Here is a 57,671-nt window from a genome sequence, read left to right as displayed (position 1 = left end):
TCAAGATTAAAGCGGAAGACCCTGCAGAGGTAGAAGGCTTGCTTGACGCAGAAGGCTATGAAAACAGCATTGACGAAGAGTAATTCGTTACGCTACTAGAAAGATACACAGTTGAAAAAGGGGCATGAATATTATTCAGCCCCTTTTTAACTTTTAGATTTAACGACGCCCTTGCGGCAACCATTAAGAGTGCTTAACAACGTTATGTCGAATACTTCTCCTACATTGGCTCAATTAGAGCAAAAAGATACGTTTATCCGCCGTCATATTGGCCCGGGTAAAGGCGAAATTGAAGAAATGCTGTCTGCCATTGGTGCTAGCTCATTAGATGATTTAATTGAGCAAACCGTACCGGCAGGTATTGCGCTACCAGAACCGTTAAAATGCGGCGAAGGTGCGACAGAAGTTGAAGCATTAAGTGAATTAAAAGCGGTTGCGGCGAAAAATAAAATAAACCGTTCGTTTATCGGAATGGGCTACTACGATACCCACGTACCGAACGTAATTTTGCGTAACGTGTTAGAAAACCCAGGTTGGTACACGGCGTACACCCCTTATCAGCCAGAGATTGCGCAAGGTCGTTTAGAAGCTATTTTGAACTTCCAGCAAGTGACCATCGATTTAACCGGTCTTGAGCTGGCATCTGCTTCATTGCTAGATGAGAGCACCGCGGCAGCCGAGGCTATGGGCCTTGCCAAGCGAGTTTCGAAAAACAAAAAAGCAAACATCTTTTTTGTGTCTGACGATGTGCACCCACAAACACTAGATGTAGTAAAAACTCGCGCCGAGATGTTTGGTTTTGAAATTGTTACTGGCCCTGCAGAAGAAGCCGCAGAGCACGACGTGTTCGGTGCGCTTTTACAATACCCAACCAGCACGGGCGAAATTAAAGATATTTCTGACATTATTGCCGCAGTACAAGCGAAAAAAGGGATTGTGGCAGTAGCGGCAGACCTAATGAGCTTAGTAATGCTTAAGTCGCCTGGCGAACTGGGTGCCGATGTAGCATTAGGCAGTGCGCAGCGCTTTGGTGTACCAATGGGTTATGGCGGCCCACACGCTGCTTTCTTTGCAACCCGCGAAAGCTTCAAGCGTTCATTGCCAGGACGTATTATTGGCGTAAGTAAAGATACACGCGACCGCCCAGCACTGCGTATGGCACTGCAAACTCGCGAGCAGCACATTCGCCGCGAAAAAGCGAACTCGAACATTTGTACCGCGCAAGTGCTACTTGCCAACATGGCGAGCTTTTACGCCGTATATCACGGCCCGCAGGGCTTAAAAACCATCGCCGAGCGTATTCACCGTTTTGCTGACATTCTTGCTACTGGCCTAACACAAAAAGGCGCTAGCAAAGGCGTAGCCCTTAAGCACAGCACGTACTTCGACACACTCACTGTAATGGTTGAAAACAAAGAAGACGTACTTGCAAAAGCCTATGCCAATGGCATGAACTTACGTTCAGATTTAGACGGTGCAGTAGGCGTATCGCTAGATGAAACCACGACTCGCGAAGACATTCTTGCGTTATTCAACGTTATTCTAGGTGATGATCACGGACTAAGTGTTGAAGACCTAGACGCAGAAGTAACGACACAAGCCGTTAAATCTATTCCAGAAGAGTTAGTACGTACTAGCGACATTTTGACTCACGAAGTGTTCAACAAGTATCACTCTGAAACTGAAATGCTGCGTTATATCAAAAGCCTTGAAAACAAAGATTTGGCATTAAACCATTCAATGATTTCATTGGGCTCTTGCACCATGAAGCTAAACGCGACGGCAGAAATGATACCCGTAACCTGGGCTGAATTTGGGCAATTGCACCCGTTCGCGCCACTTGATCAAGCCGTAGGCTATCAAGAAATGATTGCAGAATTAGCCGAGTGGCTAATTGATGTAACGGGTTACGACGCACTTTCTATGCAACCTAACTCAGGCGCACAAGGTGAGTATGCTGGCTTATTAGCTATTCAGCGCTACCATGAAAGCCGCGGCGACAGCCACAGAAACGTATGTCTAATACCAAGTTCTGCTCACGGCACTAACCCAGCTTCGGCGCAAATGGTTAGCCTAAAAGTAGTGGTAGTAGCCTGTGATTCAAATGGTAACGTAGACCTTAACGACCTTCGCAAAAAAGCGGAAGAAGTGGGCGACAACCTATCATGCGCAATGATCACGTACCCATCTACTCACGGTGTTTACGAAGAAACGGTGAAAGAAATATGCGACATCGTTCATGAGCACGGCGGCCAGGTTTACATGGACGGCGCGAACATGAACGCGCAGGTGGGTATTACGTCACCAGGCTTTATTGGCTCAGACGTATCGCACCTTAACTTGCACAAAACATTCTGCATTCCACACGGTGGCGGCGGCCCAGGTATGGGGCCAATTGGCGTAAAATCGCACCTTGCACCGTTTTTACCAAATCACACCGTGATTAATGTAGAAACTGCGGGTAAAAACTGCGGCGCGGTAAGCGGTGCGCCATGGGGAAGTGCGTCTATTTTGCCTATCAGCTACATGTACATCAAAATGATGGGTAGCGAAGGCTTACGCCGTGCAACGGAAGTGGCCATTCTTAACGCGAACTACGTGGCTAAGAAGCTAGAGGGGCACTTTGAAATACTTTACAAAGGCAACAACGACCGTGTAGCCCACGAATGTATTATCGACCTTCGCCCATTAAAAGAAGCCAGTGGCGTAACCGAGCTAGACATTGCTAAGCGCTTAAACGACTACGGTTTCCACTCACCCACAATGAGCTTCCCAGTGGCGGGCACATTAATGGTAGAGCCAACAGAGTCTGAAGCGAAGTACGAGCTAGACCGTTTCATTAACGCCATGATAAGCATTCGCCAAGAAATAGCGAAAGTGGAAAGCGGCGAGTGGGATGCAACAGACAACCCACTGCACAATGCACCGCACACGCTAGCAGACATCTGTGACAGCAACTGGAACCGCAGCTACGACCGCATGCTAGCGGCGTACCCAGCACCAGAAGTACACAGAAACAAATTCTGGCCAACGGTTAACCGTATTGATGACGTTTATGGCGACCGGAACTTAATTTGTTCTTGCCCAAGTATAGAGAGTTATATTGAGGGGTAGGTTGGTGTAGTCCTTGTAGCTCAGCTGCTAACACTAATTTGAATTATAAGGCGAACTGGTTGGTTCGCTTTTTTTTCAAAAAAGTAACCAAAGTTGCAAATTAATGTTAGCGTATAAAGCAAGGATGGCAATTTTTGACTGATCACTATCATGGAAGACAAAGCGGAATCGAAGTATTTTTGGCTAATTGAACTGCTTGCGTATTGGCAAGGAAAAGTAAATAGTAAAGATCTTATTGATGCATTTCTTATAAGTGCTACACAGGCCAAGAAATATTTATCAGCTTACAATTCCCTTTATCCCTCACAGCTAATCTACAACCTTAGTGTGAAAGCGCATCAAACACAGACTGAATTCAACGCCCAATTTATATCTACTGATGTTGCCGAGTATTTAGATTGGTTAAACGGCTATCGCGCTAAAACGAGTAACTCAAATCAATCTTCAATATCGACTGAATTGAAGATCCCTTCAAGGCGAGTAAGCCCCCAGGTAATGCGAGGGCTCATAGGTGCAATTAAACAACGGAAGCGCGTTGACGTTGAATACTTGTCACTGAACACGTCGTCGTTTGAAGATCGAGTAATTCAGCCTCATTCTCTCGTTAAAACTGGTTTGCGTTGGCACTTGAGAGGGTATTGTGAGTATCGCTCTGAATTTCGTGATTTTGTGTTAAGCCGTTTCCGCGGCACACCGTTGTTAATGGATCACGCCACATTTTTTGAAAAAGATGATCCAGGTTGGAATACAGAAATCGTTTTGCGAATACAACCCGATCCAAGGTTCTCAAAAGCGCAAAGCGCTGTTATTGAGCAAGACTATCAGATGAAGAACGGTGAATTACTGATCAAGACAAAGCCCGCATTAGCCCAATACTTGATTCAAGAAATGCGCGTAAGAACCGAGTTTCTAGCGAAAACACCTCAACAGCAGCAGCTTGTACTGGTAAACGAAAGCGACGTAAAAGAATGGCTATTCGGTAACTAGCCGATGTAAGCGCACACAATCGGTAAACTTAATTTACTGGTTTTATTTACCTTATTGTAGATGAGGTAGAAATATGGAAATGTACTTAAACAGTATTTTCCGAATATGAAGGAATAGCATGGATAAGGAACTACCTCCCTATTTTAGATATTGGGGTAAAGCTAAAAAAGACAGTGAGCAGTCGGGCGCAGATTATCACCTCTTGCCTTACCATTGCTTGGATGTAGCGGCGGTGTGTTATGAGTGGCTTGACACTGATACCAAGCTTGCTGGTGAATTAAGCGATTATTTGGCAATACCTCGAGATCAATTTACATCCCTGATGAGCTTTTTTATGGCGATGCATGATCTTGGGAAATTTGCTTCTGCCTTTCAGGCTTTGTATTCAAGCGGTTCATCAAAACTCATCTTGCCCAATAGTCGAAAGAGCTACGACGGTTCGCATTATCGCCATGACAGGCTAGGTACCTGGTTTTGGAGAAAACTGCGCAAGCAAATCTGCGAGCGATGCACAGCAGGTTATGGATTAAATAGAAGGCAACAATCATATTTAGCCAAGCCCTTAAATATCATCATGGATTGTATGTTAGGGCACCATGGAGTTCCGGTAGAGCTTGATGAGCCAGGAATTGAGGGCTTCACTGAAAGTCAAAATTTAACTGCATCAGAAGCATTTACGGCAGATTTAATTGTACTATTCCAACCAGAACTTACCGAAATCATATATCAAAATGATACCGAGTGGTTAGCAAAACTAAAACAAGTCAGTTGGCACATTGCAGGCATAGCAGTGCTTTGTGATTGGATAGGATCAGATCAAGCTGACTTTCCCTACGTTTCAGGTGAAATGTCGTTAGATACATATTGGCAACGAACAAGACTTCAGGCCAAAAAAGCACTTGAGAGTAAACAACTCATTCGCTCATTCAACGTTGCGCCTTTCTTTTCAGTTGAGAATAGCTTTGGTTTTAAACCTACCCCATTGCAGAGCTGGGCTGAAAAAGTAGAAATCACAGATGCGCCACAGTTATTCATACTGGAAGACGTGACGGGAGCAGGCAAGACGGAAGCTGCGCTCACATTAATCCACCGGCTCATGCAAAAAGGTGTTGCGAGTGGTTTTTATTTTGGTTTACCCACAATGGCTACGTCTAACGCCATGTATAAACGGGTGACCGAACATTATCTGAGTATGTATGAGTCGGAGGCAGAAAAGCCCAGTATTGTGCTGGCTCATGGTGCCCGGGAGATGAACCCACTTTTCCAGCAAACGGTTATCACTTCAGGTGAAGATAACTCTGAGTACAATGGCGAAGACAAAACCGCTATCGCAGAATGTCACTGCTGGCTTGCTGACTCTCGTAAAAAAGCACTCATGGCACCAGTAGGTGTTGGCACTATTGATCAGGCACTACTGGCGGTGCTACCGAAAAGGCACCAATCCCTCAGGTTATTGGGGCTGCACAACAAGGTGCTGATTTTTGATGAGGTCCATGCGGCAGACGAATACATGTTTGAACTGCTGGAAGCATTACTCAAACTGCATTTCCATCAGGGCGGGTCCGTCATTTTACTCACTGCAACATTACCCTTAAAGCAGCGTAAAAAGCTGGTAGAAATATGGCAAGCGTCAGCAGGAAATGCTGTGAAACCGCCCACAAGAACCGGATTGAACGATTTCCCTCTTGCGACACATGTTACACCCGAATTAGATAATCCAGTGCGAGAAGAAGTTTTGTTCAGTCGGGAAGAAGTGAGTCGAGCGGTAACGGTAACATTTTTGCATGATGAAGCGAATTGTATTGAGCGTATTATCAACGCTACAGAAAGCGGGAACTGCGTTGTATGGGTGCGAAACTCCGTTGATGACGCCTTAGCGGCATACTCAACATTGTCTGCTCGAATGAGTAACCCTGATGATTGTATTTTATTTCATAGCAGGTTCACCCTGGATGATAGAAATACTATTGAAGCAAAGGTATTAAAGGTATTTGGTAAGCACAGTGAGGCGGATACACGCTCCGGGAAAGTACTGGTAGCGACGCAGGTTTTTCAGGAAAGCTTAGATGCAGACTGTGATCTGATGATTTCAGATATTTGCCCGATTGATGATTTGATCCAGCGAACCGGGCGATTACATCGCCACTCCCGAGACATGCAGGGTAAGTTTACACCGGGTGAACCAGATCAGCGGGAGCAACCCGAACTGATCATACATGCACCACAATGGAGTGATAACCCAAATGAAGACTGGGTAAGAAAAGATTTCAGAAATACCAGCTATGTATACCCATCGGCCGGAAGATTATGGCTGGGCATGAGAGAGTTGCTGAAATTAGGCACCATGTGCATGCCCGAGGATGCTAGACAGTTAATCGAAGCGGTATATAGCGATGAAGGGAGAGAGCAAATCCCTGCTAGTTTAATTGCCCAGGAACAAAGGGTTCTGGGTAATGAAAGAGCGAGAGAGAATCAGGCATTTGCCAGAAAGCTCAACTGGGAATTGGGATACCAGATAACGAGCCGTGGGCGCTGGGAAGAAGATGAGGTTGAAATTAATACCCGGCTCAGTGAGCGGGAAGAAGTGCAGATTGTGCTATTACAAGTAGATGCGCAGGAACGGTTAACTTTTTGGTGCGAGCATAAACAGCATGCAATACAGTTAAGTACGCTGAAACTCGCAAAAAATAAGTACGCAGACAATTTAAGCCCAGTGCCGGAAAAATATCAGGAGCAATTGGATAAATTGATCGCGAAATACCCAGTGCTTCAATTTAAACAATGCTGGATACCGGAGAATGATGAGCGGTTTGGTTACTCTCCGGGATCTGGTTTTTATCAAAAAATAATCAAGGAAGAGTTATGAACTTACTTAAAGATCCTTGGCTGATATTTAAGGTGCAACAACCAGACGGAAGTCTTATTGAACAAACGTTGCCGATAACCGCCATTGCAAAACCAGAAGTTATCGACTTTGCGTTACCGAGAGCCGATTTTCAGGGCGCAGCCTATCAGTTTACGATTGGGCTATTGCAAACCTGCTTCGCGCCTGATGATGAGTTCGAATGGAAAGATAACTATCTTGAACCACCAACTGCTGAAGTGCTCAAGCAAGCATTTTCAAAAGCAGAACATGCATTCAATGCCACGGGTGATGGCCCGCTGTTTATGCAGGACTATGACAGTTTGGATGAGGCGAAGCGAAATTCAGTATCGAGTTTACTCATCGAAGCGCCAGGTGGAAATGGCTTAAAGCTGAATACCGATCACTTTGTTAAAAGAGGGATTGGTGAAGTTATGTCTTTGCCTATGGCGGTTTTGGCGCTTTTTACTCTCCAGATAAATGCTCCTGCTGGTGGGCAGGGAAATCGTACCGGACTTCGTGGTGGTGGCCCGCTTACTACCTTGGTAATGCCACAAAATGAAAACTCCCCGCTCTGGCAAAAACTGTGGTTAAACGTTGCGCCTAATGATGAACGTTACTCCGCCCCAGATTTACACTGTGACACTGTGTTCCCATGGTTAGGTAAAACTCGAGTCAGTGCAAAGAAGGGGAGCGAAACTTATCAAAAAGATGTGCACCCGCTACATATGTTCTGGGCGATGCCAAGACGCATAAGACTGATAGTCGAAGATGTTGCTGGCGAATGCAGTCTTACCGGGAAGTCTTGTAGCCAGTTGGTGAAACTCTATAAGACGCAGAATTATGGTGCCAATTATGCGGGATCGTGGTCACACCCCCTTACACCGTATAAGCGTGACTTAAAAAAGCCGGACCAGGAAGATTTGTCTATAAAAGGTCAACCTGGCGGCATTACCTATAAGATCTGGGACGTACTCACACTGACGGGCTCACCCGATGGCGGCAAAACCCAGCAGATGTGTGCAAGTGTAGTTCGTTCTTTTAATCATCTGGTCAACGATGACATTTTAGAGGATGTAACGGCACAAGCCAGACTATGGGTTTTTGGCTACGACATGGACAACATGAAAGCACGTGGTTGGTACTCAGAAACCATGCCGCTTTATCAGGTTCCACCGGCTAAGCAACAACACATTCTTGACTACATTAAACAACTTCAGACTATCGCTAATGATGCCCTTTGGCATTGTCGCAGCCAGATAAAATCGGCGTGGTTTGATAAACCCGGTGATGCAAAAGGGGATTTTAGTTTTATTGAAACCGCCTTTTGGCAACAAACTCAATCTGCGTTCTTCGCGGCCGTGCAGCAGTTGATGAGTAGTGATTTCCTGTACTTAACCTCAATGGAAGCAAAACAGTGGCTGTCCACTCTTAGGAATGTTGCGTTGTCTTTATTCGATGAATATGCGCTATCTGAACTGGGTTCTGAACGCACCATGGAGAAGCGAATTGGAGCAAGAAAAAACCTGTTAAAAGGGCTGTATTCAAAATCATTCAAAAAATTTGAAACGGAGCACCAAATTGAGCCGAATAAGGAGACCAACTAATGAATAAAGAGCTACTTCAACGCGGGGTATCAACGGCACTTCGCTGGTGGAAATCTATGTATGCGAGCGCGAGTGAATTGAAAAAAGAGGGGATCCAGGCTGCTCCCACTGCATGGAAAGCCGAATTAAAAAGAGCTGAATCTATTGATGCGGTGTTGCTCTCACAAGGATTCAGAGCGCTTTGGTTATCGTTAAGTAGTGACATAACTGAAGGCAGTGACAAGCAAGTTAGCGAAAACATGCTTTGTTGGGCAGCGGTTGCCGGCGCTCTTGTTTTTGTGTCAGACAACCATACCGAAAGCTTTGCTAAATTAGCCGGGAGAAAGGGCGACGGGGATAAACCTGTGGTGAGTGAATTGCGTTTCGCTCAATTGCAACAGGCTCAAGCGCCAGAAGAGTTTTTACGTCGAATTAGGCGAATTTTAAAACAACTAAAAGGCAAAGCATCAGTAACGCAGTTAGCCAAAGATACCTGTTGTTGGTACCAGGAACTAACGTCAAATTACCCCCGAGAAGCTGACAAACGCATTGCGGTACGTTGGGCAATGGATTACTACCAGGCAAATTAAACATATACGCCTAAGCAACTATTTTATGAAAAAAGGATTAATCACATGAGCAAATTTATTCAACTTCACTTACTGACTTCCTACGCACCCTCAAACTTAAACCGTGACGATCTCGGACGCCCTAAAACAGCAAAGATGGGCGGGTTTGATCGCTTACGTGTGAGTTCACAAAGTTTGAAAAGAAACTGGCGCGTTTCCGAGTTATTTGAAGAGGCCATGTCTGGCGAAATCGGCATTCGTACCAAAAAACTAGGAGAAGAAGTATTTAACACCTTGGTAGCTGGTGGTGTAAAAGAGAAGCAGGCTACGTCATGGGCTTCATCTATTGCTGGGGTTTTTGGCAAGGTCAAAAAAGACAAACCATTAGAAATAGAACAGCTTGCTCATATCAGCACAGCTGAAAAAGAAGCTGTTTTGGCATTGGCAGATCTACTTTGCAAAGAGCAACGAGAGCCAACTGTTGATGAATTGAAATTGCTAAAAGCAGATCGTACTTCAGTCGATATTGCCCTATTCGGCAGAATGCTGGCATCCAGTCCAGAATTCAATGTAGAAGCAGCCTGTCAGGTGGCCCACTCAATCAGTGTTCACAAGGTATTGGTGGAAGATGACTATTTTACTGCGGTTGATGACTTAAACGATGGTAAAACAGACACTGGCTCAGCCCATATAGGTGAAGCTAACTTTGCGGCGGCTTTATTCTATAGCTATATCTGCATTAACAAATCTCAACTCATCGAAAATCTTGGCGGTAATGAAGCCTTGGCCGACAGCGCCATAAAAGCCCTTACTGAAGCAGCGGTTAAAGTCTCTCCCAAAGGCAAGCAAAACAGTTTCGCATCACGCGCGTATGCCAGTTATGTCATGGCTGAAGTTGGTGAACAACAACCACGGTCATTGTCAGTAGCATATCTTAGGCCGGTTCACGACGACATGGCTGATGCGGCGATTACTGCAATAGAAAAACAGGCGGCGAATTTTGATGCGGTTTATGGCAAGTGTGCCGACGCACGCTATACCATTAATGCTGTAAAAGGCGAAGGTACACTAATCGAATTATTAGAATTCGTTGCAAAGTAATTGGAGCGTAACAATGAAAGAATATTTAGTCTTTCGGCTCTATGGACCCATGGCGAGTTGGGGCGTGCCAGCAGTTGGGGGAGATAGAGCCACAGCAATCGCGCCCACCCGTTCAGCATTGTTAGGGTTACTTGGTGCTGCAATGGGCATCACCAGAGATAATGAGGCAAAACTCGAAGCGCTGCAGCAAAGTGTTTCGTTTGGCGTGAAACAATGTGTACCCAGCTCTATATTGCGTGATTATCATACTGCCCAAGTGCCTTCAGAAAAAAGAGGGATATCCCATTTAACCCGCAAGAGCGAGCTAAGTGAAGCAAAGCTGAATACGGTATTATCCAGCCGAGATTACCGTTGTGATGGGATTTGGATAGTTGCAGTTTGGTCAAGGGCTAAGTCTCAAGTAACGCTTTCAGCCATAAAACACGCGCTGGAAAAACCGGTATTCCCTCTCTACTTGGGACGTAAATCTTGTCCTCTTGGTTTACCTCTTTCACCCAAGACGTTTGAAACTGAGACGTTGCAGCAAGCTTTAGATACCGATTTCCCCCCTGTTGTTTCAGAACAATCAGACAAATATTGGTTTGGTGCTAACGGTTTCGTAACTTATTTTTGGGAAGGTGCTGCGACGGCATTTGACGATGAACTCACTCAGTCTTATCAGCCCTGGGATGAGCCTGTGCATCGAGGACGATGGCAGTTCAAGCAGCGAACTATACATCAATTAACATTGCGGGAGGCTAAATAATGTTTTTATCAAAAGTCACAATGATATCGAGCCCGCAAACAGCCCAAGAATTAGCAAAGCTTCAGCGCAACGGAGTTTACGCATCACACCAGTTAATCTGGCAGTTGTTTTCAAGTGATACAGAAAGATCTTTTCTGTATAGAGAAGAAATGGGCGCAACGGGCATGCCGGAATTTTATGTTTTATCCAAAACTGAACCGCAAGCAATTTCACCTATCTTTTCGTGTTTAACAAAAGTATTTGAGCCTAAATTAGACAAGGGGCAGAAGCTGTCATTCAAGCTAAGAGTTAACCCTACAGTTTGTGTAAAAGGTGTGGATGGGAAGCAGCGCCGCCATGATGTGATGATGCAGGCGAAGTATAACGTCAAGGACGAACTATCGGATGTAAAATCGCTCAAGATGCATATGGAAAAGGCTGCGATTAGCTGGTTGAACAACGAGAAAAGATTGGATGAATGGGGGATTACTCTAGATTTCCAACCGACCATTGATGGCTATACCCAACACAAGGTTCAGAAAAAACGTCATCAGATACAGTTTTCAAGCGTTGATTATCAGGGCATGTTAACAGTTCAAGACCCACTAAAATTCATTAATCAATACGCCAAGGGATTTGGCAGAGCCAAAGGAATGGGCTGCGGATTAATGATGATTAAACGAGCGTAAAAAACTAAACAGGGACGTTTATGAAACCCAAACTTCAAGTACTTGAACAAACAATTGCTACCATGACCAAAGAGGACGTGGAGTATATTTGTATTACCGATATTGCAAAATATAAAAATTCGACGCGCTCTGATGATCTTATTCGCAATTGGCTAAGAAATCGCAATACCATCGAGTTTTTGGGAATTTGGGAGCAGTTAAATAATGCGGGTTTTAATCCCGTGGAATTCAACGGGTTTAAAAAAGAAGCGGGTTTAAATAGTTTTACACTTACCCCCAAACAATGGATAGAAAAAACCAATGCTATCGGCATTGTTTCGAAAGCCGGGCGCTATGGCGGTACCTTCGCACAAAAAGATATTGCTTTTGAGTTTGCCAGTTGGATTTCTGTTGAGTTTAAACTCTATTTGATTAAAGAGTTCCAACGTTTAAAAGAACAAGAGTTCGAACAACTTGGCTGGGATATTCGACGCAATCTCGCAAAAGTGAATTACTTGATTCATACGGATGCGGTAAAAGAGCAGCTCATTCCGGAAACGCTAAATAACCAACAAATAGCCTGTGTATACGCCACCGAAGCAGATCTGCTAAATGTTGCACTTTTTGGTGTTACGGCTAAGCAATGGCGCGATAAAAACCCTAGCCTAAGTGGCAATATGCGCGATCACGCCAACATTCATCAACTTGTTTGTTTAGCTAATATGGAATCCATGAATGCCCATTTTATTCATCAGGGCATTAAGCAATCAGAGAGAATTGTAAAACTGAACCAATTAGCCATTCAGCAAATGCAGGTCCTGATTGCAGCAAATACTTCCAAAAATCCATTATTAAAGGAGTAAATATGGCATTTATTCCACTTAAACCTATTCCTGTTAAAGATCGCAATTCTATGATTTTCGTTGGAATGGGGCGAATCGACGTCAAAGATGGTGCGTTTGTGGTAATCGATGAGGTCAATGGCGAGCGCATGCATATTCCCGTGGGTTCGGTTGTATGCATAATGCTTGAGCCTGGCACTCGGGTATCTCATGCTGCTGTAAAACTGGCGGCGCAAGTTGGTACTCTGTTAATTTGGGTCGGTGAAGCTGGCGTGAGGCTGTATGCCGCAGGTCAACCCGGTGGCGCACGGTCAGACAAATTGTTGTATCAAGCCAAACTGGCACTTGATGAAAACTTGCGATTGAAAGTGGTTCGTAAAATGTTTGAGCTACGATTTGGAGAACCTGCCCCAGAAAGACGAAGTGTAGATCAACTGCGCGGTATTGAAGGAGCACGCGTGCGTAAAACCTATGAACTGCTTGCGAAGCAGTATGGTGCTGAATGGCGAGGCAGAAAGTACGACCCCAAAGATTGGGGTAAAGGCGATGTTGTTAATCAATGCATTAGCGCAGCCACGTCTTGTTTATATGGCGTAACCGAAGCAGCAATATTAGCGGCAGGGTACGCCCCAGCGATTGGGTTTATTCATTCAGGTAAGCCTTTGTCATTCGTTTATGACATGGCCGATATAGTAAAATTCGAATCCGTAGTACCAGAAGCATTCAAAATAGCCTCGAAACGGCCCCGTAGTCCTGATAGAGAAGTACGCGTTGCATGCCGCAATATTTTTCGGGAAACCAAGCTATTAAACCGCCTGATTCCTTTAATTGAAGACGTCTTGAGTGCTGGAGAGATAACTCCTCCAGAGCCCCCTAGGGATAGTCAACCACCGGCTATACCAGAGCCTAGGAATATCGGAAACGAAGGGCACAGAACGGGATAAGTATTATGACAATGTTAACTGTGGTGACAGAAGCTGTACCCCCTAGATTGAGAGGACGGCTTGCTGTTTGGTTATTAGAAGTTAGAGCTGGTGTATACGTTGGGAATGTTTCAAGGCGGGTTCGCGAAATGATTTGGTTTCAGATAACCGAGTTGGCTGATGAAGGAAATGCAGTAATGGCATGGGCAACCAATAATGAGTCTGGCTTTGAGTTTCAGACTTTTGGTGAAAATAGACGAGAACCTATTGATGTTGATGGACTAAGATTGGTCCGATTTTTACCTATTGATTCTGACCAAAATTCATAACTTTGTTCTTTAAAAAGTTGGTACAATTTTAATTTATATTATTTCTTTTATAGATCAATTGTCTATAGTTAGAGTGTTCCCCGTGCCCACGGGGATGAACCGTTCTGGTGATCCAAGAACGGCTTCAGGTATTAGTGTTCCCCGTGCCCACGGGGATGAACCGCCTGGACGCAGAGAACATCATGGGAGTTTTCAGTGTTCCCCGTGCCCACGGGGATGAACCGTCGTACTCGGTAGCGTTAGCGTGTGGGTAGTAGTGTTCCCCGTGCCCACGGGGATGAACCGTTGCTGAATATATTACTCAACCCACTTACGGCGTGTTCCCCGTGCCCACGGGGATGAACCGGCCATTCTTTAATGGCCACACGCCTATTACCGGTGTTCCCCGTGCCCACGGGGATGAACCGTTCTTTCGGTAAATCGTAAATCTCAGGCGTATGTGTTCCCCGTGCCCACGGGGATGAACCGGTAACGACCCAGCTTTACAAGACGTTCTCGATGTGTTCCCCGTGCCCACGGGGATGAACCGGTATGTGATGTGTTAAACGATTTCGAGGTGCAGTGTTCCCCGTGCCCACGGGGATGAACCGCGTAGTATCAGCATGAATCTGTTAGGGGCTGGGTGTTCCCCGTGCCCACGGGGATGAACCGTCGCCCTCTTTGCGTGGTTTGCTTTTGCGTATGTGTTCCCCGTGCCCACGGGGATGAACCGCAGATAAAGAAGTTAGCTGATAGAATAATCAAGTGTTCCCCGTGCCCACGGGGATGAACCGGTTACGAGCAGCAGGTTGCAGATGGTCGAGGCGTGTTCCCCGTGCCCACGGGGATGAACCGCATAATACTGTATTCGATAGCGCCGAACCTAAGTGTTCCCCGTGCCCACGGGGATGAACCGAAAAATAAAATATTTTGAAACAGGCACAAAAAGTGTTCCCCGTGCCCACGGGGATGAACCGTTAGGCATAAGCGCGGCTTGTGCGTGCAACTGGTGTTCCCCGTGCCCACGGGGATGAACCGTTAACAGCCGCGTTAAAACCTGGCTCTGTTGCGTGTTCCCCGTGCCCACGGGGATGAACCGTCGGTGCATATTCACTACACGCGCGTGATTGTGTGTTCCCCGTGCCCACGGGGATGAACCGCCTGGTACACACGCACAGGGTATAGCGGCCGAGTGTTCCCCGTGCCCACGGGGATGAACCGGTTGCAACGGCTGATTTTGGTACAGCGCTGCAGTGTTCCCCGTGCCCACGGGGATGAACCGCACTAGATTTGTTCGTCCTGACTCGCTCAGACGTGTTCCCCGTGCCCACGGGGATGAACCGGAGAGTGCGGCGTGAATATAGATAGAAACCCAGTGTTCCCCGTGCCCACGGGGATGAACCGTCTTTATAGCTCATCTAACACTCCACAATGTTGTGTTCCCCGTGCCCACGGGGATGAACCGACGGATGACATTTTGCACTGGCTTGCATTATGGTGTTCCCCGTGCCCACGGGGATGAACCCGAGAGAATAAGAAATCTAACTTTCACCAACTAGTGTTCCCCGTGCCCACGGGGATGAACCGCCCAGAGCATGATAGCAACAATCCTATGATTAGTGTTCCCCGTGCCCACGGGGATGAACCGCTGGTAATCTCCACCCTCGCACAAAACAACTAGTGTTCCCCGTGCCCACGGGGATGAACCGCAACTTAAACAGCCAATTAAATGCGATGACCGGTGTTCCCCGTGCCCACGGGGATGAACCGCTGATAAAAGAGAACCCTGGCAAACCTCAGGTGTGTTCCCCGTGCCCACGGGGATGAACCGTCAGTCTTTTCTTCTGAAACGTCCACCTACGAGTGTTCCCCGTGCCCACGGGGATGAACCGGCATGGTGAATCGACCAGGCTTCTTTAGACACTTAATTGTTTTACAATTGTGTGCACTAAGGTCTAAAGATTGTCCACTTTCACTATACTGCGACTGATTAAATCAACGATGCCAAGAATTTTGTAAAAGGCACAATATCTTGTTTGACGCTGGCAGCTTCCAACGCTTTCATATATTCATCTCGCCTCGTAACCGGCACAATTGTCCAAGGGTAGCCACCCGATGCCATCATTAGATTCATGATGAATCTTCCCATTCTACCGTTACCATCAAAATAAGGATGGATGTAGACGAAAATGAAATGCCCCAGTACCACTCTCACGGCTGCATTTTCCTCTTCTGCGAGCAGGTCGAAGAGTGTTGGCATCATATCGCGAACCGCTTCTCTACTTGGTGGAGTATGCATAGATTGACGAATATAGACTGGTCCTGTCCGGTAACCAGCCAAGTCCGACTGCTTAATAATACCAGCAGCCACACTTGGGCCAAATAAAGCCAGATACCAATCGCTGTGTGTCTGTTCCAATACATCGCCAGCGTTTCTACCTTCTAACACCGCTAACACGGCTTTTTTAACTTCCTGAAATGCATTCCAGTAGCCTTTAGCGGCCATAGCATCTAAATGCCTTTTACTCTCGTCTGAACCTTCAGCTTGCCAGCTGCCAGAGCGAACTAGTTCAATCAACTCACGAGTCACCCGATAACCTTCAATGGACAGTGAGTGATAAGCGTCTGTAACGTACTTGTCTTCCACTTCAGCCATGTAGGTTTCGATGTCAATGGTTTGGTGTGGCTGTTCTGGAAAGTGGGCGATAATACTTTCACGCATTTGCGCCCACATTAACCGCATGCGATTAACATAGGGCGAGACATCACGACGACCAAAACTCACCTGCACTTTCTCTACGAAAGGATCTTCTTCTTGCACTTTCAAATCGGCCGCTTGCATGCCCTTTAAGATATTGTCAGCAATCAAATCTCGGCCAATATTTCTAAAAGCCCCCACTAATCGGCCGGCAATCACACTGTGATTACCTGCGAGTAAAACGGACAATACGTCGGATGCATCTGTCACCATCGATAAGGCAGTACGCATTTGGATGGGCGCATTTTGAAACTGGTTCGCCGAAGAGTAAACAAGTGCAGCCGCTAAGCTATAGACATTTAGCCCTTCCAAGTTTTCAATGTATTCTGCGGCAGGCATGTTCAATCGAACATCAAAAACCGAGGTGTTGTGCAAAAAGGCGGTGGGTTTATTATTGCCTTTAGGCGAGCGCACGAGTAATTGCTGAGGCACGGTTCTATCGCCGATATGCAGGCTAATTGATTGTTCAGGTGATAGACACCAGACATTGTCGAATCGCTGTGACAAATAAGCGCCGCAAAAGCCCCAGAAAGAAGTATACCAAGATGTACTGTCACCCGGCTTTTCATCTGGCATCGCCGGTATGTACCAGCCCCGGATGACTTCGCGAATAAACCCATGCTTCAACAGCCGCTCTCGATGCACTCTGCTGAGTTGCTTAGACTGGATGGCAACAGTCCCTGACTCTTGAAGTAATTGTAATTGCTCAAGCGAATCTGCTAGCTTTTGTGATGAAACATTCATATTCGCTCCCACTATTATTCGTGCTACTGACCAGTTATTAATCTTTATTTATAGATTTTGTTGTTATATCATTTATAGGTTTTAATGTCTTTTAGTTTATAGGTTTTAATGATTTATCGTTTTTAGGCTTTAACCCTTATTTTTCTGTCATCGAATTCGATGATTTTAAAAAAGAAGCTGGTTTAAATAGTTTTACGTTTACGGTCGAGTTTAAACTCTACCTCATTAAAGGGTTTCAGTGATTGAAAGAGTAAAATTTCCAATAACGGGGCGTAGCGGTTGCCTACATCTAGCTCAAGCTATAGTTGCGACATAAAGCCAGCATCTGCGCCACTGTGACCAAAGCCCAGAATCTCCCCGTTGTCATCCTTGTTGAGAGAAAAGCCGATGCCAACATTAGGTGCTTCATCGGTTGGCATATTATTGGTTAACATTTCCTGCGCGGAACTAAACAAGACAGGCATGTTAAGCAGCAGACTTTTGGTTAACCTACACGAGCAAACTCACCCCAAGCGCGGCCATAACAAACCCTATTATAAATTCGAGTACCTTCCACGCTTTTGGTTTTTTGAAAACAGGAATTAATAATTTCGCGCCGTATCCGAGTGAAAAGAAAAAAACAAACGAGCCGAAAATTGCGCCCAAACCAAATGCAACTTGCTGCCCTTCATATTGAGTGGATATTGAGCCTAGTAAAATGATGACGTGTTCCAATAGATTCACACACCCAGTTAAGAGATAATTATCTCAACTGGAGTGTATATGAAAACGCGAAAAAGCTACTCAAAAGAATTCAAACTAGATGCTGTGAGTCTGGTTACAGAGCAGAATTACAAAGTTGCTGAGGCAGCTCGTAGTCTTGGTATTAGTGCCAACATGTTAGGCCGCTGGCTTAAAGAGCAAGAATCTGAAGGTACCCACGCATTTCGAGGTAATGGCAAGTTGACGCCGGAACAGGAAGAAATTCGTCAGCTGCGAGAAGAAAATAAGCGCCTGAAAATGGAGAAAGAGATCTTAAAAAAGGCAACGGTCTTCTTTGCCAAAGAAACCATGTAAAATACGGTTTCATTACCCAATATAAGAAGACCTGGCCGATTAGCCTGATGTGCAGGGTTCTGGGAGTCAGCCGCCGTAATTACTACAGCGCCGTGCGGCGAAACGAGAAACTTGAACCAGACCCACAACATGATGAGCTAATTGATTGGGTACAGAAAATAGCTGATGCCAGTGATTTTACTTATGGCGTAAGGCGCATGAAACGCGCACTGAATTCGCTGGGTTATCCGGTTGGAACACAACGGACGCGTAGCTTGATGAACGAAGCCAACGTGAGCGTCAGAAGGCGTAAAAAATACAAAGTAACGACTGACAGCGACCATCAGAAACCTGTATTCGATAACGTGCTGTCACGCGACTTTGCTACAGAAAAAACCGACCAAGCGTATGTCTCGGATATTACCTATATCTGGACGCAAGAAGGCTGGCTGTATCTAGCCGTTGTCATTGATCTGTTCTCGCGCAAGGTCGTGGGCTGGAGTATGGCTTCACGGATGAATGCCCAACTGGTGTGTGATGCTTTAACAATGGCTTTATGGCAACGCAAGCCCAAGGCGGGCCTGATACATCATTCGGATCGTGGTTCACAATACGCAAGCCGACAATTTAGACAGCTACTGACGCGGTACAAGGTAACAGGCAGCATGAGTAGAAAAGGTGATTGCTGGGACAATGCCGTTGTAGAGAGCTTCTTCGGCACATTAAAACAAGAGCGAGTGCAATGGCGTTACTACCAGAGTCGCCGCGCTGCTCAGCAGGATATCCTGCAATACATCACTATGTTTTATAACAGCCAAAGAATGCACTCATACCTGGATTACAAAAGTCCAAATCAATATGAGGCTGATATGGCTAACTTAGGAAAAGCTGCTTAACTGGGTTGTGTGAATTTGCTTGACCACGTCATGATGGTGTCTAGGTACACGTGAGGATTAAGCCATGTAAAAGCAAGGCATGTTAGTGTGGCCGCTAAAAGACTTCCTACTTCTTTTCCCTGTGCCTGCAAAGCGTGGTCTGTCGTTAAAGCCGATTTAAAACTAAGTGCGCTGTAAAAAAACAAAAATGCTGCGCCTAAATAACGCGCCAGTTGTTCGATAAATGGATACTTCTGCACTACCACCCCAAAACCTGCCACACCAAGAGTGATCAAAATAGCGTCTGATAAAGCACAAATTAAACAAACAAGAAAGACATGCTGTTGCTTTAAACCTTGTTTGAGTACAAACGCATTTTGCGCACCAATGGCAAGTATCAGAGAAATACCAAGTGAAAAACCTGCTAGAAACACCGAGAAGCTCATTTATTCTTCCATTCTTTACTTTTCTTTTTGTATCAAACACGACGCCACATCTACTGGTAACATCGGCTGGTGGTTTTTTGGAAGGATTACAGTAACCCTATTGATAAATTGCATGCTCCATTTGAACAATGCATTAGATGGTCTGTTTTTCCAAGCATGCCTTTACAATTCCGAGCTCATTTAGCTTCCGCGGTTAGGCGATAGTCTAATTTATCGCGCCCTAGCATTTTTTCAGGAACGAATTGTGGTTAAGTGTATTAGACAACTCGAGCGGCCAGTCATGTAGTTGAGACCACGTAGGTTTCATTGAAATATCACTAATCCGTTTTCGTAAGCCCACTGTGGGATTTTAGCACCTTGCTACCGTCGTTCTGCTCAATAAGGTAGGCAGGAGCTGTTTCGCTTGCTTCTCGCTTTGCCTACGATTAGTTCATAAATTGGGGGATATGAGTGTGTTTACACTACAAAAAGTGGTGCAAAAGGTGGTGCAAAAGAGAGTGCAAGAGGCGGTATAAAAGCTGTAAGAGGCACTAGGAGTTGGCGTGTTTAAAATGGTAAAGCTATGCATGCATAAGTAAGCGAAGAGTATATTCTATACTGGCAATGTAAGTACAATTTACCCATACTGAAATCTTTAATCGCTGCTAGGCTCAAATGGAAACTAAACTCCCGATTTACAAAAAGCTGCTGGTAATGTTTCGCATTGAGCCAGGCTGTTTGGGGCCGCAAGGCGCAGACTACGTGGAAGAGTTTTGTATCTTTGCGAAACAAAAGCTAAAAAATCACCACGGCCACTGTTTACGCTGGTCTATCAAACCTCGTTACGACAAGTCGTTACCAGAGTTAGAATTTCAGATAAAAAACAGCGTAGTGTCTCGAGAAAATGCTGCAAAATATATGGACCGCTTTGACATCGATATTGATACTTTTGAAGAAGGGCTAGAAGAATCTCTAGCCGATTTTATCGATGCGTTTTTTGAGCGTTGACTTATTCTGAAATTAATTCCACCTCAAGCTCTCGTGGTAGAACATGGCATAAGTCTTTGCCAATGCCATAGTCGTCTACCTGAAATGTTTGATAACCGTCTTTTTCAACAGTGATTGAATAAAAACCAGGGCGTTCATCTAACATGGTTATTAATTCGTTTCTGTCACACGCTCCAGTCGCTGTTTCAGTGAAATTTTCATCGGTTGCAGTAACAGTGGTGTCGCATGCAATTGGCGCTTCTGTAGACGCATCGGTGATAGATACTATTAAACCACTCTCTATGGATGTCGTGCAGGCAATGTCGTCAGCTGAAACCACGTTACTTACTGTAATTGTGTATTCATCATCTGCGGTCTGAGCGTTACCGTCTACCTGTATAAATGTGGGGTGACCGAGCTCAGGGTGGTATTCAACATTAAGCGATTCGGCGCGGCTTTCTTCTAAGGCGATGCGTTCGAATAAGCCATCAATGGTCTCTGAAGTAAACGTATCTTGCGGTAGGGCGATATTGCTCTCTATGATGGTTTGCGATTCCACTTGGTCTGCGTTCACAACCACCAAGCGGGGACGAGTTGCGTCGTCTAAACAAAAACACGAAATACTGTATTCAAATTGATAGTTGTCGATATTCGCGCTTTCCCATTTTGCGCGGTTTGCATTTAGGTCTTCCAGTATGTTGTTTGAATCGCTGTTACAGGCAAAGAGCAAAACCGTAGTGACGAGAGTAGTGCCATAGCGGGTAATATTATTCATAGCTATCCCTAGTGCTGAATGGTGATTAGCTTGTAGTATTGCTAACAGAGGTGAAACGTTCAACAACTTCCGATGTATTTTTTTTTTGGTAAGAATTTGCAGCAACTTACCTTACGTTTGCCACTTATTTGTATTTACTACTTATCTGCGTTTTCTGCGTCCTTTCGATTTTCCCTTGCCTTTGGGCTTGTCGAAGGCTTCAAAATTACCGTAAAGGTCGTCTGTTTTTTGGTCTTTTTTAATCTCTGGTGGTTTAGGTTTGGGTGTAAATTCCGAGATAAATGTCTTTTTAAACTGACGGCCAAGCATGCGCTCAATGGCTCTTAACTGCTTGGCCTCGTCGTCGCTATAGAGTGATATAGCCAGCCCTGAAGACGATGCTCTGCCCGTACGCCCAATTCTGTGAATGTAGTCTTCAGGTACATACGGTAAATCTATATTTATAACGCAAGGCAACTGTTGAATATCAATGCCCCGTGCGGCAAGGTCAGTTCCAATCAATACTTTCAGGCTGCCATTTCTAAAGCCATCTAACGCAAGCGTTCGTGCTTGTTGTGTTCTGTTAGCATGAATAGATTCAGCTGCAATACCTAAAGCCTCTAGCTCGTTTCTTAATTCGTCAGCACCGCGCTTAGTACGCGTAAATACCAGTATTTGAGACCAATCATTGTTGTTTAAAAGGTGTATAAGAAGCTCATGCTTTCGTTCTTTATCCACTGGGTGCAGCACTTGAGTGATATTCTCAATGTGATCACGTGCCGTGGTCAACTCAATGGTAATAGGGGTCTTCACCATAGTGGCCGCGAGTGCTTTTATTTCCTTTGAAAAGGTTGCAGAAAATAGCAAAGTTTGACGCTTTTTGGGCAGCAGGTTTTGTATGCTGTGAATATGGTCGATAAACCCTAAATCTAACATTCTGTCAGCTTCGTCGAGTACTAAAATTTCGACATGATCGAAGTTAATTGCACCTTGCTGGTACAAATCTACTAAACGCCCTGGTGTGGCGATAAGAATGTCTACACCTTGCTCAAGCTCGTATTTCTGTGGCTCTATACGCACCCCTCCAAATACTGCCGTAGAGCGAATATTCATATTTCGACCATAGGTAGCAACATTAGCTGCAACTTGTGCTGCCAACTCTCGCGTTGGCGCTATGATTAAAGCTTTAACACAATGTGCGTCTGCACGTTGCATATCTACTAAACGCTGCAGTATTGGCAGAGAAAAACTAGCGGTTTTTCCGGTTCCTGTTTGCGCTATGGCGATTAGATCTCTTTGACTTAAAACCACAGGAATAGCCTTGCTTTGAATGGACGAGGGTTCAACATAGCCCTTATCAGTAATGGTATTTAAAAGTTCAGTACACAAGCCTAGGTCGCTAAATGGCATAAAAGGGGTTCACACAAAACAAGAAAGTTATCGCTATTGTACGTGGAGTAGCGGTCAATGTAAGAAAGTTCTTTGTCTCCGTTTATCGGCTTAACCTTGCAACGTTGGTTTTTAACACAAGGAGGTAATAACTTTAGGAAGTACAAGGAAATGATAATGACAACAAAGCCTATTTGAACTTACTGAATTATGGTGCGTATTAATGGCAGTTAATAATCAATTGCGATGCGTATTGTGATAAGAAAGGTCATTGCGATGTGACGACTCATTGCGATATGACAAGTATTACGCGAGCATATACAGAGTAGGGAAATTACATGCTTATAAAATTGAAGCCTCAAAAACGCATTAAACAAAAAGTAGCACTTTTAGCAACGCTGCTGGCTACATCATTTGCTGCCTTGGCGCAGTCAACTGAACAAGTTGAAATTAGCGGCAGCGAAGGTACGGCACTTGTGGGTGAGGTGCTTTCGTCATTTGATAATCCTTGGGCAATGACGTTTTTGCCAGACGGTCACAGCTTGGTAACAGAAAAGCCAGGTACAATGTGGCTGCTGGATAAAAATCAGCAAAAACGCTTTTCTGTCAGTAATGTTCCAAGCGTAACTGCACGAGGGCAGGGCGGTCTTGGCGACGTTATTATTCATCCTGAATTCGCTACTAACAGCACAATCTATGTCTCTTACGTAGAGCGCGACCCTAAAGATGACAAATTCAGTGGTGCCGTTATAGAGCGCGCCACGCTCACTATTACTGATAAAGGCGCTAGCCTATCGAACAGAGAGCTTATTTGGCGCCAATCTCCTAAAGTTACTGGCAACGGACACTACTCCCATCGTATGGCAATCTCGCCCGATGGGTACTTATTCATTAGCTCTGGGGAAAGACAAAAATTTACTCCTGCCCAAAATATGGCTATGAACCTAGGTAAAATCGTACGTTTAAATGACGACGGTAGTGTGCCAGAGGATAATCCTTTTTATGGTAACGGCAGTGTTACAGAGCAAATCTGGACGTTAGGGCATCGCAACCCGCTGGGTATAGACTTTGATGCAGAGGGGAACTTGTGGGCGCACGAGATGGGGCCTCGCCATGGCGATGAATTGAACATTATTGAAAGAGGGCGTAACTACGGCTATCCCACCGTATCTCAGGGCGATCATTACTCTGGTGTAAAAATACCTAATCACGAAGACATTCCCATCTTTAAGTCGCCTGAAAAAGCCTGGGTGCCTGCCATAAGCCCTGCCGGCTTTATTATTTATAAAGGTGATAAATTTGGCGACTGGACGGGAAATGGCTTCATTGGCGGGTTGTCGTCTAAAGCGTTAGTCCGTGTTGCCATCGACAAAGATGAAGAGGGTAAATGGAACGTTGAGGAAGCCGAAAGATATGAATGGGGAAAGCGTGTACGCGAAGTAGAGCAGGACAATATGGGCAATATTTATGTGCTTGAAGATAAAGAGGGCGGTCGCTTAATTAAGCTACAGCACAGCAATTAGCCTGTATTTATTGTTTCGATAGTCATTTTATTTCCAAGGTTTTTTGTAGAATATTCGGCTGCTTTTAGGCACTATCTGAAAGCAGTCGAACCTTAAAATACCTAGTAGTTGAAAATGGAAATTAGAGAAGCTTCTATTCAAGATTTTGACCTCATTTGGCCAATTTTTCATGAAGTTGCCAAAGCGGGTGAAACCTATGCGTTTCGCACAGATACCACTAAAGAAGAGGCACTTAACATTTGGGTGAAAACGCCTCTTAAAACTTTTCTGTTTGAAAATAATGGAGAGATGTTAGGAACCTACTACCTCAAAACAAACCAAGCTGGGCCGGGGCAGCATGTTTGCAACTGTGGATATATGGTAGCTGAATCAGCACGGGGAAAAGGCTTGGCGACGGCTATGTGTGAACACTCTCAAAAAGTAGCGAAAGAATTAGGCTATAAAGCAATGCAGTTTAACTTTGTAGCCTCTACCAATGAGGGCGCCGTTCGTTTATGGCAAAAACTTGGATACGACATTGTTGGCCGTTTGCCCAACGCATTCAACCACCCAACTAAAAGCTATGTTGATGCCTTGGTGATGTATAAGTGGCTTTAAATGAATAGGTCATGGGTGCGTTACTCGTTTCTATTTATTTCGAAACTCAACCCCAATAATCCACCATAAACAAACATCGAAATTCAAAAAATCTATTAAGGACAATATATGACTTCTGACACACAAGATAGTAATCAAGACGACCAGACCATAGGCAATTTCGCCGCGGTTAAAACCTCAATTGCTAATGGCGATGTTGATGAGGTTAAAGCAAGATTGGACGGTAAATCCATCAAGCCGTTAGAAAAAGGCTATCTGATAGACATTGCTAAGCTCAGTGGCAATAGTGAAATACTAAAGGTCATTGAAGCTACGCCTGAGTCTGAGTGAGTGGTTAAACGAATAGCAACTGCCAGCTTTTTTTTAAGCTGGCTGTGCATATTTTCTACTCAGCATCATCCGAAAAGTTAATACGCGCCAGGCGTTCTTTTTCTTCATCTTCGGCCGCCTGAATTTCATCAAGAATTGCATTCACGTCGGCAGATTCTTCGTCATCTTCAAATTCACCAGTGAGAACTGAGTTAGGCGTTAAATTACCTTCTTCAAACAGCGCCCACATTTCTTTGGCATAGTTAGTGTGTAATAACTCAGGGGCAAATTCACCGTAATAGCGACGCATGTTGTTTACGTCACGGGCGAACATGGCTTCCGCGCTATTGTTGGCTGCTGCATTAACGGCCTGCGGCAAGTCGATAATTACAGGTCCCTTGTCGTCAACTAACACGTTAAACTCTGAGAGGTCTCCATGAATAATACCTGCACACAGCATAAGCATGATGTTATGCATCATTTCTTTGTGCTGTTTTAAGGCTTCTTCCTTACTCATAGAAACGTGGCCTAGTTGTGGAGCTACGTCGCCATTCTCATCTGACACAAGCTCCATAAGTAGCACACCATCAACACAGCAATAGGTATCGGGTACACGCACGCCTGCTTCATTTAAACGTGATAGGGCATCAACCTCTGCGGTTTGCCAAATCTCCTCTTCTAGCTGCCGCCCATAGCTAGAGCGCTTGCCCATTGCTCGGGCTTGGCGTCCGCCGCGCACTTTTCTGCCCTCTTGATATTGTGCGGCTTTTTTAAAGCTTCGCTTCACGGCATCTTTATAAACTTTTGCGCAACGAACGTGCTCGCCACAGCGAACAATAAAAACATCGGCTTCCTTACCACTCATTAAGCGGCTTATTACCTCATCGATGAGCCCATCATCAACGAGAGGTTGTAGGCGTTTAGGTATTTTCACGCATTGCCTGCTAAATGGTGCTGTCTATTCATCATTTTTTTAAAAGTACTCTTTGAAGTTTACATTGGTGTGTCTGGTTAACCAGCGATAGCAGTATATCAGTCTTGAAAACGAACAGCAGTAATACCGAGATACTTATTCACTACGTTATTTTCGCGGTAAGCTCAAATGCTCATATAATTGCTCAAGTGTACTATTTAAAAATATCACCTAAACTAATAAATCTAAGCAAAGGACGCGCGGTAACAGCGTTTAACGTTCAAGGACCATGCTATGTCAATAAAATCTATATTTGTAACCTCTTTGTCTACACCTTCAACACCTATACCTTCTACACCCATACCCTCTATTTCTAGACATTCCATTTTTTCACCTTTGAATGTTGCTAAGGCTACCTTAATGACTACTGCTGCTTTACTAATAAGTCTCGCTAGCTTTGATGTTTGGTCTCAAGCTGGTGGCATGCAAGGTTACGACAAAAACATTAAGGCTATAGAGCCGTCCAGCGTATCGTATTCTGTAGGTTTAGCAGGAGATATGGCCCCTACCATAAGCCGTCTCATTTTGGCTGAAAGCCAGGGTGTTCGTAATTCCAAACTATCCCCAAAAGGAAAATACGTTGCGTATGTTTCGGGGCTAACGGGAAAGCTACAGCTTTGGGTTCAGCCTGCCGATGGTGGACAAGCGCGCCAATTAACGTTTGGTTCTGGGGTGAGAAATTATGCATGGGCACCTAGCGGTTCACATATTTTATATTCATCAGATAACAATGGTAACGAACAAGAATCTTATTACTTGTTAAATGTAGAGGCTTTTACTGAAAAAGAAGTGTTGCCCGCCGTTGAAGGAGGCTTCCGAGTATTTGGTGGCTTCGTCGACGAAACTACAATCTTATTTACTAGCACCGAGCGCAATAAACTAGACTTCGACTTGTATCTTACCAACCTCAAAACAGGCGAGACCACGATGATTTATGAAGGGCGAATGGGCCTGTATATTTCATCAGTTTCGCCCGATGGCAAGTGGGCCGTCATGAAGGAGTCCGTGGGAGAAGACTCTGATATTGTTTATTTGTTTGATCTTCAAAATCGCTCGCTTAAAACTATTTCAGCGCCAAAGCGCCGTGCTAATCATACAAGGGCTGGTATTGCGTGGACAAAAGACAGCAGTGGCTTTTACTTCGCTACTAACGCGCAGCAGGAGTATATCAACTTGGCCTTTTACGATATCGACAAAGGCATTAAAAAGTTAGATCAAGTCCCCCATGATGTTGAGCAGATAAGGCTATGCCAAGATGATCGATATCTCGCTTATACGCTTAACATAGAAGGGTTTAGCCAGCTTCAAGTCAAAGAGGTCGAATCAGGTACCATGTTAAAAGCAGGTGGATTACCTGATGGCATTTTACGTATCGATTGTGGAGTAGGGGCAACGCAACTGCTTGTAGAATCAAAATCTTCAGACGACCCGGGGTCACTCTATTTGTGGGACTTTAGCGACACAGCGGAAGTATTGTTCGAGGCTGGGCTGGCTGGAGTTCCGAAAAATAGTATAGTGAAACCCAAAAGTATTCGCATCGAAGCACGTGATGGTGTAATGCTTCAGGGGTTGTTATATCTACCTCAGTCAAAACAAGAAACGCCTCCGCCTGCCCTATTTCGTGTTCACGGGGGCCCAACATCGCAGTCTCGTCCTTACTTCGATGCTATGACGCAGTATTTAGTGAACCAAGGTATTGCAGTGTTTAAGCCTAATGTGCGAGGTTCAACAGGGTTTGGTCATACCTATGTTACGCTTGATGATCGTGAGAAGCGGCTCGATAGCGTTCGTGACCTCGTTGATATGCATGAATATTTATCTGAGAAAGAGATCATCGACGGCAAAAATGTTGCCGTAGCCGGAGGCAGTTATGGTGGCTACGCCGTGAACGCCGTTTTGGCAAATTATCCGGGGTACTTTGCTGCAGGCGTCTCCCTGTTTGGTGTGGCAGACTGGGTTACCGCATTAGAAGTTGCCTCTCCTATGCTAAAGGCCTCCGACATTATCGAATATGGCGATATTAAAGATCCGAAGTGGCTGGCGTTTTATCAGCAATATTCACCTATACGCCAAGCTCAAAATATCAATGTTCCTGTACTCTACTCTCATGGAGTTATGGACCCGCGAATCGATATAGCTGAAACTGAAATTATGGTAAAAACACTGAGAAACAATGGCATAGAGGCACCGTTTATTCGTATTCCCGACGAAGGTCACGGCTGGAACAAACGAGAAAATAGAATGTTTTATGCACTAGAGGAAGTGAAATTTCTTAAAAGAGTACTAAACGCCCAATAGCAGCTGCATTAGGTGGCACGTTAATTTATATTGTTGAAACAAGGTTCAATGTCTAAAAGTATAATGACTACATGTACTGAACCTTGTTTCGCCCATTTTGTTTCGCTTGATAAAGCGCTTCATCTGCGCGCTTCATCATGTCTTCTACTGAGTCAGGGCTTTGCTGTTTAACGTCGGTAATACCAATACTTACGGTAATTGAAAACGTATTTTCACCGTCTTTGAATACTCTATTTTGCGTGGCGTGTTTTATACGCTCTGCAATTACCAGAGTTTCCTCTCTTGTAGCATTATGGATAATAGCGAGAAACTCTTCGCCACCAAATCTACCTAATATATCCACTTCTCTTAGTTCAGCTGAGGCAATGTTTGTGAACTGTATTAGCACGTCATCGCCAACAAGATGACCATATTGATCGTTTATTTCTTTAAAGTAATCTAGGTCCATAATCATGACTGAAAAGGGTAGATTATCCCTTTGGAAACGAGCTAGCTCATCGCCTAATGAGTTTACTATTTCATTCTTATTCCAAAGCTGTGTCATGCCATCTCTTTTGGCTCGTTCCTCAAGTTCTGATTCAAGAAGCTTAGAATCGGTTACATCAACCATGTAACCCGTCCAAACTTCATGTCCCTCGAAGAGCTCGTTACTTGGTTTAGACGATAGCCTTATCCAAATGTTGCCCTTGGCTGGGTTATTGAAGCGAATGTCAGAAACAAAAAAGCTGCCTTGCTGATTAGCGTTGATATCCTCTTCATATAGCCTGTCAACATCTTCTTCGTTTACAAGATTCCAAAAGTTGTCGATGTCTTCGATAAAGCATTCAGCTTTTATTCTCAACACGTCAGAACTACCAGAGCTGATATACAAAAAGCGCCCTTTGCCCTCTGGAAATAAAACATATTTGTATAGAACAACGGGAGCAGACTCAAGAAGGTGTTCTAGTTCACCCAAAGAGATATTGGTATGCATCGATTAAAAATACAACGTAAAGATTTTCATAAGTTAAGCATAAACAGATGTTCACCAAATCGCCAATACATAAGGCTTTCAGCATGAAAGTTAATGCAATTACGCCGACAAAAAATTCGCGATTCCAACCATATTTGTAAGAATGGCAGTTTTCCTTAGTGACTTACGAGTTTGAAGCAACTATTTGCTTTACTGCACAGTTCATTTCAAAAAGCGCACTATGCATCAAATCTAGTTGCTTAACGAACTCTTCCGATTGCTTATTTTGTTGAATGGTAAGCTCAATAGCACGAATGAAGTCGGCCAAATTATAAGCGCCTATGTATTTAAGTGCGGTACTGTAGATATGTGCAACTCTTGAAATTGTAGTGTTATCTTGGTTTTTAATAGCTTGATGGAGTGTATCTAGCTCCGATTGCAGGTCTAAAAAGTCACTAAGTAACGTTTTGTAAAGGTGTTCGTCGTTAAGTAGTGACTGCATAGCACGTGCTTTATCAATCTGGTTAAGCCTGCCGATTGACGTTTCGTTGAAAGTTTCAACACCGAGCGCCTGAGTTTTATGGCCTGCAGTATTTACTTCTTGGACTGAAATCGCGGTAGCCAGAACGTTAAAAAGCTTTTTAGGCTCAACAGGTTTCGTTAGGTGAGCCGTCATACCCGCAGCAATACTCATATCGATGTCTTGTTGCATGGCATGTGCCGTCATAGCAATAATAGGCATGGTAAGCTGTAGCTCATTACGAATAACTTTCGTTGCCTTTAAGCCATCCATATCCGGCATTTGAATATCCATTAGCACCACATCAAACTTATTGTTGCGACGAAGTATATCAATCGCTTTTATGCCATTACTGGCCACTTCAATTTTGGCACCAGAATCTTTAAGTAACCCTAAGGCTACTTTTTGATTTAGTGCGTTATCCTCTACTAGCAGAATAGTTTTGCCGGCAAGGTTGGGGAGTTCAGATATATCTGTATCTATCCTTTCTGTACCAGCTTGGTAGTCAAGACACAGCTCTTGAATATTATTAATTAGTTCACTGGTTCCGAAAGGCTTTTTGACAACGCTTTCAATACCAAGGCGTGAGGCTTGTTCACGCATTTGGGGCGACTCAAACGCTGAAAGCATTATTACTTTAGGAGGTTTAATAGAGAACTCTTGGTTCATTATAGCGACAACTTCAAGGCCGTCGATATCGGGCATTTTCCAATCTAAAATGAGTAAGTCGTAAGGCGTATTGTTTGCTGTAGCGGCACGTAACTTGGCTATGGCTTCTTCACCTCCAGTGGCAAGCTCGGCTTCAATTTTTGCCAATGATAACGTTTCTGATATTGCTCGTCGTGATAAGCTTACGTCATCTACAACTAGCACCTTAAGGGTCGAAAGCTGTTTGGAAGGTGACACCATTGTTACTTCTGAGTTGCGTTTTACATCTACCGTAAAATAAAAGCTAGCGCCTTTGCCTAGTTTGCTTTCAACCCATGTTTTTCCACCCATTAATGAGGCCAACTGCTGGCATATGGCTAAGCCTAAACCGGTTCCACCATAGCGACGAGATGTGGATTCATTGCCTTGGTTGAAAGGTTGAAACAGCCTGGTTTTTTGTTCGTTGTCTAATCCAATGCCAGTATCTTTTATTTCAAATTCAAGCTCCACATGGTCATCCCTAAGTTCACATCCAACACTTACAGATACCAGCCCATCGTCGGTAAACTTGAGCGCGTTGCTTAAGAAGTTATTTAAAATTTGCTGTATGCGCAGCGGGTCACCAATTAGATTATGAGGAACATCTCTGCCTATATGCTGAATGAGTTCAATGTGTTTTTCATTGGCCCGAGGTAAGTGGTATCGAATTGCCTGATTTACTAAAGCATCAATATTGAAAGGCGTTGATTCAATATTCATTTTTCCAGCTTCAATTTTTGAGAAGTCCAGAATATCGTTAACCACGCTCAACAGTGTGTTCGATGCGCCTTCTATTTGTAATAAGTTAGTCTGTTGGTCTTTGTTTTCTGCCGAGCGCTGGGAAAGTTTTGTAAGCCCGATAATTGCATTGAGTGGGGTACGTACTTCATGACTCATGCGAGCTAAAAAATCAGATTTTGCGTCGGTTGCCTTTCGCAGTTCTTTCGCTAGTTCATTCAGGGCGCTACGTTGTTGCCGAGTTCTGAGTAATAAGGTTATCACTAAAGCTAAAGACAAAATGACACCGACTATGAAATAAAGTTGAAACGTATTGGCTTTTTGTTGACTGATATTACGCTGTTCTTTTAGCTGGTTGTCTTTTTCAAGCAGCTGTATCTTGTCCTCTTTTTCTGCTATCGCCAAACGCACGCGATTAAGCGCAAGTAATCGAGATTGCTGTTCGTTAAAGCTTTGCTCATAGACATCTTGAAATTGCTTTGAATATTGCAGGGCCGACCGATAATCGTTTGTAGACTCAAGTAGAGAAATGAGTTTTTCAAGAAATTTAAGTAACAGCGCCTTATCATTTTTAACTTCTTCTTTTTTAAGTCCTGACTCAAGTTCGCTGATGCCAAGTTCGACTTCACCGCGGCGTAAATGAATTTCAACCAACTGCAGCAGGCGAGGGCCCTCTGTATATTTAAAACCAACCTTACGGTCTGCTTCTGCGGCTTTATTGAGGTTTTTTAACGCCTCATTGATGTTACCCTGTGCAATATGCAGCTCTGCCATAGAGCCGTAAACAATTCCGATGAAAGGGTAATTGGTATCAATCAGCAATTCATCCGCTAGCATCAAATTAACTTTCGCTTCCTGAAAATTGCCTAATTCTTTGTGCGCATAGCCCTGATAATAGTAAGCAATACCCTCATTTTCACTACTCTCCAATCGTTGCGCGGAAGAAAGGTATCGATGGCTAAATGACAGTAACTTTTCAAAATCGTTGAGCGAGGCATACACATTACCCATTGCACTGTATACCGAAAGCACTTGGTTGCTATTCAACTGATTATAAAGCTCAAGGGAGTGATTCAAGGCATCTAGTGCTCGCCCATGCTCGCCAGAGAAATCTAGAATAAACCCTTCTAATCGAAATGACTCGGCAAGGGCTAATTTATTATTGCCAACCTTGGCGTATTCGCGAGCATCTAAAAGCTGTTGATAGGCTGATACATAATCTTGTTTTAAAATATCGTGGTAGGCTTTTAAGTTAAGAAATCGCGCGTGGTGATAGTCGCTTGGATATTCAGTGAAGTACTGAGTAAGCTCTTTAACCTCAGCTTTTACAGATGGGTCGTTCTGCTGAATTCGCTCCTTAAGGCCGCTTAACAATGCAAGTTTGGGGGGGAGGGTAGCATTACTGCTGCTTAGTTTCTCCTGAAATGCCAAAGTGGTTTTTAACGGCAACCCGATAAAAACGACAATCAAAAAAATAAGATGCTTAACCGCACTTTTTACATTAAACAATAGCTGACAGCCATAGTGAATTTGCTTTTTTAGAAAACCTTTTTATGGTCCTAGTTTGAAAATTTACTATAAGATAGATTTGTTGCATTTACTACGGGTGTCAATCAAGCCATAGCTTAGCATTAAGATCTTTGCTTCTATTCCATTTCAAAATTGGGCGCTAGCTTACGCCCAACACTGTGTGAAAGTTTTTTAATCCTAGTGATACCTTATGCTGTATCAATTACATCAACAAAAAACTAACGCGAGACTATGAGTAATACACACCTCAGTGAAGCGAGCACAGCTTTTCAACTCTCACTCAACAACTGGTGGAGCATTCTCAAACGCATATTCACTAATATTGGCGGTCATAATATTCCCCTTATTTCCGCAGGTGTTGCGTTTTATTGTTTGTTGGCAATCTTTCCCTTACTGGGGGCAACAATATCCTTATATGGTCTTATCGTATCGCCAGAAGAGTTGCAGCGTCATATGGCTTTACTCGTAGATGTGGTGCCTTCCGACAGTAGCTATATCATTGAAGAGCAGCTTAAAAAACTGACGGAAAAGTCGAGTTCTGCATTGGGGTGGGGGTTCTTTTTAACCCTATTCTTGTCGCTTTGGAGCAGTAGTAAAGGAGCAAATGCATTAATCACAGCGTGCAATATCACCTATAACGAAAGAGAGGGACGCGGCTTTTTTAATGGCTTAATAGCTCGCATAACCTGCACTATCAGTATGATAGCCACCGTAATAGTTGCCTTGGCGTGCGTTACTATTTTGCCCGAAACTATTAGTTGGGCTTCAGGAGGCTCAATTGATGACAAGCAGGCTATTTGGCTTACCTGGCCTGTTATGCTTGTGTTGTTTAATTTTTGTCTTTCTGCGTTGTATCGTTATGCGCCCCACCGGCGCTCGGCACAGTGGCGATGGGTTACACCTGGCTCAATGCTGGCAACCGTACTATGGATAGCAGGGTCTTATGCGTTCTCAATATATTTAAATGAATTCGCCAGCTATAATAAAACCTATGGCTCAGTGGGCGGTATTATTATTTTGCTTATGTGGTTGTATTTAAGTGCCTACATTATTCTTATCGGTGCTGAAGTAAACTCAAGCATAGAGCTACAAACCAGTGTGGATAGTACCGTAGGTGAGGACAAACCAATGGGGGAGCGAAACGCTGTTGTTGCCGATAATACACCTGAAGATTTGCGTAAATCGTAAAAATGTGACAACAAATCATTAGCACAAGGCGACCTCCGCTGTTGGAATTTTGGGCTGAATGTACTTCGAAGTTCAACACGCTCTAATATCTTGCGATTTCATCTTGCTGTATCATCTTTGCGACTTTACAGATGATACCAAACTTAATGACCTCAGATTATTCTACATTACTTCATCAGCTTTTCGGCTTTTCCTCCTTTAGACAAGGGCAGCAAGAGGTTGTGCAGGGATTGCTTAATCAGCGCTCTACGCTCGCTATTTTCCCTACTGGTTCAGGCAAGTCTTTGTGTTATCAGTTCGTAGCAACCCAGCTTCCTCACCTTACTCTGGTGGTATCGCCGCTGCTGGCATTAATGAAAGATCAGCTTGAGTTTTTGCATAGCAAAGGCATTGCGGCAGCCAGTATCGACTCAACGTTAACGCCTCAGCAAAACAAGCAGGTCATGAACGATATTCGCACTGGCCAGTGTAAAATTCTGATGGTTTCAGTAGAGCGATTTAAAAATGAGCGTTTTCGGCAGTTTATTGAGTCTATTCCAGTGTCGATGTTGGTGGTGGACGAAGCCCACTGTATTTCCGAATGGGGACATAACTTTCGCCCTGATTACTTAAAACTTCCCGCGTATCAGAAAGACTTAAATATACCTTTGGTGCTTTTGTTAACAGCTACAGCGACTAAAAAAGTTAAGCAAGATATGGCAAAACGGTTTGGCATCGCTGACAACGATGTTATTCAAACAGGGTTTTATCGGCAGAATTTGAATTTAAATGTGTTGCCGGTAATAGAAGCAGAAAAAGACAGCACCTTGTTGGAACAATTAAAACAACAGCAGGGCGCTGGCATTGTTTATGTGACGTTGCAACAAAGTGCAGAGCAGGTGGCACGTTTCTTACAACAAAACGGTGTTGCTGCCAGTGCCTATCACGCTGGCCTAGACAGTGATGTAAGGCAGAGTATTCAGCTCGATTTTATGGAAAGTAGGCTGCAAGTGGTGGTGGCCACTATTGCTTTTGGTATGGGTATCGATAAATCGGATATCCGATTTGTTATACACTATGACTTGCCTAAATCTATTGAGAATTACAGTCAGGAAATTGGTCGCGGAGGCCGAGACGGAGACATTGCAAACTGCACGGTACTGGCGAATTTAGACGGTTTGGTTACCATTGAAAACTTTGTTTACGGCGATACTCCAGACCAAGTTGCAATACAAAAAGTGATTGACGATATTGCCTCACAAGACAGTGCATCTCATGATATTGGTCAAGCTCAAAAAGTAAGCCAATCGGATGATGGCCTTTATCAATGGGAAACCCAAATTAATAGTCTATCGGCGTTAAGTAACATTCGTCAGTTACCGTTAAAAACCTTGCTGGTGCAATTGGAGTTGGCCGGGGTAGTAAAGCCCTTGTTTGCTTATTTCGCAGAATTTAAGTTTCGCTTTATCACCGACAAAGACACTATTTTGAATCAATTTTCACAAGAACGAAGAGATTTTTTAGATGCAGTGTTTTCGCACACAGCAATGAAAAAAGTGTGGGGCATTGTCAATTTTGACAGCATATTTGAGCATTATGGTGCTGAACGAAGCCGAGTAGTTGCTGCGCTGGAATATTTACATGAGCACAGTCATATTGAGCTTGCGTCTCGTTTAATTACCGATGTGTATGAAGTGAACAAACAGGCACTACTGGTCGGCGATTTAGCTGAAAAACTGGCATTTTATTTTGCCGACAACGAGCAAAAAGAAATAAAACGTATTGCCGCACTGGTTCGCTTCTTTGAACTTCGCACGTGTCTTAACTTCAACTTGTCTGCCTACTTCGATGACAATAACGCGCCTAAACAATGCGGTCATTGCAGTGTATGTAGAGGAAATGTGGCAAAGCTTGAGCATTCGACGCCTGTAGCGACCCCGAATAAAAATGATGTGGCTCGAGCAGTACAAGCGTTGCAAACTCACTTAAAAGGTAAATATACCGATGACATCACGCTTAGTACTTATTGCCGTTTTCTCACCGGTATGTCGATGCCACTATTCACTCGTTTTAAAGTAAGGCAAGTAGCGGGTTTCGCTATCTGTGAACAGTGTAGGTATGCAGATGTAAAAGCCCTAGTGGCGGTACTTATTCAGTAGTGGAGGAACTTAATCAATAGATAAAGGCGAGTGTGCCCTTTGACTGTATCATAATTACTGAATAGAAAATGTATAAGCCTCGTTTGCATTTTCCTAAGGATTAACATGGCACTTAAAGCAACGATATTTAAAGCGGACATATCGATAACGGATATGGACCGCAATTATTACAACGATCATAATTTAACTATTGCCCGCCACCCATCTGAAAACGACGAGCGTATGATGCTGCGCATTATCGCCTTCATCGTTAATGCTCACGAGCAACTGCAGTTTACTAAGGGGTTGTCAGACGATGAAGTACCAGATTTATGGCAAAAAACCTTTAGCGACGAAATAGAACTCTGGATTGAGTTAGGACAACCATCGGAGCAGCGAATCAAAAAGGGCTGTAATCAAAGTAAGCAAATGAAGATTTACGCTTATGCCGATAACAGCTTTGATGTGTGGTGGAAGAAAGAACAGAACAAACTCAATACAAAAAAGAACTTATCTGTGTATACGCTACCAAACTCCCTCTCAGCAACATTATCTGCTGCGGTAGAGCGCTCTATGCAAATTCAGGTCACCATTCAAGATGGACAAATTTGGCTCACCATTGCTGGTTCCAAGGCGAGTGAATGCCTAGAAATTGAGATAGAAAAGCACCTATAGCATTCATCTTTAAACATAGAGTGCTTTGAACGGAGTCCACTTTTATCCGTCCAAGAAACTAGCATAAAAAGCGCCAAAAATTAAAAGTTTGCCATAAAAATCAATCCTTCTTTACATGATGAATTCAAATGCTACATTGAAGTTGTGTTCAGCAGATATCGAAGGAGGTGATCATATGTCTAGTGTTTTGAAAACAGGTGAATTGGCTATGAATGGGGTACGTTTTAACTAACCCTTCTTACGTCATCATTCTGGCTGGCTGATTCGCTGGCCAAAGCACGGGGAGTCGCAGCAATGCGGCTCCTTTTTCATAAATGGGGTCAGGTCACAATTGATATTCACCTGACTCATTTCATGCCTACTTATACTTACATTGCTTATAGCAATACACTATTGGCATCTACCCTTTAGCCACTTCACACCCGCTTCTTTATTCGAAAATATTCTAAACGGGGCTGGGCTTCTTTGTATCGCAAAAATCATTCAAAGCACTGGCCGTAAAAATGGATTTGGCATGATGTAAGCCACTCCCTGACAATATTGCTGGATTAAGTTGAAGTGTGTTTGCATCCATTGCGCCTGAAGTTTTTGATACGCAATGTTTGGAGTAGGGGCTTTTTCTGCGTCAAAAATTAGGCCTATGGGCGCCTTATCATCATAATTTCGATGTAACTCGTTAAGATAGTTTTCGAAATTTTCAGGGGTTTCACGTTGCCCTGTAAAGGTGACATAGATAAGCGGTTTGCAACTTCTATCGATGATGGCGTAGGGCTTTGCTGTCGAGTCTGTTTTCATAGTGGCGAGCATAAATTTAATTTACGATATATACGCATAGTTTTCGTTTATGGTCTTAATGTTGCGAGGCGCTTTTTCAACTAGTGCTTTGCACGATTTATCACGTTTTCATAGGGAAGCTAAGGCGAATAGGAAAGCGACGGCGAACCGCATTGGTCCGCCATCTAATCTGATGCCGTATCAAAGCGTGTTAGATCGTTGAAGGTAATCATGTCACGCAACTCTTTTCCATACTCCTCACCACGTTCAGAGTATTTGTTTAAACCGTGGGTAAGCGGTAACCCAGAAATAACAAACCCTTTTTCCCTAAGTGATTGGCGAATAGTGCGAAGCGGTTTGTAGGCATCATGACGATTTAAATTCATCATGTAGCTTTCGACCGAATCTGCTGGTGAACGAAAGTCGGCGACCTCATGGGCTTTTCCTTTATCACGAGACTGGGGAACAATGCCGCAGCCTTTGGTAAAGCACCATTGGCCAAAGAAGTTGTTCCCTTGTTTAGCAAAACGAGACGTGCCCCACGCACTTTCGTTTGCAGCCTGAGCGAGTGCTAATGAAACGGGCACCACATCCGCGCGACGCAACAATAATTGACAAGCAGACTCTTGTTGTAGATCGGCATCGTCAATCCGATACTTGGTTAAGTAACTTTCTAGCGAGGCCGCGTCACTGTTACCCTTATCGCATATTTTTTGAATTTGTCGTCTATCTGCGGCTAGTTGCTTATTAGCATCAACGATTATAGGGGTAAAATAATTGAAGAACGCGGTTTTGCGCTCTGGCCCAGCAGCGTAGGCAGTAAAATCAGGTGCTAATTCCTTGGCGAAAAAAATAAACCATACAGCTACACTAAGCAGTAGTGCGGAGCCTAAAAAAACAATATATTTAAAGTTTAGAATTGAATTCTTCCTTTTGATTAGTCAACGTTGTGATACTTAAGCTGTACCATAATTAATGGAAATATAGGTTAACCGCCTGAATACTTTATACAAGTTAAACTTAATATAGAAAATAAGCACGGTACGCTGTATAAAAATCGCGTAAAAATTTCAAACTGAGTGCACACTCGGTCTTGTGTACAACGATCTATTAATAAAGTGCACTCAGCAATGAAAAAAGGGGTTGCAACTATGTTAGCCGTAAACGCCCTTTGCTTTACTTTTCAGCTTAATACTGGCGATTAGCATATAAATGCTGGTGGCGAGGAGACAAGTAAATAAGTAACCCATCAGGCCTTGTTCACGCAGTATAAAACCATCGGCTATAATGGGTCCTGCAACTGAACCAAGACTATAACTGAAAAGCATAATCTGAGTAGCCGACACAATGTAATGGGCATCAAGGTTGTCGCAAGCAAGGTTGATGGCAACCGGATATAGGGCAAATAGGGCCATTCCAAGAAGGAATAGACCGGCGCCCAGTGCATATAAACCTGCAAAGGACAGTGTAAGAGAAATAGCAGCAACGCCCAGTAAGCAAAACAGGGCCATTAGTAGAGTTCTGGATAAATAGCGAGATAACATAGGGATCAAAGGCTGAACAGCCATTGCCCCAAGAATGACCAGCGCCATCAATCCTCCCAAGTGCTGATGAGCAATACCTCGCTGTATCAACTCTAGGGGCATTAAGCCGTAAACAGCACCTAGCGTTAACCCTGATACAATACATCCCATTATTGCAGCGTGATTGAGCTTGGTGATTTGCTTAAACGATAGTGGTGTGATTTCCGCGCTACTGGGCTGATCGCTTTTTATAAGCAGTAATACACCAACAGCAAAAAGTAGCGCAGTAAAAATGGCGACAAAAGGCATCACACCGTGAACGCCAACAAAGCCAAGGCAAAGCTGTCCTAACGAGCTGCCACCATAGAACGCTCCCATATAAAGGCCCACGCGCTTGGCGCGGTCGGCTTCATTACCATGTAATAACCAAGACTCAACAACAACGAATACACCTGCAACGGCAACGCCAGCAACGAACCGGGCAAGCAACCAAACGCTGGCGTCAGGGATTGCAGGCATTATGGCAATAGTAGTGATGAGCGTACCTAAACACCAAACAAATCCGTTTCGGTGTCCCAAGCGGGTAACCAAAGGCTCAATGGCCAACGCACCGAGAAGAAGGCCTGCATAAAAGCTACTTGCTAACCAACTGGCCAGCGACGTATCAAGGCCATAGTGCGTTAGCATAAGTGGAATGAGGCTCATTAAATAGCCTGACGCTATCGCATACATTGCCAGGGCAATCACCGGCGCTGAAATGCGTACTTTAGGCTCTGTAGACAATGTGTTTTCCAACGTTAAAGCCCCTGCAATCCGCAACTGCGTTCTAATGGCTATTAATTATTTGCGGGAATATGAGGGAATTTAACGGCGAGGTAAAACAAAAAGAAATGGTCGTAAAGAGCGATTTTATTACATGTTGAAGTGTGGAGGTGGTCTGAAAAGACGCTGGTTATAAGCGCGCACCGCAGGGCCAAGTTATCGCCCCTGCTTGCTTACAATTTTGCTATTTACATTTGAAAGCGTACGCCTGCAAATACGGTTCTTTCGAGGGCAGGTTCGATACCATCATTTCTCACGCGAGAATAATAGTTCTCGTCTAAAAGGTTATTAATGCCTCCATATACTGCCCATTGCGAATCGATACGATATTCAGCGGTCAGGTCAACAACTTCATAGGAAGGAATTAGCGCGGCTATTTCATCGATGCCTGTTCCTCTAGACGCATTCGAGTCTTGCCAAAATTGCTCGTCTACCATTGTCGCAGTAAGCGCGACATCAAGCTTTTCCGTGTTGTATATAAACCCGGCGCGTAAAAGATACTCCGGTGCAAAAGCGGTGGTATTTCCAACCAGGCTCTCGTTAAGGGAAGAGACGATTTCGGCATCAAGCAACGAGCCATTGGCAAAAATTCTAAAACTTTCGTCAGCACGACCCGCAAAAAGGTCGTAGTCGACGCTAAACTCTACGCCTTGATGGCGAGAGTCGCCAGAGTTCACTCGCTCTATGTCAGCGATATTTACCTGAATAGTTTCAATTTTGTCGTCAAAGTCGATTCTAAACGCGCTCACGTCAAGTACAAGACCATCAACAGGCATGGCGCGGTAACCAAATTCATAGTTCATTGCACTAGAAACATCGGGGCCATTTGAGCTGGCGAGTTCTGAATTGGGGTTGGCCAAATCATCAAATCGTTGAGGGCGATAAGATTCAGAAACGTTTGCATAAAGCTCACTGATTTCGTTGAGCTGATACATCATGCCAAGACCGAGTAGCAGTTCATTTTCAGTCTCGTCTACGTCGATAGGATCTCGGTTTAGACTTGGATTTTTAGTCAACTCTTCTAAGTCGTAATTAACGCGCTCATAACGTAGGGTAGGTACCACACTCAATTTATCGAATTTGAATAAATTTTCGATAAATACGGCGTTATACGTCATTTTACGGTCTTGATCGAATAGCAAGTCAGCGGCGTTCTGTTGGTTAGAGCGAATATCGCTACTGACGTGACGAGTTCTTGGGCTATCTCCCCAGTAAGAGGTTGTCCCCACAGTCAGCACATTGTTGTCGCCCCAGGCTTGCGCATAACGGGCGTCGAAGCCCCAATTATCGAATTCTTGTTGATCAATATTTGTGGTAGCAGGCTCATTCTCAGGCTCAGAAAATTGCCCAGAACGGCGACTAAAGCGGTCCATGTATGAATACCAGACATTCGCGTCAAGCGTCGCACTATCGCTAATCTTCTGCGCAAAAGTAAAATTAGCCAGTACTTGTTCTATCTCAACACGATTGAATGGGGTTAATGTTTGATTGCGGTCTTGTTCAAATTCCGTCGTACTCAAACGACCTGCTTCACCAGAGTCTGAGTTGTATACATCAAGTTCGAAACCAAGGCGAATGTCGTCAAACCCTTCATAAGCCACACTAACGTGGCCTGATGTTACATCGAAATCTTCATTATCTCGAGGGCCGTCGGCCGAACGGTGGTCTACCGATGCAAAGAAACCGAAGTCTCCAGTTGAAGTGGCAAACTCATTATAAGTGCTATATAGCCCATTGCTCCCGAGTGCTTGATCGGTTCGAAAGCCCGTATCGCGGCCTACTTCTGCGCGCTTGGTAATAAAGTTTACCGTCGGCCCTATTTGTGGACCGTAAATTAAACCCGACCCGCCGCGAACGAATTCTATGCGCTCAATACGCTGTGCTGGCGGCATGTAGTAGATGGTAGGGTATCCGAAAAGGTCTGCGGCTAGGGGAATATTGTTTTGAAAAAAGCCCACGAACTCAGACTCATGAGGGTTTCCTAAGCCGCGGTAGTTCACATTGTAAAAACTGGGGATGGCTTGATCTGAAACGAAGAGCCCCGGCAGCGTAGAAAACATCTGTCTTAAGTTTGGCTCAATGAAGTTAGGCATTTCATCAAGCTCTACCACTGAGGTCTTTTTGCCCTCAAAGATTTTGCCAGAATCAACGGCAGCCATGGTGCGTGGAAATGTTGAATCGCTATTTCCACTAATGGTGATACGCTCAATATCGTCTGGCGCTATAGCCGCCATTGCGGACGCGCTCGACAGTCCCGCTAGTGCAAATGCTATCGCTTTACCCAATTTAGATACTCTACTTACATTTCTCATAAATTTACCCTTTAATACTCTAAATACAAATGATAATGGTTCGTATATGATATATATAATTGTTTTTTTATCAACAAAAAATTCGAAGAATAAAATCTATTTAACAAAAATGCTTATGAACTAGATGATTGCCCACTCAGAGGGCGCTAGCAAGTCTCCTAGCGAAACGTGAGAATCCAGGAGTGGCTGTTCCCTTTCAAATTCCCAGGACGAAGCTACGGAACTTGCCAGACCTTCCCGAAGTGCGAGTTTGAAATGTCCTTACTCTTTGTTGTGTCACTTTGATGCAGAACCACTTTACCTGCGGTAACACGGCGCGATTACGAAATTTTAAGTCTCGCTGAGTGGGTAATTTTCTATGCGGAATGATGGTTTTAAAGAGAGAGAATATGCTGAATAGTGAAATTGTTAAAAAACGTCACACCCAATCAAAATTGGGTGTGACATGAGTGAGTCAATAGTCAAAGTATTACGCAACCGACTGAGCTCTCCCACCTCTGCGAGCTGCGTGCGTTAGCTTCACCATAGCAGGACGAACCGATTGCGGTGCTAGGCAAGGAGAGTCATATTTGATGAAATATACGTTGCCTGCAGCGTTAACATGAAAACCTTCAATGCATGCATTTAGCATTTCAATGTCGTTTTCATTGGCTTTTACGCCGTATTGATGGTCTAACATAAGAGCCAACGCATCTTTATGGTCTTCATGCATGTGGTCTATCATCCCTTGCTTATGCTCAACCCATTCGGGCGTAGCATAGTGCCAATCTTCCGGCTTAAACCAGTGTATTTCGCCAAAACCGCCAATATAACGAATGCGGGTGGGGGTAATGCGATAAAACTGAAAGTCGTGTGCATTAACATAAGCTCGGGCCTGAGGATAAAGCGTAAAGTAGCTTTCAGCCTCTTCACAGTCGCTGCCTATTACGCTGGCATCGCCAATCACGGTAACGCGGGCGTTAGCTTGGCTATCGTCTTTATTACTATCAAACACACACAAACTTACTTTAGAATCCGCTTTCATATTTCGGCTGTGCTGAGCAATGTCCGAAGCATACAAAATGAGATCGCCATTATCGGTCATCCAATATGGAGTAACAGAGCCAAAAGGATACCCTTTTAGCGAGAGGCTAACAGTAGATAGCACTCCGGTATGCTGCGTTCGCATTAAACAGCGGGCGTTAAAAATATGGTCAGGCGCTGGCTGATTGTCCATTTTTATTCCTTATTACAAATAGTGAAAGTAAGCATGATTATCGCCGTGATGCTGAACCGAGCCGGATACATTAAAACAGCGATTTAGATGAGATTCTGAGAAAACGTCTTGAGTGCGACCGGATGCAACAACATGCCCTTGATTTAATAAAAGCATAGCATCTGCAATACGTGCTGCTTGATTAATATCGTGCAACACAATAAGAACGGTACCGCCTTCCGTCATAAATTCTTTTAATAGCGAGAAGAAACGACCCTGCTGATATATATCTAATGCTGCTGTAGGCTCATCAAGCAGCAGTACTTTATTTTTAACTCCCTCATGGGATAGCACTTGCAACCAAGATCGAGCAAATTGCACGCGTTGCCACTCGCCACCAGATAGCTGAGTAATAGGGCGTTGTAAAAAAGGTTGAAGCTCTAGGCGCTGCACAATGGTGTCGGTAAATTCAATGCTTTGCTGCTTAGACTCTACCCATGCATGACGAGCTAACATGAGGTATTCCAATACTGTAAACGCAAATTGCGGACGTCGCTGCTGCGCCATTATCGCTCGAGTGGTTGCAAGTTCATCCGCGGGCCATTCATGAAGCTTTTGACCGCATAAGCTTACTGTTCCCGAAGACGGTGCTATATCACCGGACAGTACTTTAAGCAGTGTACTTTTACCTGCACCGTTGGCCCCCAGAATTGCACTTAACTGGTTAGAGTGAAAATGCACAGTTACATTGTTGAGCAAAGTTGTGTTACCTACTCTAACGCTCAAGTTATTTGTTTCAAACATGGTATTGTCCTTTGCGTTCTCTTAGCAGTAAGTACAAGAAAAAGGGCACGCCAAGGCAAGAGGTAACTATCCCCACAGGCAGTTCAGAGGGAATAATAAGGGTTCTTGCTAATGTATCGGCACTGCCAACTAGGAACGCTCCTGTTAGAGCCGATAGGGGGAGTAGCTTGCGCAAGTCAGGGCCCACAACCATGCGGCAAATATGAGGTGTTACTAATCCTACAAAACCCACAATGCCGGTAAAACACACGCAGCACGCTGTTAGCAAGGCAACGGCAAATAGGCTGTAGCTCTTTACTTTTTGAACGGGAACGCCGAGATATTTCGCCTCTTGCTCTCCACTTAGCATGAGCGTCAGTTCGGTTTTGTATCGCCACATAAGTGTTGCAGGAAGGCCCACGCCCAATGCGACCAAACCTACTTGCTGCCAATTGGCGCCTGCGTAGCTTCCCATGCTCCAAAAGGTTATTAGGCGCAAGGTTCCATCGTCAGCAACATAGGCGAGTAGCCCCATTAATGTGCCCACGAGTGCGTTTATCGCTACACCGGCCAATATGAGTAATAAAGTGTTAATACCTGAGGTGGTGCGAGCTAGCCTGAACACCAACATGCTTACTACAAGTGCGCCAGTGAATGCAGCGATAGGTAGCAACAATGGCTGCAATACTGCCGGCAATCCCATCGCACCACCAAATACCATTACTACCGCAGCAAAGAGAGCCGCGCCGGAAGACACGCCAATTAAGCCAGGATCTGCCAATGGGTTTCGACAAATACCCTGCATAACTGCACCGCTTATTGCTAACCCTGCGCCAGTAATAAGGCTCATCAATACTCTTGGCAAACGTATTTCCCACATCACCTTCATTTGTAAATTGGCGTCTGTGTTATCAGTACCCGTTATACTTTGCCATAGTGCTTCGAGAGAGAGTGACATAGCGCCCTGCGAGGCGGCCCACATGACTAGAAGAGGGGCGACAATAAGTAAACCGGCGCAAAGAGTCATAAAGCGAGTGTGATCTCGTGTAAGGAGTCTTTGAGTTTCGCTGACTCTGGCCGCGGGTGGTTGCATTGGTATGGCTGAAGTTTGTTCCGACATAAGCAACTCTCTATTTTGAGGTTTTCATATCTTTTATTAGTGCAACACCGTTAGCTAATCGTGGGCTAAGACCCATAAACACTAGCGGGTCAACCACGGTTATATTGCATCCTGTGAGTTCGGCCCACATGCGTAATGCGGGTAACTGACACAACTCTTCTACAGATTGTCCTGCCGCAGCGTGTGAGGGGATAAACAGGCGGCTGGGCTTTGCCACCAGCAATGACTCTGGTGATATGGGTTTATAGCCTTCTAAATCGGCAAATGCATTATTGGCGCCGGCAAGTTTAAACAGTGTGCTAGGCATGGTCTTGGTGCCCGCAGCGACAAGACCGCGACTGCCCACAGAAGCAAAAAAGGCGAGAGTATTTGTATTGGAATGATTGGGTTGTGAAGAGATGTCAGAACTTACTGTATTTAGCTCATTTGAAATATGCGCAATCAGTTTTTTTCCTGCTTCCTCTTGCTTAAAACGCTTTGCAAGGGTGTCGATTAAACCATACAAGCTTTCCACAGAATAATCGTGTTCTACATGAAGTACTTCTACATCGGTTGTTGAAATTTGTGATAACACATCCTCGGGCCCCATGCTGCTGTGACCCACTAAAATATCTGGCTTTTGGGCTAAAACGCCTTCCGGGCTAAGCTGACGGTAATATCCTATTTTAGGCAGGGTAGTGGCTTCAACGGGATACAAACTCGACGTGTCGACAGCAACGATCTGGGCACCAAGGTCAAGAGCAAACAGTATCTCTGTCACGCTGCCTCCTGCACTCACAATACGTTCATTTCCAAGCTTTTCTGCGTGAGTACTAAAGGTTGCAAAACCACTGGAACAGCAAAGAGAAATAAGTAACCCTTTGAAATATATTTGAAAGTTTTTCATAAAAGCCTCTAAAAATTAACCATTGCAAATGCGAATGGTTATCATTAAGATCAAGTTTCTCAGATTGTTTTAATCTTTACAAGAGGAAATCTAATGTCTATTTGTGCTGTCTCTCCCAAACGTTTAGCGCTTTGTATAGCAAGCGCATTGGTGTCTTCAGTCAGTGTTGCCGAAGCAATACCAGAGGATGCTGCGTTTGAAACCATCACCATATCTGCTACGCGAAGTGAGCGTGATATTAATGAAATTACGTCTCATGTGAGCGTTATTGATAGTGAGCAGATTGACGCACAGGTAATGACAGATATTCGTGACCTCGTGCGTTACGAGCCCGGTGTGTCTGTGGAAGGCGGCGGGCGCTTTGGGGTGGCCGGTTTTAATATTCGCGGTATTAACGGCGACAGAGTGCTTATGCTGCTTGATGGTGTGCCCATTGCCGACGAGTTTAGTTTTGGACCAGCGCTTTCAGCGCGTCGAGATTTTGTTGATATTGATATGCTTCAACAAGCAGAGATTATTCGCGGCCCCGCTTCTACATTGTATGGAAGCGATGCTATTGGTGGCGTAGTTGCTTTTATCAGTAAAGATCCTAAACATTTAGTGGCAGAGGGGGAGCGTTTTGGTGGGCGATTAAAGACTGGATACGTTAGCGCTTCTGACTAATGGTGGGTAACTGGGCAGTTGGCCGGCTACGCAGGCGATTGGCAGTGGCTTCTTTCGGGAACAGAACGCCAAGGTCATGAAATTGAGAGCTTTTATACAAAAGGCCCTGAAACGGGCAGTGAACGAGTGGCTGCAGACCCTCAGGAAAGCACCAGTACAAGTGGCCAGATAAAGTTGATTTACACGCCAAGTGAACATCACAGGCTAATGCTCATAGCAGATATGCTAAATGGAAGCACCCAAACAGATGTTCAGTCTAGCGTGGATACCTTGGTAAGGGGCGTGCTTATTACCGAGAGTTTAGGTGATGATGAAAGAGAGCGTTCGCGGATTCAATTAAACTATGAATACGATAATGAGCACACGTTGTTTGATAAATTTTTACTACGTGGTTTTATGCAAGAAACCGATACATTGCAAAATACTAAAGAAGAACGATTTGGTGCCGTTAGTCGAACCGATCCCACTCCTATCGCATTAGACCGGACACGCTCGAGCCGATTTGAGCAGCGGATTCGCGGCGGAATTCTTCAATTTGACAAATCGTTTAGCGGATGGGGAGAGCACTATTTAATTTACGGTAGTGAATTGCAATTTACTGAAAGCACCTCACTTAGAGAGGGCGCCACATTTGTAACAGAAACCGGCGTTCAGGTACCTGAGTTTACGGCGTTTCCAGCCCGCGATTTTCCAGAGTCTGAAGCCAGAGAATTATCGTTTTTTGTGCAAGATGAAATAAGGTTTTTAGACGGTAAACTAACGGTTTCACCCGGCGTCAGATATGATGAGTTTACACTAAGTCCAAGGGAGGATGCGCTGTTTGCGGCAGCGAATCCAGGAGTGGAAACGGCATCTTTTGACGACAGTGAAGTGTCTGCAAAATTGGGAACTTTGTACAAGCTTACCGACGGATTGACCATGTGGTTACAGTACGCAGAAGGGTTCAGAATACCGCCATTTGATGACATTAATGTTGGCTTTACAAACTTCGCGGGCGGTTACACCTCGCTGGCCAATCCCGACCTTGAACCTGAGCAAGTTAAAAGTTATGAAGTGGGGCTTCGTGGAGTAAATGCCGAAGTAGATTGGAGCGTCAGTTATTATCATAACGACTATGACAACTTTATCGAGTCGCTCTCAATGGTTGGATTTAATCCGTCTACTGGGTTAGTAGAATTCCAAGCGAAAAACTTGTCTGAGGTAACGATTGAAGGGATAGATGCGAGAGCGACATGGTTTTTAGGTGAGCGCTTTGATGCGCTAGAAGGGGTACGAATAAATACGGCAATCACATGGCTTACCAGTAAAAATGAGGCTACCGGAGAGGAATTAGAGTCTATTCTTCCACCGCAAGCGGTACTGGGCATTGGTTATGGTATGCCAGAAGATCCATGGTCTTTAGAGTTCGTTGCGACGGCAGTAGAGCGTTTTGATAGTCAGCAGCAACCCACAAATGAAGACGTCCCTCGCTTTTTTGAGGCGCCCGGCTATGTCACCTTTGATTTGTTAGGACACGTGAGATTGGCTGAAGCGCTCAATGTGAACTACGGTATTTTTAATATTACAGATAAAGAAACGTGGATTGGTACAGAAATTCGAGGACGAACAGAAAACGAAAACCTCGGAAGATTCACTGCTCCGGGACGAAACTTTACCGTTAGTCTTAACTATCAATTTTAGAAATACGCGCTCAAGCTATAAAAGTTAAGCACAAAAAAATCCGATGATTTCTCAATCATCGGATTTCATGTTTAGCGTGATCAAGCTACCTGACGAGGTAGCGATCCTCCTTTCGGAGCCATATGCTAGTAGCTAGTCGTGTGCAAGAAGCTTCGACTTTTTCTCGATTTTACAATCTAAAATACGTTGTGCGTTTTTGCGGCCTACGTATGCGGCAACTGCGTATGGGTGCTTGCGTTTGAATAACTTCGTGAATGTCTTTAGCATGTTAAGCCCCCTTTGATAAATTTTCACTATTTAAATTTACATTATTACAGTTATGTGATCAAGTTTTATTTTCAATAGCTGATTTAGACTAAAAATGTAAGGAGGCCATACGCCGTCTAGAAAACCATCTAGATTTCGACCTCGCCTATTATCAATTTGTCTTATTATCACCTTTCCCTATTGGAAACTTTTGTTGATGTGAACAATGCTAGCCTTCGCGAATAACGCTACACAGCGTTTACTTTATTCACCGTTTGCCCTATTCTTGCTACGCAGAATGTATATGGTTGGATTATGAACACAGCGTTTTCAAAACTTTTGATTGTTTTCAGTATGCTTGTTGCTTTTAGTGGGCAGTCTTTTGCGTACGTGTTTGAGCATTGCGCTGTTTTTTCTGTTCGCTCGCCAACTACCTCAGCATCTGGCTCGGCACTTGTTTCAAATGTAGGCGACCGTCACGGTAGCTTACATCACCAATCACATCAGCAAATGGCAAGTGACAACAACCAACACGCCTTGCACGGTGCTTCTAAAGACATTGATCATAAAGAAAGTTGCTGTGTTGAAGAGTGCGTTTGTAAAACAAGTGCGTGCTCTGCAGTGAGTATCATAGCTTCATACCATTACTATTTCACCTTACAAGCAATTAGCGAACGCATCGCTGCACAACAGGTGAACTCCCCAAAATCAGTGACTTCTCTTCTCTATCGGCCCCCTATTTTTAGTTAAGCGGGGTAATTGCGTCTTTTTTTCGTGATTAACGTGGAAATGTCGCACATTCAATTTTTATCATTAAGCATAGTTTTACCGACAATAGGCATTTTTAGCCAATTTAGCTGACGCGTTCGTTGAAAGGTGGGCCTCACTTTCCGTATGGACGACTAGTTGTAAGCGTGTTACCCAGTAAGCGCTACAGCGTTAAGCTATAAATGCCTATTTCTAAAGGACAAGTATCATGAATCGCATTTATTTTAGTCTCTCGATACTGATGGGATTTTTGTTAATTACTCATTCTGCGTTGGCTGAGCAAACACGCAATGTCATTTCTCTTGAACAAGCTATTTCGCGGGCCCAGCAAAACGATCCTTGGCTTCATGGAAGTCAGCTTAATCAGAAAGCGACAGAATACAGAAGCGATGCTGCGAACACATGGGCTAACCCTAAAGTGTCGTTAAGCATGATGAACTTACCCACAAATTCGTGGGCGTTTAACCAAGAAGCCATGACCCAATTTAATATTGGCGTAGCACAAATGTTTCCCCGAGGTGATTCTCTCGCCATTCGTGAGGCTCAGCTTAACATTCAGGCCTCTCAGTTTTCTTTTTTGCGGGAAGACAGAAAGGCGAAATTAGAAACCCTAGTTTCTGAGCTGTGGCTTGATGCCTATCTTGCACAACAGACTATCGCCCTTATCGAGTCTGATCGTGCCTTGTTCGAGCAGATGTCTGAGGTGGCCAGAGCAAATTATGCTTCAACGGTAGGAAATACAAGACAGCAAGATGTGATCCGCGCCGACCTTGAAATCATTCAACTTGAAGACCGTTTAATGGTTCAGCAGCAAGCGTTGGAATCTGCCGTGGCTCAGTTGAATGAATTTCTTCATATATACAGCCGCAATTAAAGTGGCGAGGCTTTTAACTTCGATTCTCAGCCTTTGGCTTTTTCCGTATCGAACACACTGCCTAAAATTGCGTTAAATAACCAAGAAATAACCAACATGAGCACTTATAAAAGAAGCCGAATGGCTCGAGCTCTATCGCAACATCCTGCTGTGAAGGCATTAGAAGTGAAAAGAAAGGTGTCTGAAAAAGCGATTGATTTGGCCAAGCAGCAGTATAAACCTCAGTGGGGGGGTAACGCTAATTATGGGTACAGAGATGATATGCCATCGGGGCAGAGCAGAGCTGACTTTTTCTCTGTTGGCGTATCATTCGATGTGCCTTTGTTCACTAAAAACGACAAGACAAAGAAGTCGCCGCCTCTGTGGCAGATACTGAAGCAGTCAAAACAGAAAAACTGCTGCTCACCAAAAAAATGTTAAGTGCTGTTGAAAAGGAAATAAAGCAGCTAAATCGCTTGCGCGAGCGCCAGGCGATTTATGAGCAGCAGTTGTTAATACAAACCCATGAGCAAGCCGAAGCTTCTTTAACCGTATATACTAATGATGACGGCGATTTTGCTGAAGTCGTACGAGCGAGAATCGCTGTGCTAAACGCCCGAATAGCGTCATTGCAAATAAATGTTGAAGCGCTGAAGACCGTCTCAAGAATCAATTACTTCTTCTCAGATTCTCATAACAACACATATCGCTCAGATCAGGGCTTAACCCTACAAGAGGGAGAAAAATAATGTCTAACAACGCACCTAGCTCACAGATTTTTACTACGCCAGCAAAAGCAGCGATTTTTGGAATCGTCATTGGGGCAGTAGTAGGCGTAGCTCTGTTGATGCTCTTTCAAGGGGAAGAGCATGGCAGTGCGGCAGCGCAAGACAGTGAAAGTACCAGCCAGAGCAAAGAGCCTCTTTACTGGGTTGCTCCTATGGATCCAAATTATCGTAAAGATGGGCCAGGAAAATCACCCATGGGAATGGATTTGGTTCCTGTTTACGAAGGGCAGCAAGGAAACGCAGAGAATAACCAAGGTAATGGGGCTGGGGTAGTCACCATTTCACCCAATGTGGTAAATAATTTAGGGGTTAAAACGGCTCCAGTAAAACGTGAACCCATCGACAGCAAAATTTCAACCGTAGGGTATGTTCAGTACGATTAGGATGAAATGGTGCATATTCACCCGCGGGTAGCAGGCTGGGTTGAGAAGCTGCATGTAAAAGCTGAGGGCGATAGAGTAGAAAAAGGCGAACCGATTTACACGTTGTACTCACCTCAGTTAGTTAACGCGCAAGAAGAACTCGTGATAGCGCTCAAGCGCAAAAATACGGGTTTAATAAACGGAGCAAAAGACAGATTAAAGGCACTGCAACTATCAGAACGTTTAATTCAAAACTTAGAGAAAACGTTAAAAGTGCAGCAAAATATCACCTTCTATGCCCCCCAATCTGGCGTAGTAGACGGGTTAAACATACGAGAGGGCTTTTATGTAAAGCCAGAAAATACGTTGCTTAGTATTGCCAAACTCAACAAAATTTGGGTTGAAGCAGAGATATTTGAACGAGATGCTGCACTTGTCAAAAAAGGGCTGCCAGTGAGTATGACCGTCGATTACTTACCAGGCAAAGATTGGAAAGGTAATGTTGATTACATCTACCCCTCGCTCAATGAAAGCACTCGAACACTGAGAGTAAGATTGAAATTCGATAATACGAATGACGAGTTAAAGCCCAATATGTTTGCCAGCGTGACGATGTTTTCAGATGAAAACTCCGAGGTTGTTGTCGTACCTAAAGCAGCGGTTATTCGAACCGGTACTCAAAATCGTGTTGTAGTAGCGTTAGGCGACGGTCAGTTTAAGTCTGTTCATGTGGATATTGGTCGAGTGGGCAACGAATATATTGAAATTGTAAACGGCGTCGTTGAAGGCGATGAAGTTGCAGTGTCAGCTCAGTTTTTACTCGACTCTGAATCTAGCAAAACGTCTGACTTCGCCAGAATGAACGCTTCAGAACTCCCGAAGTCGGTATGGATGGAAGGTGAAATTAACCACGTTATGGCTAGGCACCGTATGGTTAACATTTCTCACGGCCCAGTAACAGCCTGGGACTGGCCAGAGATGACCATGGATTTTATGGTTGCCGACGGCGTGGATTTTGAAGCACTAAAGGCTGGGCAGACCTTACATTTTGAGGTAACCAAAGACGACAACGAAAACGTTATTCTCACTGGCATTCACATTATGTCAGAGCCTGAGGTGTCATCAGCAACAGTGAACGGCGTTATTAATGATATTAATATCGCCACCCGAATCCTCAATATTAGCCGAGGTGCCATTGAAAAATGGGGAAGAGAACCTGCGACAATGGACTTCATTGCCGCTGAGCACATTGTTCTGTCTGAATTCAGTGTTAATGACGAGGTGACGTTTACCTTTGAGATACACGATGACTTTATCATAGTGGAAATGAATGGTCAGCATGGTGAGCATAACCAGCATCGTATGCACGACGCCTCTTCTGCAAGCGATACCTCGGGTGTTAAAAAAGCCCATCAAGCGGAAAAGGCACCTAACACTCACGATGCTCATAGGGCGCATAAAGAAGGGGGAGAGAGCGCTGAAAGCCACGATAGCCACGATAGCCATGATAGCGCAGACCACTCTCAGCATAAGAGAGGGCATTTTGCATGATTGAATCTGTTATAAGGTGGTCAATTAAAAATCGTATTTTTGTGGTTTTGCTCACGCTTATGATTATTGGCGCAGGGCTGTATTCAATAAAAAGTACACCCGTGGATGCGATCCCAGATTTGTCCGACGTGCAGGTGATTATAAAAACCAGCTATCCAGGGCAGGCACCGCAGGTAGTGCAAGATCAGGTGACGTTCCCATTAACTAGCGCAATGTTATCGGTGCCTGGAGCACAAACGGTAAGAGGCTATTCTTTTTTTGGTGACTCTTATGTGTACGTTATTTTCGACGACGACACCGATGTGTATTGGGCAAGAAGCCGAGTACTGGAGTACTTAAGTCAAGTTGCCACTAGTCTTCCAGCATCCGCTAAACCTCAACTTGGTCCCGACGCCACAGGTGTGGGTTGGGTGTATATATACGCACTCACCGATACCAGCAACACCTATGATTTAGGTGAACTTCGCAGCATTCAAGATTGGTTTTTGAAGTACGAGCTTCAAACTGTGCCCGGGGTTTCTGAGGTGGCGGCTGTGGGGAAATGGTGAAGCAATATCAGGTTCAAGTAGACCCAGAGAAACTGCGCGCTTACAAGGTTCCGCTAGCTCACGTACAAACTGCGCTGCAAAGGGGCAACAAAGAGGCTGGAGCCTCGGTGATTGAAATGGCTGAGGCCGAGTACATGGTAACGGCTACCGGTTACATTCAGTCAATTGATGACATCGAAAAAATACCCTTAGGGCTGAATGATCAAGGAACGCCACTGCGTATCGGCGATGTTGCTTATGTAAACCTAGGGCCGCAAATGCGCCGAGGCGTAGCCGAATTAAATGGCGAAGGTGAGGTGGTTGGCGGCATTATTGTGATGCGCGCTGGCGAAAATGCACAGCAAACAATTAATGGAGTAAAAGAAAAGCTAGCCTCGCTGAAGGCATCAATTCCCGAGGGTGTTGAGATAGTGCCAGTGTACGATCGCTCGAAGCTTATAGAACGGGCTGTTGATAATTTATGGGATAAATTATTAGAAGAGCTAGTTGTAGTAGCGCTAGTTTGTGCAATATTTCTCTTTCATTTACGTTCCTCTTTGGTTGCCATTGTTACGTTGCCATTAGGCATACTGGTTGCTTTTATCATCATGTATATGCAGGGAATTAATGCCAATATCATGTCCTTAGGGGGAATCGCCATTGCCATTGGGGCCATGACTGATGGTGCAATCGTGATGATTGAAAATATGCACAAGCACATGGAAAATCTACATCAAAACGGTGAAACGCTGAACCGAGAGAATCGATGGGAAGTGGTATCGAGAGCAGCCAGCGAAGTTGGGCCAGCGCTGTTTTTTAGTTTACTGATCATAACCGTTTCCTTCTTACCGGTTTTTATCCTTGAAGCGCAAGAGGGCAGAATGTTTGCGCCACTCGCCTTTACTAAAACCTATGCTATGGCAGCGGCCGCTGGTTTGGCCATTACTCTAGTGCCAGTACTCATGGGATATTTCATTCGGGGCAAAGTCATCTCGCAAAAGAAAAACCCGCTTAATCGATTGCTGATTGCCTTGTATATGCCTGTTCTAAGGCGGGTAATGCAGTTTCCCAAATTGACTATCGCCTTAGCGTTCATTATTACTGTGGTAGGGTTTTGGCCTGTAAGTAAAATAGGTAGCGAGTTTATACCGCCTCTTGATGAAGGTGACTTAATGTATATGCCTACAACCTATCCTGGTATTTCTATAGGTAAGGCACGACAGCTGTTACAGCAAACTGACAAACTTATTGCAACAGTACCTGAAGTTGAAAGTGTGTTTGGCAAAGTGGGCAGGGCAGAGAGCGCCACAGACCCGGCACCGCTTACCATGATTGAAACCTTTATACAGCTCAAGCCCAGAGATGAGTGGCGAGAAGGAATAACAACCGAGTCGTTAAAAGCAGAGTTTGATAGCTTGGTAAAACTCCCTGGCTTAACCAATGCGTGGGTAATGCCGATAAAAACCCGAATCGATATGTTGGCTACCGGGATTAAAACCTCCGTGGGAATTAAAATAGCCGGTCCCGATCTCAATGTTATCCAGGAGATTGGCCAACAAATCGAAAATACATTGCCCGAAGTAGAGGGTACGGCGTCTGTTTATTCTGAACGTGTCGCAGGCGGGCGTTACATAAAGGTGGATATATCTCGCGAGAAAGCGAGCCGCTACGGATTGAATATTGATGATGTCCAGCAGGTAGTATCTACCGCCATTGGTGGCATAAATGTAACTCAAACCGTTGAAGGACAAGAGCGTTATCCAGTGAATGTGCGTTATCCGCAGGATTACAGAGACTCGCCTGAGCAACTGTCCCGTTTACCCGTGGTTACGCCAAATGGACAACACATTGCTTTAGGAGATGTGGCTGATATTCGTGTGGAAGATGGTCCGCCGGGAATAAAAAGTGAAAACGCCCGTATTAATGGATGGACGTTTATTGATATAGAAGGTGTGGATGTAGGAACCTACGTTGTTAATGCGAAAGCTTACCTCTCAAAGACGCTCGACCTTCCAGTTGGCTACTCTATTACATGGGCTGGTCAATACGAGTACATGGAGAGAGCAAAAGAAAAACTGTCTTATGTGCTTCCATTAACTTTCGCCATTATTGTTATTTTACTCTATCTTAATTTTAAAGCGTTTAGTGAGGTGGCAATCATCATAGTAACGCTCCCCATGGCTATGATAGGTGGACTTTGGTTGATGTACTTTGAAGGCTTTAATTTTTCCGTAGCCGTCGGTGTGGGTTTTATAGCACTAGCCGGTGTAGCTGTAGAAATAGGCGTTATTATGTTGGTTTACTTAAATCAAGCAGTCAACGAGCTGAAAGGAAATGCGAGCGAGAATAATGCGCCAATATCGGCCGACGCGTACCGTAATGCGCTTGTTCATGGCGCGGGATTACGAGTTCGCCCTGTTATGATGACGGTAGCAACGATTATATTGGGTCTGTTACCTATTCTATATGGTACGGGAACAGGCTCAGAAATAATGAGTAGAATAGCCGCGCCTATGGTTGGCGGCATGACAAGCGCAGTACTTTTAACGTTAATTGTCGTGCCTGCATTGTATTCTATAGTTAAAAAGTCGGACATATCGGCATTCAATCGCGAACTATCAAATCATGGTGAATAATACGGCGTGGTCGACATCGGTGGTATGGCTAAAAAAAGCGAGAAAATACCACCGATGGTTGATGGCTGGGGTGGGGGTGCAATTTCTTTTTTGGTCGATAACCGGTGTGTATATGGTAAGTATGAACATTCACTATATACACGGGGAGTCGCTGGTAAAAGATGATGACGAAAAACTCGACTTAGGAAATATTGAGTTTCCCATGAGTGCGCTGGTGGCTGAATATCCAAACGCCAGAGCTATATCGCTTACCCAGCGAATGGGAGCGCCTTTTTATATCGTTGCTACCGGTGCGAACACGTTTTCCATCGATGCCATAACTGGAGCGCAATTGCCCAAGCTTAATGAGGCGGCGGCAATTGCTATAGCCCGATATCACTATGCGGCCAGTGATGAAGTTACAGGAAGCCGGCTTATTCGCTTCTCATCAGACATGCCTGAAGAACTCTCATCTCGCCATTTACCCGTATGGCAAGTCACTTTCGATAATGTTGCAGCTCCTACCTTTTATATCAGTCAGCAAACCGGAGAAATTGTTACCAAGCGCCACCATTATTGGCGCTTATTCGATTGGATGTGGCGTTTTCATATTATGGATTACGATAACGGCGAGAACGTAAAAAACGGGTTCTTGTTTTTTGTCGCAGCAATTGGAGTCATCGCTGCACTGTTGGGAGCTGCCTTAACGTATTTTAGTTTGCGTACTTCTGTAACAAAGGGCTCGGTTGAAAAGGGCTTTAACAAATGAAGATAAGCAAATTTAAACCCGCTTTCAGCACTCCATTTACTAACGCTTACGCCGGCGTATCCAAGGTTGCATTCACTGCTTCTTTGCATAAATGGCTTTCATTATTGGTGGGCGTTCAGCTATTAATTTGGCTTGCAACTGGGTTGTATTTCAACCTTATGGATCACGAAAAGGCAAGCGGTAATGCGCTAAGAGAACCAGTGAGTGTTAAACGGAGCTTTACTGACAGTGAACTTATTCCTCTCAATAAGTTAAACACTGTAAGTGAGGTGGCGCCTCAGAAAGTAGAGCTCATATGGGTGCTGGGGAGCCCCTATTATCATGTTATTAGCAGACAGGGAGAGCATAGTTACCAACTTCGTCATTCGTTACTATTTAATGCCATTACAGGCGAGAAAGCAGCGTTAACATCCCAACAGGTGTTGGAAATAGCAAAACTTTCTTATTCCGGGTCTAGCGAATTAAGCAATCCTAAACTGCTTCAACCTCCTTTTTCAGATTATGTCGCACAGCAAAACCCAATGTGGAAGGTGTCTGCGAATGACAATAACAATACCTCTATTTATATTGACAGTGTTACCGGGCAAGTTTTAAAGCATGTGAACGATGATGCCAGATTAAAAGCCCTGATGTTTAAACTGCATTTTATGGACTACACCAACACAGGAGGCTTTA

At 44.4% G+C, this 57,671-nt stretch carries 48 protein-coding genes, 2 pseudogenes and 1 CRISPR repeat array (2 of these 51 running past the window's edge); of the genes and pseudogenes, 31 read left to right on the top strand and 19 right to left on the bottom strand.

Features of this window, described 5'->3' with window-relative positions; translation table 11 throughout:
* The 12 genes from gcvH to cas2e all read left to right on the top strand — a co-directional run.
* Positions 1-83 carry the 3' portion of a glycine cleavage system protein GcvH gene (gcvH, locus tag CW735_RS14360; RefSeq protein ID WP_071980330.1) on the top strand. 307 nt of this gene lie to the left of the window's left edge, so only the last 83 of its 390 coding nucleotides appear in the window; its start codon lies beyond the left edge, outside the window; its stop codon occupies positions 81-83.
* 121 nt (positions 84-204) lie between these two features.
* A complete protein-coding gene (gcvP, locus tag CW735_RS14355) occupies positions 205-3,114 on the top strand; it encodes an aminomethyl-transferring glycine dehydrogenase (protein ID WP_100972765.1) in 2,910 nt (969 codons plus the stop codon).
* A 150-nt stretch (positions 3,115-3,264) separates the two neighbouring features.
* Positions 3,265-4,101, top strand: a complete 837-nt coding sequence (locus CW735_RS14350; RefSeq protein WP_071980675.1) for a WYL domain-containing protein — start codon at positions 3,265-3,267, stop codon at positions 4,099-4,101.
* Between the two features lie 118 nt (positions 4,102-4,219).
* Positions 4,220-6,967, top strand: coding sequence for a CRISPR-associated helicase/endonuclease Cas3 (locus CW735_RS14345; protein WP_071980311.1), 2,748 nt, complete (start codon positions 4,220-4,222; stop codon positions 6,965-6,967).
* The gene (gene casA, locus CW735_RS14340) at positions 6,964-8,571 is read left to right on the top strand and encodes a type I-E CRISPR-associated protein Cse1/CasA (protein WP_100972764.1); all 1,608 of its coding nucleotides are present in this window, start codon (positions 6,964-6,966) and stop codon (positions 8,569-8,571) included. Before CW735_RS14345 ends, casA begins: the two co-directional genes overlap by 4 nt.
* The gene (gene casB, locus CW735_RS14335) at positions 8,571-9,140 is read left to right on the top strand and encodes a type I-E CRISPR-associated protein Cse2/CasB (RefSeq protein WP_071980309.1); all 570 of its coding nucleotides are present in this window, start codon (positions 8,571-8,573) and stop codon (positions 9,138-9,140) included. The genes casA and casB overlap by 1 nt, the downstream gene beginning before the upstream one ends.
* A 45-nt stretch (positions 9,141-9,185) precedes the next feature.
* Positions 9,186-10,220, top strand: a complete 1,035-nt coding sequence (gene cas7e, locus CW735_RS14330; protein WP_071980308.1) for a type I-E CRISPR-associated protein Cas7/Cse4/CasC — start codon at positions 9,186-9,188, stop codon at positions 10,218-10,220.
* A 13-nt stretch (positions 10,221-10,233) separates the two neighbouring features.
* Positions 10,234-10,965: a type I-E CRISPR-associated protein Cas5/CasD gene (gene cas5e / locus CW735_RS14325; protein WP_071980307.1), complete on the top strand. Its 732-nt coding sequence runs from the start codon at positions 10,234-10,236 to the stop codon at positions 10,963-10,965.
* Complete coding sequence (cas6e, locus tag CW735_RS14320; protein WP_071980306.1) at positions 10,965-11,633, top strand: type I-E CRISPR-associated protein Cas6/Cse3/CasE; 669 nt, start codon at positions 10,965-10,967, stop codon at positions 11,631-11,633. Before cas5e ends, cas6e begins: the two co-directional genes overlap by 1 nt.
* A 20-nt stretch (positions 11,634-11,653) precedes the next feature.
* Positions 11,654-12,475 (top strand): KilA-N domain-containing protein, encoded by an 822-nt coding sequence (locus tag CW735_RS14315; protein ID WP_071980305.1) that lies wholly within the window; start codon positions 11,654-11,656, stop codon positions 12,473-12,475.
* 2 nt (positions 12,476-12,477) lie between these two features.
* Complete coding sequence (cas1e, locus tag CW735_RS14310) at positions 12,478-13,398, top strand: type I-E CRISPR-associated endonuclease Cas1e (protein WP_071980304.1); 921 nt, start codon at positions 12,478-12,480, stop codon at positions 13,396-13,398.
* 5 nt (positions 13,399-13,403) lie between these two features.
* Positions 13,404-13,706, top strand: a complete 303-nt coding sequence (gene cas2e / locus CW735_RS14305) for a type I-E CRISPR-associated endoribonuclease Cas2e (protein ID WP_071980303.1) — start codon at positions 13,404-13,406, stop codon at positions 13,704-13,706.
* 73 nt (positions 13,707-13,779) lie between these two features.
* Positions 13,780-15,577: a CRISPR direct-repeat array (repeat unit 29 nt; unit sequence GTGTTCCCCGTGCCCACGGGGATGAACCG).
* 98 nt (positions 15,578-15,675) lie between these two features.
* Here cas2e and CW735_RS14300 read toward each other — a convergent pair.
* From CW735_RS14300 to CW735_RS14295, 3 genes are all read right to left on the bottom strand, one after another.
* Positions 15,676-17,187, bottom strand: coding sequence for a Fic family protein (locus tag CW735_RS14300; protein ID WP_071980302.1), 1,512 nt, complete (start codon positions 17,185-17,187; stop codon positions 15,676-15,678).
* Between the two features lie 299 nt (positions 17,188-17,486).
* Positions 17,487-17,621: a hypothetical protein gene (locus tag CW735_RS20040; protein ID WP_269529654.1), complete on the bottom strand. Its 135-nt coding sequence runs from the start codon at positions 17,619-17,621 to the stop codon at positions 17,487-17,489.
* A 55-nt stretch (positions 17,622-17,676) separates the two neighbouring features.
* Positions 17,677-17,910 carry a LysE/ArgO family amino acid transporter gene (locus CW735_RS14295; protein ID WP_232368297.1) on the bottom strand — a complete coding sequence of 78 codons (234 nt, stop codon included), beginning with the start codon at positions 17,908-17,910 and terminating at the stop codon, positions 17,677-17,679.
* Positions 17,911-17,949: 39 nt separating this feature from the next.
* Between CW735_RS14295 and CW735_RS14290 the strand changes: the two genes are divergently transcribed.
* Positions 17,950-19,118 (top strand): IS3 family transposase gene (locus tag CW735_RS14290; protein WP_100970886.1). Its coding sequence is split into 2 segments (ribosomal slippage): positions 17,950-18,199 and positions 18,199-19,118, totalling 1,170 coding nucleotides; the frame shifts between segments, so codons are not numbered across the junction.
* Here the strand turns inward: CW735_RS14290 and CW735_RS14285 are convergent.
* Complete coding sequence (locus tag CW735_RS14285) at positions 19,115-19,543, bottom strand: LysE/ArgO family amino acid transporter (RefSeq protein WP_100972763.1); 429 nt, start codon at positions 19,541-19,543, stop codon at positions 19,115-19,117. The genes CW735_RS14290 and CW735_RS14285 overlap by 4 nt on opposite strands.
* A gap of 654 nt (positions 19,544-20,197) precedes the next feature.
* Here CW735_RS14285 and CW735_RS14280 point away from each other — a divergent pair.
* Positions 20,198-20,530 (top strand): hypothetical protein, encoded by a 333-nt coding sequence (locus tag CW735_RS14280; RefSeq protein WP_071980300.1) that lies wholly within the window; start codon positions 20,198-20,200, stop codon positions 20,528-20,530.
* 1 nt (position 20,531) lies between these two features.
* On the opposite strand, the gene CW735_RS14275 is transcribed toward CW735_RS14280, so the two are convergent.
* Both CW735_RS14275 and CW735_RS14270 read right to left on the bottom strand, forming a co-directional pair.
* Positions 20,532-21,284, bottom strand: a complete 753-nt coding sequence (locus CW735_RS14275) for a DUF6174 domain-containing protein (RefSeq protein WP_071980299.1) — start codon at positions 21,282-21,284, stop codon at positions 20,532-20,534.
* A 141-nt stretch (positions 21,285-21,425) separates the two neighbouring features.
* Entirely contained in the window at positions 21,426-22,673 is a 1,248-nt protein-coding gene (locus CW735_RS14270; protein ID WP_071980298.1) for a DEAD/DEAH box helicase, read from the bottom strand.
* A gap of 317 nt (positions 22,674-22,990) precedes the next feature.
* On the opposite strand from CW735_RS14270, the gene CW735_RS14265 reads away from it, so the two are divergent.
* The 3 genes from CW735_RS14265 (at position 22,991) to CW735_RS14255 (ending at position 25,102) form a co-directional block, all read left to right on the top strand.
* The gene (locus CW735_RS14265; RefSeq protein ID WP_100972762.1) at positions 22,991-24,175 is read left to right on the top strand and encodes a PQQ-dependent sugar dehydrogenase; all 1,185 of its coding nucleotides are present in this window, start codon (positions 22,991-22,993) and stop codon (positions 24,173-24,175) included.
* A gap of 114 nt (positions 24,176-24,289) precedes the next feature.
* The gene (locus tag CW735_RS14260; RefSeq protein ID WP_071980296.1) at positions 24,290-24,772 is read left to right on the top strand and encodes a GNAT family N-acetyltransferase; all 483 of its coding nucleotides are present in this window, start codon (positions 24,290-24,292) and stop codon (positions 24,770-24,772) included.
* A gap of 108 nt (positions 24,773-24,880) precedes the next feature.
* Positions 24,881-25,102 (top strand): hypothetical protein, encoded by a 222-nt coding sequence (locus CW735_RS14255; RefSeq protein ID WP_071980295.1) that lies wholly within the window; start codon positions 24,881-24,883, stop codon positions 25,100-25,102.
* A gap of 55 nt (positions 25,103-25,157) precedes the next feature.
* Here the strand turns inward: CW735_RS14255 and CW735_RS14250 are convergent, their stop codons facing one another.
* Complete coding sequence (locus CW735_RS14250) at positions 25,158-26,015, bottom strand: PA4780 family RIO1-like protein kinase (protein ID WP_071980294.1); 858 nt, start codon at positions 26,013-26,015, stop codon at positions 25,158-25,160.
* A gap of 224 nt (positions 26,016-26,239) precedes the next feature.
* Entirely contained in the window at positions 26,240-26,380 is a 141-nt protein-coding gene (locus CW735_RS19765) for a hypothetical protein (protein WP_198033565.1), read from the bottom strand.
* Between the two features lie 34 nt (positions 26,381-26,414).
* Between CW735_RS19765 and CW735_RS14245 the strand changes: the two genes are divergently transcribed.
* The gene (locus CW735_RS14245; protein ID WP_198520975.1) at positions 26,415-28,352 is read left to right on the top strand and encodes an alpha/beta hydrolase family protein; all 1,938 of its coding nucleotides are present in this window, start codon (positions 26,415-26,417) and stop codon (positions 28,350-28,352) included.
* Between the two features lie 67 nt (positions 28,353-28,419).
* Here CW735_RS14245 and CW735_RS14240 read toward each other — a convergent pair whose 3' ends face one another.
* Both CW735_RS14240 and CW735_RS14235 read right to left on the bottom strand, forming a co-directional pair.
* Positions 28,420-29,325, bottom strand: a complete 906-nt coding sequence (locus CW735_RS14240; RefSeq protein WP_100972760.1) for a sensor domain-containing diguanylate cyclase — start codon at positions 29,323-29,325, stop codon at positions 28,420-28,422.
* A gap of 163 nt (positions 29,326-29,488) precedes the next feature.
* The gene (locus tag CW735_RS14235) at positions 29,489-32,758 is read right to left on the bottom strand and encodes a tetratricopeptide repeat-containing hybrid sensor histidine kinase/response regulator (protein WP_232368296.1); all 3,270 of its coding nucleotides are present in this window, start codon (positions 32,756-32,758) and stop codon (positions 29,489-29,491) included.
* Positions 32,759-33,010: 252 nt separating this feature from the next.
* Here CW735_RS14235 and CW735_RS14230 point away from each other — a divergent pair, with 252 nt between their 5' ends.
* The 3 genes from CW735_RS14230 (at position 33,011) to CW735_RS14220 (ending at position 36,759) form a co-directional block, all read left to right on the top strand.
* Positions 33,011-33,967, top strand: a complete 957-nt coding sequence (locus CW735_RS14230; RefSeq protein WP_100972759.1) for a YihY/virulence factor BrkB family protein — start codon at positions 33,011-33,013, stop codon at positions 33,965-33,967.
* Positions 33,968-34,113: 146 nt separating this feature from the next.
* Positions 34,114-36,105 carry a RecQ family ATP-dependent DNA helicase gene (locus CW735_RS14225; RefSeq protein ID WP_100972758.1) on the top strand — a complete coding sequence of 664 codons (1,992 nt, stop codon included), beginning with the start codon at positions 34,114-34,116 and terminating at the stop codon, positions 36,103-36,105.
* Positions 36,106-36,210: 105 nt separating this feature from the next.
* A complete protein-coding gene (locus CW735_RS14220) occupies positions 36,211-36,759 on the top strand; it encodes a YaeQ family protein (RefSeq protein WP_071980288.1) in 549 nt (182 codons plus the stop codon).
* A 483-nt stretch (positions 36,760-37,242) separates the two neighbouring features.
* On the opposite strand, the gene CW735_RS14215 is transcribed toward CW735_RS14220, so the two are convergent.
* From CW735_RS14215 to CW735_RS14180, 8 genes are all read right to left on the bottom strand, one after another.
* Positions 37,243-37,554, bottom strand: a complete 312-nt coding sequence (locus tag CW735_RS14215) for an STAS/SEC14 domain-containing protein (RefSeq protein WP_156844074.1) — start codon at positions 37,552-37,554, stop codon at positions 37,243-37,245.
* Between the two features lie 164 nt (positions 37,555-37,718).
* Positions 37,719-38,120, bottom strand: coding sequence for a glucosaminidase domain-containing protein (locus CW735_RS19965; RefSeq protein ID WP_232230494.1), 402 nt, complete (start codon positions 38,118-38,120; stop codon positions 37,719-37,721).
* A gap of 567 nt (positions 38,121-38,687) precedes the next feature.
* A complete protein-coding gene (locus CW735_RS14205; protein ID WP_100972757.1) occupies positions 38,688-39,851 on the bottom strand; it encodes an MFS transporter in 1,164 nt (387 codons plus the stop codon).
* Between the two features lie 215 nt (positions 39,852-40,066).
* Positions 40,067-42,190 (bottom strand): TonB-dependent receptor family protein, encoded by a 2,124-nt coding sequence (locus CW735_RS14200; RefSeq protein ID WP_020745975.1) that lies wholly within the window; start codon positions 42,188-42,190, stop codon positions 40,067-40,069.
* Between the two features lie 469 nt (positions 42,191-42,659).
* Positions 42,660-43,406, bottom strand: coding sequence for a HugZ family pyridoxamine 5'-phosphate oxidase (locus CW735_RS14195; protein WP_052806652.1), 747 nt, complete (start codon positions 43,404-43,406; stop codon positions 42,660-42,662).
* 12 nt (positions 43,407-43,418) lie between these two features.
* On the bottom strand, positions 43,419-44,189 hold the full coding sequence (locus CW735_RS14190; RefSeq protein WP_044447363.1) for an ATP-binding cassette domain-containing protein: 771 nt from the start codon (positions 44,187-44,189) through the stop codon (positions 43,419-43,421).
* Positions 44,182-45,288 (bottom strand): FecCD family ABC transporter permease, encoded by a 1,107-nt coding sequence (locus CW735_RS14185; RefSeq protein WP_083595294.1) that lies wholly within the window; start codon positions 45,286-45,288, stop codon positions 44,182-44,184. The genes CW735_RS14190 and CW735_RS14185 overlap by 8 nt, the downstream gene beginning before the upstream one ends.
* Before the next feature lie 10 nt (positions 45,289-45,298).
* A complete protein-coding gene (locus tag CW735_RS14180; protein WP_071980285.1) occupies positions 45,299-46,174 on the bottom strand; it encodes a heme/hemin ABC transporter substrate-binding protein in 876 nt (291 codons plus the stop codon).
* Positions 46,175-46,267: 93 nt separating this feature from the next.
* Here CW735_RS14180 and CW735_RS19960 point away from each other — a divergent pair, with 93 nt between their 5' ends.
* Both CW735_RS19960 and CW735_RS14175 read left to right on the top strand, forming a co-directional pair.
* Entirely contained in the window at positions 46,268-46,837 is a 570-nt protein-coding gene (locus CW735_RS19960; protein WP_232368295.1) for a TonB-dependent receptor plug domain-containing protein, read from the top strand.
* An 18-nt stretch (positions 46,838-46,855) separates the two neighbouring features.
* A complete protein-coding gene (locus tag CW735_RS14175; protein WP_232368294.1) occupies positions 46,856-48,517 on the top strand; it encodes a TonB-dependent receptor domain-containing protein in 1,662 nt (553 codons plus the stop codon).
* Positions 48,518-48,649: 132 nt separating this feature from the next.
* On the opposite strand, the gene CW735_RS20035 is transcribed toward CW735_RS14175, so the two are convergent.
* Complete coding sequence (locus tag CW735_RS20035) at positions 48,650-48,784, bottom strand: hypothetical protein (RefSeq protein ID WP_269748022.1); 135 nt, start codon at positions 48,782-48,784, stop codon at positions 48,650-48,652.
* A 294-nt stretch (positions 48,785-49,078) separates the two neighbouring features.
* Here CW735_RS20035 and CW735_RS14170 point away from each other — a divergent pair, with 294 nt between their 5' ends.
* From CW735_RS14170 to CW735_RS14145, 8 genes and pseudogenes are all read left to right on the top strand, one after another.
* Positions 49,079-49,513 (top strand): hypothetical protein, encoded by a 435-nt coding sequence (locus CW735_RS14170; RefSeq protein WP_100972756.1) that lies wholly within the window; start codon positions 49,079-49,081, stop codon positions 49,511-49,513.
* 226 nt (positions 49,514-49,739) lie between these two features.
* Entirely contained in the window at positions 49,740-50,405 is a 666-nt protein-coding gene (locus CW735_RS19955; protein ID WP_232230493.1) for a TolC family protein, read from the top strand.
* 120 nt (positions 50,406-50,525) lie between these two features.
* Entirely contained in the window at positions 50,526-50,825 is a 300-nt protein-coding gene (locus CW735_RS19950) for a TolC family protein (RefSeq protein WP_232368293.1), read from the top strand.
* On the top strand, positions 50,819-51,133 hold the full coding sequence (locus CW735_RS19945) for a hypothetical protein (protein WP_232368292.1): 315 nt from the start codon (positions 50,819-50,821) through the stop codon (positions 51,131-51,133). The genes CW735_RS19950 and CW735_RS19945 overlap by 7 nt, the downstream gene beginning before the upstream one ends.
* A pseudogene (locus CW735_RS14160) lies at positions 51,133-52,902 on the top strand (efflux RND transporter periplasmic adaptor subunit); the annotation flags it as partial. The gene CW735_RS19945 and the pseudogene CW735_RS14160, both read left to right, overlap by 1 nt.
* A gap of 179 nt (positions 52,903-53,081) precedes the next feature.
* A pseudogene (locus tag CW735_RS14155) lies at positions 53,082-56,248 on the top strand (efflux RND transporter permease subunit).
* Entirely contained in the window at positions 56,238-56,996 is a 759-nt protein-coding gene (locus tag CW735_RS14150) for a hypothetical protein (protein ID WP_100972755.1), read from the top strand. Before CW735_RS14155 ends, CW735_RS14150 begins: the two are co-directional and overlap by 11 nt.
* On the top strand, positions 56,993-57,671 hold the 5' portion of the coding sequence (locus tag CW735_RS14145) for a PepSY domain-containing protein (protein ID WP_100972754.1). It continues 431 nt past the right edge of the window; the window shows 679 of its 1,110 coding nt (coding positions 1-679); its start codon is at positions 56,993-56,995; its stop codon lies beyond the right edge, outside the window. The genes CW735_RS14150 and CW735_RS14145 overlap by 4 nt, the downstream gene beginning before the upstream one ends.

It is taken from the genome of Alteromonas sp. MB-3u-76 (assembly GCF_002831605.1).
GTDB lineage: Bacteria > Pseudomonadota > Gammaproteobacteria > Enterobacterales > Alteromonadaceae > Alteromonas > Alteromonas hispanica.
The sequence above is the reverse complement of the archived record's forward strand: the minus strand, read 5'-3'. Positions and strand labels throughout refer to the sequence as shown.

Excerpts from the sequence above, each read along its gene's own strand:
- gcvP (WP_100972765.1), top strand. The coding sequence starts at position 205 with ATGTCGAATACTTCTCCTACATTGGCTCAATTAGAGCAAAAAGATACG.
- CW735_RS14350 (WP_071980675.1), top strand. The coding sequence starts at position 3,265 with ATGGAAGACAAAGCGGAATCGAAGTATTTTTGGCTAATTGAACTGCTT.
- CW735_RS14345 (WP_071980311.1), top strand. The coding sequence starts at position 4,220 with ATGGATAAGGAACTACCTCCCTATTTTAGATATTGGGGTAAAGCTAAA.
- casA (WP_100972764.1), top strand. The coding sequence starts at position 6,964 with ATGAACTTACTTAAAGATCCTTGGCTGATATTTAAGGTGCAACAACCA.
- casB (WP_071980309.1), top strand. The coding sequence starts at position 8,571 with ATGAATAAAGAGCTACTTCAACGCGGGGTATCAACGGCACTTCGCTGG.
- cas7e (WP_071980308.1), top strand. The coding sequence starts at position 9,186 with ATGAGCAAATTTATTCAACTTCACTTACTGACTTCCTACGCACCCTCA.
- cas5e (WP_071980307.1), top strand. The coding sequence starts at position 10,234 with ATGAAAGAATATTTAGTCTTTCGGCTCTATGGACCCATGGCGAGTTGG.
- cas6e (WP_071980306.1), top strand. The coding sequence starts at position 10,965 with ATGTTTTTATCAAAAGTCACAATGATATCGAGCCCGCAAACAGCCCAA.
- CW735_RS14315 (WP_071980305.1), top strand. The coding sequence starts at position 11,654 with ATGAAACCCAAACTTCAAGTACTTGAACAAACAATTGCTACCATGACC.
- cas1e (WP_071980304.1), top strand. The coding sequence starts at position 12,478 with ATGGCATTTATTCCACTTAAACCTATTCCTGTTAAAGATCGCAATTCT.
- cas2e (WP_071980303.1), top strand. The coding sequence starts at position 13,404 with ATGACAATGTTAACTGTGGTGACAGAAGCTGTACCCCCTAGATTGAGA.
- CW735_RS14300 (WP_071980302.1), bottom strand. The coding sequence starts at position 17,187 with ATGAATGTTTCATCACAAAAGCTAGCAGATTCGCTTGAGCAATTACAA.
- CW735_RS20040 (WP_269529654.1), bottom strand. The coding sequence starts at position 17,621 with ATGTTAACCAATAATATGCCAACCGATGAAGCACCTAATGTTGGCATC.
- CW735_RS14285 (WP_100972763.1), bottom strand. The coding sequence starts at position 19,543 with ATGAGCTTCTCGGTGTTTCTAGCAGGTTTTTCACTTGGTATTTCTCTG.
- CW735_RS14280 (WP_071980300.1), top strand. The coding sequence starts at position 20,198 with ATGGAAACTAAACTCCCGATTTACAAAAAGCTGCTGGTAATGTTTCGC.
- CW735_RS14275 (WP_071980299.1), bottom strand. The coding sequence starts at position 21,284 with ATGAATAATATTACCCGCTATGGCACTACTCTCGTCACTACGGTTTTG.
- CW735_RS14270 (WP_071980298.1), bottom strand. The coding sequence starts at position 22,673 with ATGCCATTTAGCGACCTAGGCTTGTGTACTGAACTTTTAAATACCATT.
- CW735_RS14265 (WP_100972762.1), top strand. The coding sequence starts at position 22,991 with ATGCTTATAAAATTGAAGCCTCAAAAACGCATTAAACAAAAAGTAGCA.
- CW735_RS14260 (WP_071980296.1), top strand. The coding sequence starts at position 24,290 with ATGGAAATTAGAGAAGCTTCTATTCAAGATTTTGACCTCATTTGGCCA.
- CW735_RS14255 (WP_071980295.1), top strand. The coding sequence starts at position 24,881 with ATGACTTCTGACACACAAGATAGTAATCAAGACGACCAGACCATAGGC.
- CW735_RS19765 (WP_198033565.1), bottom strand. The coding sequence starts at position 26,380 with ATGGAATGTCTAGAAATAGAGGGTATGGGTGTAGAAGGTATAGGTGTT.
- CW735_RS14245 (WP_198520975.1), top strand. The coding sequence starts at position 26,415 with ATGACTACTGCTGCTTTACTAATAAGTCTCGCTAGCTTTGATGTTTGG.
- CW735_RS14240 (WP_100972760.1), bottom strand. The coding sequence starts at position 29,325 with ATGCATACCAATATCTCTTTGGGTGAACTAGAACACCTTCTTGAGTCT.
- CW735_RS14230 (WP_100972759.1), top strand. The coding sequence starts at position 33,011 with ATGAGTAATACACACCTCAGTGAAGCGAGCACAGCTTTTCAACTCTCA.
- CW735_RS14225 (WP_100972758.1), top strand. The coding sequence starts at position 34,114 with ATGACCTCAGATTATTCTACATTACTTCATCAGCTTTTCGGCTTTTCC.
- CW735_RS14220 (WP_071980288.1), top strand. The coding sequence starts at position 36,211 with ATGGCACTTAAAGCAACGATATTTAAAGCGGACATATCGATAACGGAT.
- CW735_RS14215 (WP_156844074.1), bottom strand. The coding sequence starts at position 37,554 with ATGAAAACAGACTCGACAGCAAAGCCCTACGCCATCATCGATAGAAGT.
- CW735_RS14200 (WP_020745975.1), bottom strand. The coding sequence starts at position 42,190 with ATGAGAAATGTAAGTAGAGTATCTAAATTGGGTAAAGCGATAGCATTT.
- CW735_RS14195 (WP_052806652.1), bottom strand. The coding sequence starts at position 43,406 with ATGGACAATCAGCCAGCGCCTGACCATATTTTTAACGCCCGCTGTTTA.
- CW735_RS14190 (WP_044447363.1), bottom strand. The coding sequence starts at position 44,189 with ATGTTTGAAACAAATAACTTGAGCGTTAGAGTAGGTAACACAACTTTG.
- CW735_RS14185 (WP_083595294.1), bottom strand. The coding sequence starts at position 45,288 with ATGTCGGAACAAACTTCAGCCATACCAATGCAACCACCCGCGGCCAGA.
- CW735_RS14180 (WP_071980285.1), bottom strand. The coding sequence starts at position 46,174 with ATGAAAAACTTTCAAATATATTTCAAAGGGTTACTTATTTCTCTTTGC.
- CW735_RS19960 (WP_232368295.1), top strand. The coding sequence starts at position 46,268 with ATGTCTATTTGTGCTGTCTCTCCCAAACGTTTAGCGCTTTGTATAGCA.
- CW735_RS20035 (WP_269748022.1), bottom strand. The coding sequence starts at position 48,784 with ATGCTAAAGACATTCACGAAGTTATTCAAACGCAAGCACCCATACGCA.
- CW735_RS14170 (WP_100972756.1), top strand. The coding sequence starts at position 49,079 with ATGAACACAGCGTTTTCAAAACTTTTGATTGTTTTCAGTATGCTTGTT.
- CW735_RS19955 (WP_232230493.1), top strand. The coding sequence starts at position 49,740 with ATGAATCGCATTTATTTTAGTCTCTCGATACTGATGGGATTTTTGTTA.
- CW735_RS19950 (WP_232368293.1), top strand. The coding sequence starts at position 50,526 with ATGGCTCGAGCTCTATCGCAACATCCTGCTGTGAAGGCATTAGAAGTG.
- CW735_RS19945 (WP_232368292.1), top strand. The coding sequence starts at position 50,819 with ATGTTAAGTGCTGTTGAAAAGGAAATAAAGCAGCTAAATCGCTTGCGC.
- CW735_RS14150 (WP_100972755.1), top strand. The coding sequence starts at position 56,238 with ATGGTGAATAATACGGCGTGGTCGACATCGGTGGTATGGCTAAAAAAA.